This window comes from Bacillus sp. NPDC093026 (genome assembly GCF_044754665.1).
In the GTDB taxonomy this organism is placed as follows: Bacteria; Bacillota; Bacilli; order Bacillales; family Bacillaceae; genus Bacillus; species Bacillus maqinnsis.
Genome location: NZ_JBIVPN010000004.1, coordinates 1 through 57,053, shown reverse-complemented (window position 1 = coordinate 57,053; position 57,053 = coordinate 1). Strand labels below are relative to the sequence as shown.

Below are 57,053 nucleotides of genomic sequence, written 5' to 3'. Positions count from 1 at the left end.
TTCCAAGAATAGATCGGAGCTGATGAAATGAAATGTCCCACATGTCAGCACCTAGGTACAAGGGTGCTTGATTCAAGACCAGTAGATGAAGGGAAATCCATCCGTCGTAGAAGAGAATGCGAAAGCTGCCAATACCGCTTTACAACGTTTGAAAAATTAGAAGAATTGCCTCTGATTGTTGTGAAAAAAGAAGGCATTCGAGAAGAATTTAGCCGAGAAAAGATGCTGAGAGGACTTATCAAAGCCTGTGAAAAACGCCCTGTTGCCTTAAAGCAGCTAGAAGATGTCTGCTTTAACATCGAAAAAGAACTTCGTAATCAAGGGATATCAGAGGTGAAAAGTGAGCTTGTTGGTGAAATGGTGATGGACGAGCTGGCGAAAATTGATGAAGTGTCTTACGTCAGGTTTGCATCGGTGTATCGCCAATTTAAAGATATCAATGTATTTATTGATGAATTAAAAGATTTATTAAAGAAAGAACGCTGAAAAAGAGCTGAAGATTCTTCATGCTCTTTTTCCTGCGTAAAGCGTAAAATGTAAAAAAAGTGTACAATGAAAACAATCGCATAAGGGAGGATCAGCAATATGACAGAGCATTGGAAGGAAGTGCTAGCCTTCGATCCGTATGTCGTCAAAAGCGCTTCTTTGCTCGGTGACATCGATAGACAGCTAATCACTCTTTTATATCAGCCGCTTATTGGCATGTCCGCTTTTAGCTTATACATGACGTTATGGGGAGAACTAGAGCAGAACCGTATGTGGGGAAAACCTGCGCCTCATCGGCAGCTCATGGTGATGCTACAAACGAATTTAAATGATATTTTTGAAGAACGTTTGAAGCTTGAAGCGATTGGCCTGCTCCGCACATATGAACAAGAGACAGAAGATGGCAGACTGTTTACATATGAGCTCGTGCCGCCGCTAAGGCCTGATGAGTTTTTCCAAGACGGTATGCTGAATGTCCTTTTGTACCATCGTGTAGAAAAAGCGAAATATATGCAGCTTCGTGATTATTTTTCTTATCCAAGTGTGCCTGCAGAAGCAAAGAACATTTCACGGTCGTTTGAAGAAGTGTTTCACGTTTTGCAGCCAAGTGAACGTAAAATGACAGAAGAAATCAATCAGGCTTCATTGCTTGAAAATGGCTATGAATATGTGACAGTGGGGGATGCCCAGTCGGCACCGCTTTCAGATGATTCCTTTGATTTTGATCTTTTGTTAGCGGGCATGTCTGACATGATGATTCCAAGAAAAGCTTTGACGAAGCAAGTGAAAGAAACGATCAAGAAATTAGCCGTTGTATATGGCATCACACCATTACAAATGCAAAATATCGTAGCGGGTGCTTGTGGTCCCGATCAGATGATCTCCATAGAGGATTTAAGAAAAGCGGCGAGAGACTGGTATCAAATTGAATACAGCGGTGAACCGCCCAAACTCATTGATCAAAAGCAGCCAAGGCATTTACGTCATGATGCTTTGCAACAAACTGCAGCAGATTCGCCTGATGCAAAGCTGATCGAAAAGCTCAATCGCATTTCACCGAGAGAGCTTCTGAAGGATATCGCAGATGGCATTGAGCCGACCTATGCAGACTTAAGAATTGTAGAAGACATCATGCTGGAGCAAAAACTAGAGCCAGGTGTCATGAATGTTCTCATATACTATACACTGCTAAAAACAGATATGAAGCTGTCCAAAACGTATATGCAAAAAATTGCTTCGCACTGGGTCAGAAAAAAAATCAAAACGGTCGCTGCTGCCATGAAGATTGCCAAAGAAGAGAACAGACAAATGACAGAGTGGGCACAGCAGAAAAAGCAGAGAAGTTCATATGGTTCAGGAAAAGTCATCCGCGAGGAAAAATTGCCTGAATGGATGAAAGAAAATGAAACCAATGAGCAGAAAACAAAAAAACAAAACGATGATCTGTCAACAGAAGATCTCGAACGAGAGAAAGAAAAACTGTTAGATCAGTTTAAAAATATGAAAAAGTACAATGCACATTAATGTGAGGTGAGATGGAGATGAAACCGATCGGTCGTTCATTTGAACAGCTAAAAGGGCGTGTCGATTTTCGTGTGAGATACAATCAAATTAAAGAAAGTGTCTTATCTGATGAAGACGTGCAAGCCTTTTTAAAAGAGCATCAAGCAGAGATTCATGATGATATGATCAATCGTAGCTTGAATCGGCTCTTTGAATATGTTCAGCAATCGAAAGGCTGTTCTTACTGCTTAGATGGGGAGAACGCCAATACTCTTTTAGATGGGTATCACCCGAAGCTTGTAATTAAAGCTCAAAGCATTGATATTGAATATGCGCCCTGTCCTGTGAAGCTGCAATTGGACAGACAGAAAAAGCAGCAAGAGCTTATTAAAAGCATGTACATTCCACAAAATGTACTGCAAGCAACATTTGATGATTTGAACGTCGTCGGAAGACAAGAAGTTATTCAGAAAGTAGGTCAATTCCTTGAAAGCTATGATGAGACTGGCAAGGGAAAAGGCTTATATTTGCACGGTAAATTTGGGGTAGGGAAAACCTTTATTCTTGCAGCAATTGCTCAGCAGCTAGCCGTGAAAGAATACCCATCCCTTCTTGTATATGTGCCTGAATTTGTAAGGGAGTTAAAAAATTCTTTAGCAGATCATACGCTAGAAAAAAAGCTGAATATGGTCAAGTCGACTCCTATTTTAATGTTGGATGATATTGGGGCAGAGTCCATGACAAGCTGGGTGCGTGATGAATTGCTAGGAACCATCTTACAATATCGTATGGCTGAGCAACTACCGACCTTCTTCTCATCCAATTTTTCACCGAGTGAACTTAAGCATCATTTTACGTACTCACAGCGTGGAGAGAAAGAAGAGGTCAAAGCAGCACGTTTAATGGAGCGAATTATCTATTTGGCTGAGCCTGTATTGCTTGAAGGAGAGAATCGTCGTCATTTATAAAAGCGTGTGTCATCGGAAGGAGGAAAAGATCATATGAACAAAAGAAAATGGCTTTTCGTTCTAGTGATTGCCTGTCTGATTGCTGCGCTATGGTGGCTGAAAAAACAACATCTTCAGTTGTCACCGAAAGATATGAAGAATTGGGTGCTTCAATTTGGAATGCTAGCGCCCTTTGTTTTTCTCTTTTTATCACTCTTTCGTCCGTTTGTTCTTGTCCCTGTAACGGTCTTCTCACTAGCAGCAGGTCTGTCATTCGGCAGCTTACTCGGGACGATTTACGCCTTGGTCGGTGCAACAGCAGGAGCAACAGGGTCCTTTTGGCTTGCTTCTACCTTTCGTTCAAACAAGCGTGAATCGAACAACCGGCAGTTAAAAGCGGTCAGGTCCCGTATTCAGCAGCATGGTTTTATTTATATTTTATTCTTGCGAATTGCACCTATTCATTTTGATTTTGTCAGCTATGCGGCCGCAGCTTCTCGTGCAAAATACAGTGTTTTTGTGGCAGCGACCTTCTTGGGGTTGATTCCAGGTACGATCGCGTTGAATGTACTCGGTTCAAGCTTTGTCAGTGGCAACTATTTTGCCTTAGTGATTGTCTGTTTAATTTATCTCATTTTTATCTCTGTACCGCTTATTTTAAAAAGAAAGATGCCTGATTTATTTTAGGCGTCTATTTTTTATGATCTCCCCATATATATGTAACAGATGTCGTTAGGGGGGACAAACATGCTTGAAATAATCTTTGAAGATGAATATGATACCGCCGCTTTTTTACATCTTGCTGAACACTTGGACAGTCGGCATCACATTTCAATTCAACAAGGTAATGACCGGCTTTTCATTAAAGCCAAGGAATCAGAAGAAGCACTTGAGCACATCGTGCGGCCTTTACTGCTTCACTTTTTTTTGGAATGCAAAGAAAATGAACGTATGCGTAGCATCCTTGAAAAAACATATTTATTTAAAGATCCGGAAGAGCAGCACCAAATTCTTTCGATCGCCCATAGCATCATGAAAGGGGATATTGATGATATTCCTGGTATTCATCAAGACCCATCAAGAGAAGCTCTTTTAAAGAAGGAGCTAGAGACCATCTCTTTACAGCAGGGTGTTTTTTCAATTGGTTCATTTATGACATTTAGACTCTCGGAGTACGACCAGAAGTTAAAGAATTATGTAGAGGTCGCCATTGAAGAGTACAAAATGGAACAGGAATATCAAAACTTTATCCAATCGCTCCGTGATTATGTGATGGCTAAACAGCCCAAGCTGGACAAAGTGCATGTGGTGCATCAGGACCGCCTGATGATTTGGGAATTTCGCTACGCTTCAGAGCGTGATCAAAAACAATACATAGATAGACAGTTCGTAAGAGAGCATCCAATGTATATTGATTCGCAGCTTATTGCCCCACTTGTATCCATTGCTCCACAAAAAATTGCCCTTTTCACAAATGACACAGGGCATTCCATGGTGCAAACCATTCAAAATATTTTTCAAGAAAGGGTGGAGGTTTTTCCGCAACATGCTTTTAAGGAACAAAATGTTCGCTTCGTACATGACAAAAGGGAAAAGAAAAATGAAAAGCTTTCTTGATTTTCACAAAAAAACGTTTTATAATACGGTGTAACTTCATACTGTGACCGTATTGATAAGGACATGAACAAATGAACACCCGCTTTTAGAGAGGGAAGCCGCGGCTGAAAGCTTCCTAGTAGAGGATCATTTGCTTTACCACCTTTGAACATCAGCTGTGAACTTGTTTAGTAATGGCTGACGGGAATTCCCGTTATAGAACCGCAAGCCGTATTTGCTTATATCAAAGCAAGTTGCAAATACGGGAAAAAGGGTGGAACCACGATTCCGTTTATTCAACCTCGTCCCTTTCCAGGGGCGGGGTTTTTATATTGCCAAAAAAAGGAGTGACCAAAGATGTCAGAACAAATTCAACTTACATTTCCAGACGGAACAGTCAAGGAGTTTGACAAAACAGTGACAACGGAAGACATCGCGGCATCAATTAGCCCGGGCCTAAAGAAAAAAGCACTTGCCGGTAAATTGAACGGCAAAGAAATAGATTTACGTACGCCGCTATTAGAGAGTGGAACAATTGAGATCATCACGGATAAAAGTGAAGAAGCACTCGATATCATGCGCCACAGTACAGCGCATTTACTAGCGCAGGCAATTAAACGTATTTATGGAAAAGAACATCACGTACAATTAGGAGTAGGTCCTGTTATCGAAAATGGTTTTTACTATGATGTCGATCTAGATGTAGCCATCACACCTGAAGATTTACCAAAAATCGAAAAAGAAATGAAGAAAATCATCAACAGCAATCTGCCAATCGAGCGGATTGAAGTATCAAAAGAAGAAGCGAAAGCACGCTTTGAAGCAATTGGTGATGAATTGAAACTTGAGCTTTTAGAAGCGATTCCAGAAGGGGAAGTCGTGACAATCTATGAGCAAGGAGAGTTCTTTGATTTATGTCGTGGTATTCATGTGCCATCTACTGGGAAAATCAAAGAGTTCAAACTGCTAAGTCTTGCAGGTGCCTACTGGAGAGGTGACAGTAACAATCAAATGCTTCAGCGCATTTACGGTACAGCTTTCTTTAACAAAGAAGATTTAAATGACTATTTACGCTTGCTTGAAGAAGCAAAAGAACGAGACCACCGTAAACTTGGAAAAGAGCTGAAACTATTTGCCAATTCCCAAAAGGTAGGTCAAGGTCTTCCGCTTTGGCTACCAAAAGGGGCAACGATTCGCCGCGTGATTGAGCGTTACATTGTGGATAAAGAAGTACGTCTTGGATATGAGCATGTGTATACACCAGTCCTTGCGAGTGTTGAATTGTATAAAACATCTGGACACTGGGCGCATTATCAAGAAGATATGTTCCCAGTTATGGAAATGGACAATGAAGATCTCGTCCTTCGTCCAATGAACTGCCCGCACCATATGATGATTTACAAAAATGAACCGCATAGCTATCGTGAATTGCCAATTCGTATTGCAGAGCTTGGTACAATGCACCGTTATGAAATGTCAGGTGCACTATCTGGACTTCAGCGTGTTCGCGGTATGACATTAAACGATGCACATATCTTTGTCCGTCCAGATCAAATCAAAGACGAGTTCATCCGTACAGTTCGCTTAATTGAAGAAGTGTATCAAGATTTCGGCTTAAATGACTACACATTCCGCTTATCTTACCGTGATCCAGAAGATACTGAGAAGTATTTCGACGATGATGCAATGTGGAATAAAGCACAGTCTATGCTAAAGGATGCAATGGACGAGCTTGGTCATGACTACTATGAAGCAGAAGGCGAAGCGGCATTTTATGGACCGAAGCTAGATGTACAGGTCAAAACAGCACTTGGCAAAGAAGAGACGTTGTCCACTGTACAGCTTGATTTCTTACTTCCAGAGCGCTTCGATCTCACATATATCGGAGAAGATGGAAAGCACCATCGTCCAGTCGTTATTCATAGAGGGGTCGTCTCCACAATGGAGCGCTTCGTTGCCTTCTTAATTGAAGAATACAAAGGAGCCCTTCCAACATGGCTGGCACCTGTACAATTCCAAGTCATCCCCGTTTCACCATCTGTTCATCTAGACTATGCGAAAAAAGTGCAAGAACGCTTGCAGCTTGAAGGCTTACGTGTTGAGCTTGATAGTCGTGATGAAAAAATTGGTTATAAAATTAGAGAAGCGCAGATGCAAAAGATTCCGTACATGCTTGTGGTCGGTGATCAAGAAGCAGAAAGCGGCGCTGTCAACGTAAGAAAATATGGTGAGCAAGATTCAGAAACAATGGATCTTGAAGCTTTTGTGAAACATGCGGTAGCAGAAGCGAAAAAATAATGACTGTTGATCTAAAGCCGGCGATCTCTTTATGAGATCCTTGGCTTTTTTAATTGAGATCAACATTTTATGATGTGAACTAGATCATTGAATGATTCATTTAGATAGTAAAAGGGGGAATGAGAGCGATAAATCAAACATGGAGTAGCCATTCACACAAGTAATGGAGCAATCAGCCATTATTCGTGCATTGGAACATTCACACTTCTTTATAAATAAACCTCCAGATGATTTTTTCATAAGGGAGATGACATTTGGTTTTATAATCCTTAAATCTTTTAAAAGTCATTCACCAGTACAAAAAATAAAAAGACTATTATAGAAAAAATTAAATTTGACACCAACCAAAAATTTCTTTATGAGACCTCCTAGTCATTCTTATTGATTTCTAAATACAAGTAAAGATATTAAACTATGTAATTTTAATACCAAGATGCCAATAAGCTACAACTTCAAAAGCTTCATTGGAAATCTTATCATCATCTTTCCTATTTTGACCAAATCTCTGTTCAGCATTTATTTTCTTTTTAACCCGCTGTACATCCCCCGCATACTACAGATCTAAATAAAGGATGAGTTAGTTTGATGCAAAAAGCACCCTGTCTTTAAAAGAAGGGTGTTTTCAATATTGATCTACTTTAATATATCAAACAATTCGTGTAAGTTTTTGATTTCGTAATCAGGCGTGACATCTGTTTCATTTTTCTTGTTATGACGATTAATCCAAACGGTTTGAATACCTGCACGAGAGGCACCGAGAATATCTGTTTTCGGGTTATCTCCAACCATGATGACGTCGTCTTTTGTTAAGTTTAATAGCTGAAGGCAGTGCTCGAAGATGCCAGGATCAGGCTTACCTTTCCCATAATCTCCGGAGATCACAATTTCATTAAAATAAGGGGCAAGCTCCGGTACACCCGCAAGCTTTTCCTTTTGAAGACTAGGGTCTCCATTTGTTAAAAGGAGTAGTTCATAGCTTTCTTTTAGACGATCCAAAACAGGAAACGTTTCTTCATAGACATATGGGCGTTTTCTACGTTCTGCCGCAAAGAAGTCGGCCAAGTATTGCCCAAATGCTTCATCGTCAATTCCTGCTTTTTTTAAGCCGTTTGTCCAAGCATTTTTACGATACTCAGGTGCAAGGGCGTTCAGCTTTTGAAAGCCTTCGCTAATCGGTTCACTAAAGTTTGACCATAGCCCTTCGAAAGGGTTAATTCCGATCATGACAGTATAATCATATGTTTCATACGAAGAGTAAAGCTTCCTTGCTTCCTCACGTACGATATGTTCAAACATTTCTGGATCAAGTCCATATTTTTTCTCCGCCTCTCGGCATGTTTCCTGAAAAGTCGTGTGAATGCTTTTTTCATCCCAAAGCAAAGTATCATCTAAATCAAAAAATACGGCTTTCATGATCTTCTCCCTTGTTATGTATGTAGTTACCTTCATTTGCATGTGATAGGCTCATGTTCATTTTACAATAGAAGGTGGAGGCAATAAAGAAAAGATTTGCGTAATCTTTGATCATTGACAGAGCATGATAGGTCAGAAGGTAGTGAAATGACTGGACATTCATTGGGGTGTCCTATAACAGTTATCGTCTGACACATTCGGTTATCCTCTTGTGTATTATTTGGGAGAGAGATGGGAGAAGTTGAAGCGGCATAGTATCGCCGTCGTTGACATGGGAGTCGTCAAAGTGATTATTCAACCCAATTCTTTATATAAAATGATGGATTGAAAAGTTCTTGCCCTAATCGTCATATCATGCTAAAATGAAAAAGTTGTTTCAAGCGTTCGATTACTTGACGAACAAATGAAAATTGTGTAGAATAGGTAACGAATTGAATAGATATCACAAGCAGAAGCACCCGCTTCTCACCTGATTGACACATGTTTGTAGTTGGCAGGTTGACCGTACATTTACTTTTTCATGCAGATGTTCGAAGTGTGGGTGTTTTATATGCCCACACTTTTTGTTTGCCTGTAAAACATACAACGAAATGGTCAAAATGAATTGTGAACTCAATTCAAAATCTCATGGAGGTGGCTCACTATTAGCAAAGATCAATTAGTTAATGAAGGTATTCGTGCGCGTGAAGTTCGTTTGATCGGACAAAATGGCGATCAGCTTGGTATTAAATCTCGTCAGGAAGCTCTGGAGATTGCTGCGAAAGCAAATCTTGACCTTGTGTTAGTTGCTGCAAATGCAAAACCACCTGTTTGCCGAATTATGGACTATGGTAAGTTCCGATTCGAACAACAGAAGAAGGACAAAGAGGCACGTAAGAATCAGAAAATCATTAGCTTAAAAGAAGTTCGGTTGAGCCCGACAATTGATGAACATGATTTTAACACAAAGCTTCGTAGCGCAATCAAATTCCTTGAAAAGGGAGATAAAGTGAAAGCTTCTATCCGCTTTAAAGGGCGTGCGATTACGCATAAAGAAATCGGGCAGCGCGTGTTAGACCGTTTCTCTGAAGCTTGTGCTGAAGTAGCAACGGTAGAAACAAAGCCTAAGATGGACGGACGTAGCATGTTCCTTATGCTTGCACCAAAAGTCGAAAAGTAAAGTAACAGAGGGAGGAAACATCCAATGCCAAAAATGAAAACTCACCGCGGATCTGCTAAACGTTTCAAAAAAACAGGTTCCGGTAAACTTAAACGTTCTCATGCGTATACAAGTCACTTGTTCGCAAACAAATCAACTAAGCAAAAACGTAAATTGCGTAAGAGTGCCATCGTAAGTGCTGGAGATTTCAAACGCATCAAACAACAACTTGCAAACATTAAGTAATTTGGAATTGGAATTATAGGAGGGAAATACAATGCCAAGAGTAAAAGGCGGAACTGTGTCGCGTCAGCGTCGTAAAAAGGTTCTTAAATTAGCAAAAGGTTATTTCGGTTCAAAACATAGATTATACAAAGTAGCAAACCAGCAGGTCATGAAATCTGGAAACTACGCTTTCCGTGACCGTCGTCAGAAAAAACGTGACTTCCGTAAACTGTGGATTACTCGTATTAATGCTGCAGCTCGTATGAACGGTCTTTCTTACAGCCGTTTAATGCATGGCTTAAAGCTTTCTGGTATCGAAGTCAACCGCAAAATGCTCGCTGACCTTGCTGTGAATGACCTAAACGCATTCAATCAGCTTGCTGATACTGCAAAGGCACAATTAGACAAGTGAGCCGCATCAAAAGATCATTCCTTCGAGGGGTGATCTTTTTTTCTCATCATGTGAGGTGAAATGAATGAACATAGGAATGATACTGCTTCTTATGATCGTCAACGGCTATTCGTTTTTTCTCATGGGAGAGGATAAACGCCGAGCAAAAGCGCATAAATGGCGTATTTCAGAGGCTCACTTATGGTGTGCTGCTCTGCTTTTTGGGGCTGCCGGATCGTTTCTTGGTATGCAGTATTTTCGTCATAAAACAAAGCATGCTGCCTTTCAAATAGGTATTCCTGCTTTAATTGTCCTTCAGTCTATTCTATTAGGGTATCTGTATATAAGCTGAAAAAAAGAGCAGACGCCGTTATTATGGCGTGTCTGCTCCTTTTTTTTGTTTAATTTTTTTGATGGGCTGATCCCAGTCAATTTTTGTTTGAGGATATCGTTCAACAATGTTCTTCTCAATTTTTTCAAAGTCTTCTAATGTAAATTCACTTAGCTTCTCAGGCGACTCCGTCCAAACGTAAATGGAGTGGACAAAAAGAGGATGATCTTTAGAAGGAACATGTTTCTCCCCTTCAAACAAGACACCTTTATAGACGAAATTAAAATTTTTGCGTGCATTGTGTTGTTCGTCCATAAAATAAAAACCTTCTTTTAATTGTGCTTGTTTCAGTTTTCTTCTCGGATTTGAAAAGAATTTTACCGCCATGTAGAAAATATAGACAAGCAGTGCAACAAGAGCAAGTCTAATGAGGATCACAAACATGACAGGATGCACCTCCAATACCGTTATCTGATGTAATACGAATGAAGAGAACAAAAGGTTTCAACTTTTTTTGAATAATATTTCGTTAAACGAAAAAATATTCGTAAAAAGATCGTATTGAACGAAAGAGGTTCTGTATAATAAGAATGCACCACGAAGATTAAGGAGGATGAATGGAATGACAAAGCTAGATCAAACGTTAACTATGCTCAAAGCCCTAACGGACGCAAAAGGTATTCCGGGAAATGAACGTGATGTCAAAAAAGTCATGCAGACATACATAGAATCATACGCAGATGAAGTCTCTTCAGACCGCCTTGGCAGCCTCATTGCTAAAAAGGAAGGAAATGCAAACGGTCCTAAAATCATGCTGGCCGGTCACTTAGATGAAGTTGGATTCATGGTGACAAAAATCGATGATAAGGGCTTTATTCGCTTTCAAACGGTCGGCGGCTGGTGGTCACAGGTGATGCTGGCACAGCGTGTGACCATTGTGACAAAAAAAGGGGATATCACAGGCGTTATTGGTTCTAAACCACCACATGTTCTGTCACGAGAAGCACGTAAAAAACCAATAGAAGTCAAGGATATGTTTATTGATATTGGTGCTTCAAGCAAAGAGCAGGCCATGGAGTGGGGTGTACTGCCTGGAGATCAAATTGTGCCTTACTTTGAGTTTACCGTGATGAATGATGAAAAGTTGCTGCTTGCCAAAGCATGGGATAACCGTATAGGCTGTGCTGTTGCCATTGAAGTCATGAAGAATTTGCATGAGTCTCAGCATGAGAATATTGCTTACAGTGTTGCAACAGTTCAAGAAGAAGTGGGAATACGTGGAGCAAAAACAGCAGCTTCAACCATCCAGCCTGATATTGGATTTGCCATTGATGTCGGTGTAGCAGGAGATACGCCGGGTATCACAGAAAAAGAAGCGACAAGCAAGCTTGGCAAAGGACCAACAATCGTTGTGTTTGATGCTTCTATGATTTCTCATAAAGGGCTGCGTGAATTTGTTGTCCAGACAGCAGATGAATTGAGCATACCTTACCAATATGATTCAGTGCCTGGCGGAGGAACTGATGCTGGCGGTATCCATTTAACAGGTCATGGTGTACCATCTCTTTCAATCGGTATTCCAAGCAGATATATTCATACTCATGCAGCAATGATTCACCGTGATGATTATGAAAACGCAGTGAAGCTTTTAACAGAAGTGATTAAAAGACTTGACAAAAAAACAGTCGAGCATATTACTTACGGCTCTTAATGTTTACAACTTTCCTCATAATGGGGAAAGGTTTTTGTTTAGGAGTTCATTTCCCAGGAAATGAACTCATTCTATATAATCTTTTTTATATTGATTCATAAGACCTATTTTTTTAAAATGAAAGAGAGGATATTGATCTAATGACCCATTTTCTGAGAGAGGATTTTGGGAACATCTAGTTACTAAATGCAGATGTGATCATTCCTTTATTTTTGTAAGATATCAATAAAAAGGACAGAGCTTAAAGACGGCTCTGCCAAAAGAGATTTTATGGAAGTAGGTGAAGCTAAATCTAGATTAAAACAACTATTCCTATTTGTCAACTATGTTTTAAAACAAAAGAAAAATCAATTAATTCATGTTATATTTGTTACAAATGGTTTTCATAAAGGGGATGGTTAAATGAATGCGGTTACAATTGTAATAGGATCTATGTGTATTTTAGCAATTGCTTATCGGCTATATGGCACATTTATGATGGTCAAAGTATTAAAGGTGACAGACGATCATCCTACACCCGCTCATACACTTGAGGATGGAAAAGATTATGTTCCAACAAATAAATGGGTCGCTTTTGGTCATCACTTTGCTGCTATTGCAGCTGCTGGTCCGCTTGTTGGACCAATTTTAGCGGCGCAATTTGGATATTTACCAGGGCTTCTTTGGCTTTTAATAGGAGCTGTTATTGGAGGAGCTGTGCATGATCTTGTCGTTTTATTTGCTTCCATGCGAAAAAAGGGAAAATCACTTTCAGAGGTAGCAAAAGAAGAACTAGGGCCTGTTGCGGGGTTTTGTACAGGGCTCGCTATGCTATTTATTATCACGATTACAATGGCAGGGCTGTCAATGGTCGTGCTTCATGCGCTAGAACGAAATCCTTGGGGGACATTTGCAGTAGGGATCACCATTCCGATTGCAATGGGGGTAGGTCTTTATTACAAAAAAACCGGCAATTTAAAGCTTGCAACATCCGCTGGATTTATGTTGTTGATGCTGGGTGTTTTCCTTGGACCGAATATTCAAGGGACGGTACTTGGTGATGTGTTAACACTTGATACAAAAACGCTTGCATTGGCACTACCGATTTATGCTTTCTTTGCTGCGGCACTTCCGGTTTGGCTGCTATTGGCGCCAAGGGACTATTTAAGTAGTTTCATGAAAATCGGTGTGTTTATTGCACTCATTGTAGGAATCTTTGTGGTCAATCCGTCGATTCAATTTCCGGCATTTACAGAGTTTGTAAATGGCGGGGGGCCTGTCTTAGTAGGTCCAGTGTGGCCTTTTATTTCAATTACGATTGCTTGTGGAGCCATTTCCGGTTTTCATGCATTCGTTGGATCAGGGACAACGCCGAAGATGCTAGACCGCTGGAGTGATATGAAACCTGTAGCGTTTGGAGCGATGCTCGTTGAATGTTTGGTAGGAATCATGGCGTTAATTGCAGCCACTGCCCTTCATCCAGGGGATTATTTTGCGATTAATAGTACACCAGAGGTTTTCCGAACGCTCGGTATGAGTGTCGAAAACCTTCCGCAGCTCAGTAAGGAAATTGGGCTAGATTTAGAAGGGAGAACTGGGGGAGCTGTTACATTAGCTGTAGGTATGGCATACATCTTTACTGGGATTCCATTCTTTAGCCACTTGGCGTCTTATTTCTTCCAATTTGTCATTATGTTTGAAGCTGTCTTTATTTTAACAGCCATTGATGCAGGAACTCGTGTTGCACGATATTTAATTCAAGATTTCTTCGGAGAGGCGTATAAACCGCTCAAACGCAATGACTGGGTACCTGGATCAGTGTTTGCAAGTGCGCTTGCCTGCTTCATGTGGGGATACTTGCTTTACTCAGGGGACATTGGGTCAATTTGGGCGCTGTTTGGTGTATCAAATCAGCTAATGGCCTCGATTGGTTTAATTATTGGCGCAACTGTTGTATTGAAAATTGCTGATAAAAGACGGTATATGCTGACTTGTTTAATCCCGCTCGCGTACTTATACGTGACGGTCAATTATGCAGGATACTGGATGGTGGCGAATGTGTATTTAAATCCGAAAGCTTCCGGTTACAGTGTGTTGAATGCGGTCTTGTCGATGATTATGCTTATTTTAGGATTGGTCATTATCGTGTTTGCCATTAAAAAATGGTTCGACATTTGGCGTGATCCGGCAATGCGAATGGAGGTACCGATATCTAGTTAAGCCAAAAAATGCGGCCTGCTCATTGTAGAGCAAGCCGCATTTTTTTAATGCTGAGGTTTTAAGCCTTGTTCTAATGTTTCAAGGATATCATTTTTTTCGTTATCTGACGCCTCTTTCCATAGCACCTCGAACAAAACGCCAAGGCCCGGTAGCATTTTTTCCTCTCCACTTTGAATGGCATCTAAGATTGTTTGTTCAAGCTGCTCTTGGTTATGCCCAGTGATGTTTTGAATGACTGCACCTCTTAAGTTAAAATCCATTGACCCACACTCCTTTTTTAATAGTAATAGCCCTATTCTGTCTCAATGACAGGTTTATTATGTAGTGTGCATGAGATATAATAAATTCAAGATGCTTAAAGGAGTTAAAATCTTTTGAAATATATCGAATCAGCAAAAAACACAAACATTAAACAATGGAAAAAGTTGCACACAAAAAAAGAACGAACAAAAACAGGACAATTCCTAGTTGAGGGGAAGCATTTAGTAGAGGAAGCATTAAAAAGCGGGGTTGTGAAGGAATTAATGGTGACGACCCCTGACATGCTGCCAGCAGACATTCAACCCGACATTACACTGTATGAGCTGAGTGAAGAGGCTTTCTCTGCAATGACAGAGACAGAAACGCCACAGCACATTGCAGCAGTTTGTACAGTTCCTGTATTTGAGGAAAAGACGTATGAGAGAATTCTACTTTTAGATGCAGTTCAGGACCCAGGAAATGTAGGCACATTGATTCGTACAGCGGACGCTGCCGGTCTAGATGCGGTTATTTTAGGAGATGGAACCGTAGATGCCTTTAACGGGAAAACGCTGCGCTCAGCACAAGGATCTCATTTTCATCTTCCTATTTTGAAACAAACACTTCAAAAGGCGATTCCAGCGTTAAAGGAGCAGAGGATACCGGTATACGGAAGTGCCTTGAGTGATGCGAAAGAATATAAAAACGTGACGGGAAAAGGTCCGTTTGCGCTGATTGTTGGCAATGAAGGTGCTGGCATCAATCCAGAGATACTACAAATGACGGATCAAAATCTATATGTTCCTATGTATGGGAAAGCAGAATCATTAAATGTCGCCATCGCTGCTGCGGTTCTTGTCTATCATTTACGTGGATAGTATTGCATCATCTACTGAATTTCACTATAATAAAACTAATATTTTAAAAACCATGATAGAGGAAGATTGTTTCAATAAGCTGCCTTCTAGGGAGAATGCATCGTAGACTGAAAGTGCATTTAAGGAATGCTGAAGCAGGAATTCACCTCTGGAGTTGTCACCGGGACCGTCATTTTTGCGTAAAGGTGAACCGGATTCGTTCGATTCCGTTATGTCAATGAAGCTTATCGGCACATTTGTGCCTAAAAAGGGTGGTACCGCGACCACAACTCGTCCCTTCTATCATTAGGGGCGGGTTTTTTTATTGTCTTCGGAATAAAACGGTCGTTTATCCAGACGGCTTCGTATATCAAAAGGAGGATGACATTTATGCAAGAAACGTTAAAACAGCTAGAACAAGAGGCGGTAGCGAAGGTAGAAGCAGCCGGCTCACTCAAAGAGGTAAATGATATTCGTGTTCAATATTTAGGGAAAAAAGGACCCATCACAGAAGTACTTCGTGGAATGGGAAAGCTCTCCGCTGATGAAAGACCGAAAATGGGCGCACTCGCAAACGAAGTAAGAGAGCGTATTGCAAATGCAATTGCTGAAAAAAACGAACAACTGGAAGCTGAAGAAGTAAAAAAACAGCTAGCTTCCCAAACGATTGATGTCACATTGCCGGCAAGTCCAATTAAAATGGGGGCAAGACATCCACTAACGATTGTTGTAGAGGATATTGAAGATTTATTGATCGGGATGGGCTATACCGTAGAGGAAGGTCCTGAGGTTGAAACGGATTATTATAACTTTGAGGCATTGAACCTTCCAAAGGAACACCCTGCGCGTGATATGCAGGATAGTTTCTACATTACTGAAGATACGCTGATGAGAACACAAACCTCTCCAGTCCAAGCACGTACACTTGAGAAATATAAAGGCCAAGGTCCTGTGAAGATGATCTGCCCTGGTAAGGTATATAGAAGAGACAGTGATGATGCAACCCATTCACATCAATTCATGCAAATCGAAGGGCTTGTTGTTGATCACAATATTAGCATGAGTGACTTAAAAGGAACGTTAGAGACAGTTGCCAAAAAGATGTTTGGTGAAGATCGTGAAATTAGATTGCGCCCAAGCTTTTTCCCATTTACAGAACCATCTGTTGAAGTTGACGTTTCATGCTTTAAATGTGGAAGTAAAGGCTGTTCAGTATGTAAAGGGACAGGCTGGATTGAAATTTTAGGTGCTGGTATGGTTCACCCGAATGTACTTAAAATGAGCGGATTTGATCCAAATATTTATCAAGGTTTTGCTTTTGGAATGGGCGTTGAACGTATTGCGATGCTGAAATACGGTATCGATGATATTCGCCATTTCTACACAAATGATATTAGATTCATAAAGCAATTTAAGCAGGACTAAGGGGAGGAAATCATCATGTTTGTTTCATATAAATGGTTAGAAGACTATGTAGATTTAGAAGGCATTCAGCCGGCTGAATTAGCAGAAAAAATCACAAGAAGCGGAATTGAAGTAGAGGCGGTTGAGTATAAAGGTGAAGGCATGAAAGGTGTGGTTGTCGGTCACGTGATCGAGTGTGAACAGCACCCTAATGCTGATAAATTAAATAAATGTCTTGTCGATATCGGTGAAGAAGCACCTGTACAAATTATATGCGGGGCTCCTAATGTCGATAAAGGACAGTATGTGGCGGTAGCTACTGTTGGCGCTGTCCTTCCTGGCAATTTTAAAATAAAAAAAGCAAAACTGCGCGGTGAAGAGTCTCATGGGATGATTTGTTCACTGCAAGAATTAGGAGTGGAAAGTAAACTCGTACCAAAGGAATATGCAGACGGCATTTTTGTGTTCCCAAATGATGTTCAGCCAGGAGCTGATGCACTTCAGGCACTTCAATTAGATGATGCTGTGCTGGAGCTTGGTTTAACACCGAACCGTGCTGATGCACTGAATATGCTTGGTGTTGCCTATGAAGTTGCGGCCATTCTAGGTCGTGATGTCAAACTGCCTGACACGATATATCAATCTTCAACAGAAAAAGCAGCAGACTACATTTCTGTGCAAATTGATGATCAAGAGGCGAATCCTCTTTATGCAGCAAAAATCATTAAAAATGTGAAGATTGGACCTGCACCATTATGGATACAAACAAGACTCATGAATGCAGGTATTCGTCCTATTAACAACGTAGTGGATATTACGAATTTTGTCTTGCTTGAATATGGTCAGCCACTTCATGCATTTGATTATGACCGGTTTGATTCTAAGAAGGTAGTTGTGCGCAAGGCCGCTGAAGGCGAAGTCATTCAAACATTAGATACCCAAGAACGTACATTGTCATCTGAGCACCTTGTTATTACAAACGGCTCAAAGGCTCACGCTGTAGCAGGTGTGATGGGAGGTTTTGAATCGGAGGTGCATGATGAGACGACAACGATTTTATTAGAAGCTGCTTACTTTAACGGTCAAACGGTTCGTCAAGCATCTAGAGACTTAGGACTTCGCAGTGAATCAAGTACACGTTTTGAAAAAGGGTTAGATCCGCAACGTGTGAAACCGGCAGCAGAGAGAGCGGCGCAATTGATCAGTGTCTATGCAGGCGGTGAAGTGCTTAGTGGAACTGTGGAGGAAAATCACATAGAAGCGAAAATGAATGTCATTCATGTATCCACTGAACGTGTGAACAAAGTGCTTGGAATGAACATTTCAAAAGAAGAGATGATTCATATTTTCAACAAACTTGGCTTTGCAGTTGGAGAATCAAACGATGTTCTTGTCGTTACGGTCCCTTCTCGCAGAATGGATATTACCATTGAAGAAGACTTAATTGAGGAAGTGGCTCGTTTATATGGTTACGATAATATTCCCTCTACACTTCCTGCTACAGGTGGAACCGTTGGCGGTCTTACACGATACCAAGTGAAACGCAGAAAGGTCAGACGTTTCTTAGAGGGTGCAGGGCTCTCGCAAGCGATTACGTATTCATTAACGAATCAGCACAAGTCAACAGCTTTTGCTCTGCACCCAGCTTATCAAACGAAACTATCTCTTCCAATGAGTGAAGAGCGAAGTGTATTAAGACAGAGTCTTCTTCCGAACTTACTCGATTCTGTCGCTTATAACTTGGCAAGACAGGCTGATTCATTCGGACTTTATGAGACAGGTTCTGTTTTCCTAGCAGAAGACGAAGGCGCAAAGCCAATAGAGAAAGAGCATGTTGCTGGTGCTATTACAGGCTTATGGCATAAAAATCTTTGGCAGGGGGAGAAGAAAGCTGTTGATTTTTATGTAGCAAAGGGGATTACTGAAGGGCTGTTTGAAAAGCTTGGTGTATCAGATCAAATCACATATGTTCAAGCAGAGCGTGAAGGTCTTCATCCAGGACGTACAGCAGATGTTCACTTAAATGGAAAGGTCATCGGTTTTGTTGCTGAGCTTCATCCGGTGGTTGAAAAGGAATTAGACTTAAAAGAAACATATGTCTTTGAATTGGATTTAACGGATGTTATAACGGCTGAAACAGAGAGTATGAAATATAAAGCCATTCCGAGATTCCCAGCTGTAACAAGAGATATTGCCCTTGTCGTAGATCAGCATATTTCAAGCGGACAGTTGGAACGGGTTATTTATGAAGCGGGTGGCAGTTTGCTTACCGATCTTTCAGTCTTTGATGTGTATGAAGGTGAGCATATGGAAGAAGGAAAGAAATCCGTTGCTTTTTCTCTGCAATATTTAAACCCAGACCAAACATTAACAGAAGAAGAAGTGACAGCCGTTCATACAAAGGTATTAAAAGCACTAGAAGATACGTATCAAGCCGTCTTACGTGGATAATGAAAAAGGAGCTGTAGCCTCATGTGCCGCAGCCCCTTTTTTTAATGCAATAATTTTTTTGCTTTTTGTGTGTTAGCAAAATGCAGTTTTGTAAATTGTCGTAAAGCGTCTTCGCCATGGAGTTTGATCAGTTTTGCAGCCGCCTTGTCTACATGAGGACCTGCTCCTTTTGGGATGTCAAAGCCGGCTGCTTTTGATAATTTATCCATCTCTATTAAAAAGGCATACCTTGCGATAATTGAAGCAGCAGCAACAGATAAATGAATCCCTTCCGCTTTTGTGCTGAAGTATGTGCGGTCTTTAATAATCTTTCTCCCTGTAAGATGCTTGAAATAAATGCTGGGTTCCGCAAATTGATCAATTAAAATGGCTTCTGGTTTTCTGCCATCCAGCTTGTCAAGAACAGAGGTGATGACTTGGTTATGAAGCAGGGCCTTCATTTTTCCTTGGCTCATGCCCTTTTCCTGCATTGTATTGTACTTTTCATTGTGAAGGACAAGCAGGCTGAACGGGATGGTTTTTATGAGATCTTTGGCGATATTGATAATGTGCGAATCTTTTAGACCTTTAGAGTCTTTGACGCCAAGCTCTTTCATAAGCGCAAGCTGACTTGAATCAACATATGCTGCACAGACAGTAATTGGTCCAAAATAATCACCAGTGCCTACCTCGTCTGAGCCGATAACCGACATTGAAGCGATGTTGGCAGGAGGTGTATATTTGGTCACGACAGGTGTTTTTTTACTTTTTCCATCAGCTTTCTTTAAGTGGCTGAAGTGACCTGCTTCAGCTTCTGCTTTTTGTCCTTGAAACAGGACTTTTCCTGATTGATAGGCTGTAATCGTACAGCCTGGAACCTTTGCTTGAAATAGTGCGCCTCTTGGCAAGTTGTCAGTCAAATGGTGAGCATACACGCTCTTTATCTTCTTCATGTCTTCTGAAGTTGCTTTTAAGACGGATTGGGGCACAGTGGATAACTCCTTTTTCCTTGATATTATTGATTTCTAAAGTGTACCATAACAGGGAAGGGCTCGTCTTTCCATTCAATGTCTAAACATGTTATGATAGAGACTAGGATTCTCGTGGAATGGAGGAGAAACGTTGTCTGACGGCGGTAAAACGAAAACAACAGTTGAGATTTACGGACAGTCCTATACAATCATCGGTCAAGAGACGAAGATGCATATGCGACATGTTGCTTCAATTGTTGATGATAAAATGAGAGAAATAAATGAAAAAAACCCATATCTTGATATAAACAAATTAGCTGTACTGACAGCAGTCAATGTCGTCCACGACTATTTGAAATTAAAAGAGCAATACGAAAAACTCGAGCTTCAGCTTAAAGAAAAGGAATGAAATCACCGTGATCGATATCATCATTTTGTTTTTGCTTCTTATGGGAACGCTTGTCGGTCTAAAACGCGGGTTTATTCTTCAATTTATTAAATTGATTAGCTTTGTTGTTTCTATTTTAGTGGCTTCTATGCTTTATCAGTCACTTGCGCCACAGCTTACGTGGATTCCATCACCTCATTTTAGCGGAGGTCAAGCGCAGCTTGCTTTCATTAGTGGGAATTTAGAAACAGCTTATTATAATACTATTGCGTTTATCATTCTGTTTATCTTGACAAAAATCCTGCTCGCCATCATTGGCGGACTGCTCACAACCATTGCAAGTATACCTGTGATTAAACAGGTAAACAAACTGCTTGGCGCTGTTTTAGGATTTCTTGAAACGTATTTATTTGTGTTTATTCTATTGTTTGTCACTGCATTACTTCCAGTCGATGCGCTGCAAACGATGATAAGCAAATCAGTATTAGCAGATGTGATCGTAGGCAACACCCCTTATCTGTCCAGTCTTGTGAAAGACTTATGGACGACGTATGGAGCTTAAAAACTTCTCCTTTCTTGGAGAAGTTTTTTCTCATTCCATGACTTGAAGTTGTCGGATGAAGGAAAAGTTTATATATTTATAAAGGAAGATGCCAAAGTGGCTGGAGGATGAGATGATGAATAAAAAAGATATTATCAAACTTCTTGAAACAATTGCAGTTTATATGGAATTAAAAGGAGATAACCCTTTCAAAGTATCGGCCTTTCGCAAAGCAGCAGCGGCGCTTGAACAAGATGACCGTAGCCTTTCTCAAATAGATAATCTATTAACATTACCTGGAATCGGCAAAGGAACTTATGCCGTGATCACTGAGTATATTGAAAAAGGACGATCAGAGACACTTGAACAATTAAAAAAGGAAGTGCCTGAAGGACTGATTCCATTATTAAAACTGCCAGGATTGGGCGGGAAAAAGATCGCAAAGCTTTACCAAGAACTTGGTGTACATGATGCTCAATCTTTAAAAGAAGCGTGTGAAACGGAGAAAGTCCAATCATTAGCTGGCTTTGGTAAAAAAACAGAGGAAAAAATCCTCACAGCGCTCGAGGAAGCAGGTAAGCAACCAGAACGTTTGCCGATCGGTTTTGCTTTAGATGTAGCAGAGCGTATTGATCATGCGCTTGAACACATGAAAGGAATTATCCGCTTTTCTAGAGCAGGCAGTTTAAGACGTGCGTGCGAAACAGTGAAGGACTTAGATTACATCATTGCAACGGAACACCCTGAACAGGTAAGAGAGCAACTCGTTGCACTAAATGATGTGAAAGACATCATTGCAAGCGGAGATACGAAAGTATCCGTTATTCTTGCACTAGATTTTGAGATTAGTGTGGATTTCCGTCTTGTGACATCAGAGCAATTTGCCACAACGTTACATCATTTCACTGGATCGAAGGATCATAACATCAGAATGAGGCAAATTGCAAAAGAACGCGGTGAGCGCATTAGCGAATACGGTGTAGAAACAATTGAAACTGGAGAAATAAAAACATTTAAAGACGAAACTGCTTTTTATGCACATTTTCAACTTCCGCTGATTCCGCCAGAAATTCGTGAAACCGGAGCGGAGATTGATTCGTATAAAGAAAGTATGCAATTTATTGAACTACAAGATATAAAAGGTGACCTTCATATGCACTCAACTTGGAGTGACGGGGCGTTCTCTATTCGTGAAATGGCAGAAGCATGTATCGCTAGAGGCTACGAATACATGGCAATTACAGATCACTCGCAATATTTAAAAGTAGCAAACGGATTAACTAAAGAACGACTGCGGCTTCAAGCAAAAGAAATTGACAAGCTCAATCAGGAATTTGAGCATTTTCACATTTTCAAAGGGGTCGAAATGGATATTCTGCCGGATGGATCATTAGATTATGATGATGAATTTTTAGCTGAAATGGATTTTGTCATTGCTTCCATTCATTCTAGCTTTTCACAGCCGGAGGAAGTGATAATGAAACGTCTTGAGACTGCGCTTCAAAATCAGCATGTGGATGTAATTGCGCATCCAACTGGGCGTTTGATTGGAAGGCGAGATGGCTATGCCTTGAATATTGATCAGCTTATTGAACTTGCCAAGCAAACGGGAACAGCATTAGAGCTAAACAGTCATCCGTCAAGACTTGATTTGAAAACAGAGCATTTAATGAAAGCGAATGAAGCAGGTGTGAACATTATGATCAATACAGATGCACACAACATCGCCATGCTAGATCATATGGAAATCGGTGTCACAGCTGCGAGAAAAGGTTGGACACCAAAAGCAAATGTCGTGAACACATTTTCACTCAAAGAGATGAAAAAGTTTTTAACGCGTGACAGGTAGTCGTTAGGAGGCTGTACAATGCTGCAACAAAAAGTGTTAGCATCATTAGAATTTCATAAAGTAAAAGAAAAAGTGATGTCATATGCTGCATCCACCCTAGGGAAAGAGCGGGTACAGGACTTAACCCCGCTCACAGATATTGAAACCATAAAGCATCTGCTGGAAGAGGTGGCAGAAGCACAAGACGTGATTCGTTTAAAAGGGTCTGCGCCTTTTGGCGGTTTAACAGATATTAGACGAGGAGTCAAACGGGCAGAAATTGGCAGTACATTAAGTCCCTCTGAGCTAATGGAGATCGCAGGACTATTATATGCTGTGAAAAACATGAAGCACTTTCTCTTATCCATGTATGAAGATGGTGTCGATATACCACGCCTTCATACATATGCAGAGACATTAATTTTACTGCCTGAATTAAGAAAAGAAATCGAGAGTTCTATTGGTGATAATGGGGAAGTGCTTGATCATGCGACCCCAGCGTTACGCGCGCTACGCACACAATTACGCTCTTTAGAATCAAAGGTGCGTGATCAATTAGAATCTATGATTCGTTCACAATCTGCTTCAAAAATGTTGTCAGATACAATTGTGACGATTCGAAATGATCGCTTTGTTATCCCTGTCAAGCAAGAGTATCGCTCGAATTATGGTGGGATTGTTCATGACCAATCCTCTTCTGGGGCGACACTTTTTATTGAGCCTCAGGTCGTGGTGGATTTGAACAATACATTGCAGCAAACCCGCCTAAAAGAAAAGCAAGAAATCGAAAGAATACTGCAAATGCTGACAGAGAGCGTTTCCGAGCATATTGATGAACTACTTCATAATGTAAAGGAACTTCAGACATTAGACTTTATCTTTGCAAAAGCAAAGTATGCAAAGGCGGAAAAAGCAACGAAGCCTTCTGTGAACGATCAAGGGGAGATTTATTTAAAACGGGCGAGACATCCCCTTTTACCCCGAGATCAAGTGGTGGCAAATGACATTGAGCTTGGGAAGGATTTCTCGACCATCGTGATCACAGGACCAAATACAGGTGGGAAAACGGTCACGTTAAAAACACTGGGACTTCTCACACTCATGACGCAGGCGGGTCTTCATATTCCGGTTGAAGAAGGATCGGAAGTGGCTGTTTTTGACCAAGTATTCGCCGATATTGGAGACGAGCAATCCATTGAACAAAGCTTGAGTACTTTCTCTTCTCATATGGTCAATATTGTGGACATTTTAAAGAATATGACCTCGAATTCACTTGTTTTATTTGACGAACTAGGCGCAGGGACAGATCCTGCTGAAGGTGCTGCACTTGCAATGAGTATATTAGATGAAGTTCATCAAACAAATGCTCGCGTGATTGCGACCACTCACTACCCTGAGCTGAAAGCATACGGATATAACCGAGAAGGTGTGACAAATGCGAGTGTAGAGTTTGATATCGAAACGTTATCACCAACGTACCGTTTGCTCATTGGTGTCCCAGGGCGGAGTAACGCTTTTGAAATTTCCAAACGACTCGGTTTGCCTGCTCACCTTATTGACAGAGCAAAAGCGGATATACATGCAGAGCATAACGAAGTGGATCAAATGATTGCCTCATTAGAAGATAGCAAAAAGCAAGCTGAAGAAGAGTTGAAAGAGACAGAATCCTATAGAAAAGAAGCGGAAAAACTGCACAAGGAGCTGCAAAAGCAAATCCTTGAATGGAATGAGAAAAAGGACAAGCTGCTAGAAGAAGCGGAACAGACAGCAAAGGAAAAAATTGAACAAGCGGTGAAAGAAGCAGAAGATATCATTCATGAGCTACGGTCTATTCAAAGTGAGCACCGCTCGTTCAAAGAACATGAACTCATCGATGCGAGAAAGCGTCTAGAAGAAGCTGTTCCTGAATTTGATCGGAAGAAAAAAGCAGAAACAGTAAAGAAAAACGCGAGACAATTAAAACCCGGTGATGAAGTGAAAGTGCTCACGTTTGGACAAAAAGGAACCTTGCTTGAAAAAACGGGTGACAAAGAGTGGAGTGTCCAAATGGGCATTCTGAAAATGAAAGTAAAAGAAAATGACTTGGAGTTTATCAAATCGGCTCCAGAATTTAAACAAGAGAAAGCCATTACGGCTGTCAAAGGGAAAGATTATCATGTATCGCTTGAACTTGATTTAAGAGGAGAGCGTTATGAAAATGCGTTAAGCAGAGTAGAGAAATATTTAGATGATGCTGTATTAGCAGGTTATCCGCGCGTGTCCATTATTCATGGTAAAGGAACTGGAGCCCTGCGAAAAGGTGTTCAAGAATTATTGAAACAGCACCGAAGTGTGAAAAATGCTCGTTTTGGAGAACAAGGCGAGGGAGGATTAGGCGTTACCATCGTCGAATTAAAGTAAAAAGGAGATAACGCATGAAGGCCTTTTGGGAAAATGAACTTGTGGAAATTGCCGCTTATTATAGTGTGGCAGTCCTATGTATTGTCTTATTTCTAACCGTTTTTGAACTCGTCACCTCCTATAAAAACTGGGAAGAAATTCAGCGAGGGAACTTAGCTGTTGCCATGGCGACAGGCGGGAAAATTTTTGGAATTGCGAATGTGTTTCAGCATTCCATCGCACAGCATAACTCTCTTCTTCAAATGGTTGGATGGGGCGTTTACGGCTTTATTATGTTGCTAGTCAGCTACTTCATTTTTGAATTTTTAACACCAAGATTTAAAGTAGACAAAGAGATTGAGAATGATAATAGAGCGGTTGGGTTTATTTCACTCATTATTTCAGTCGGGCTGTCCTATGTTGTAGCAGCCGGCATTTAAGGAGACGACATGGAAAAACTAGCAAAAGTATTAATCGTAGTTGCCTGCACTTTTGCGGTGATTGGTGCCATTTATATGTTCCTGTAAAAATGATGAATGCGTTTTAGAAAGCTGTCAGGGTTAATCTGGCAGCTTTTATCTCATCTGCCGAGAGGATATGCATGAATCTTATATAGAGATGTCTTTTCGGTTTTGAACTGTGAAGAAATGACGGCGTGAGAATGGACCAGGCTCAATATGAAAAAAGCAAACTGCCTCATTGAAAAGTTTGCTATAATAAGATAGTACGAAAGTTCAGGAAGGAGGGTTTTCATGCAGTCAGATAAACGATGGCTTCTGCATTACCCGAATCAAATTCCCCACGAACTCACAATCCCAAATGCAACGTTACAATCTTACTTATTCCACTCTGCAGAGGTGGCGCCTGATCATACGGCCATTCATTTCTTAGGAAAAAACATCACCTATGGGCAGTTACAGGAGGAATCTTTAAAACTGGCCAATCATTTAATTCGAATTGGTGTGAAGAAAAGCGACCGAGTCGCTATTATGCTTCCAAATTGCCCTCAATCTGTTATTTCTTATTACGCTGTTTTGATGGCAGGCGGCATTGTCGTTCAAACAAACCCGCTTTACACCGAAAAAGAACTGGAGTATCAAATGCAAGACAGTGGCTCAAAGGTACTGATTACGCTAGATTTTTTATATCCAAAGGCCTATAAAATGAAAGCGCTGACAAGTGTTGAACATCTGATCATCACAAAACTACAAGATTACTTGCCATTTCCGAAAAATGTCCTTTTCCCAATTGTTCAAAAAAGAAAAAACAAAATGGTCATCCAAGTAGAGAGAAATGAAACCACTCACCATTTTTCTGAGGTGTTGAAAGATTCGTTAGGAGACTCGATTCCGCAGATGTCCTTTAACCCGAAAGAGGATGTTGCTGTTTTGCAATATACAGGTGGAACAACCGGATTACCTAAAGGTGTCATGCTTACACACGAGAACATTTTAGCCAATACAGAAATGTGTGCAGCATGGATGTATAAAACAAGCAGAGGAAAAGAGCGAATTCTTGGAATCATTCCGTTTTTTCATGTGTACGGGATGACAACCGTATTGAACCTTGCTGTCAAAGAAGGGCATCAAATGATACTTCTTCCACGCTTTGATGTTTCTGACACACTCAAAATAATTGAAAGGAAAAAACCGACCTTGTTTCCAGGAGCACCAACCATGTATATCGCTCTTCTCAATCATCCAAGTATTGAAAAATATGATTTGTCGTCGATCACTGCCTGTTTAAGCGGCTCGGCAGCTCTTCCTGTAGAAGTCAAACAAAGCTTTGAACAATTGACAGGAGGGCGTTTAGTAGAGGGATATGGTCTTTCAGAAACCTCGCCAGTAACACATGCTAACTTCTTATGGGGAACAAACAAAACAGGAAGCATTGGCTGTCCTTGGCCAAATACAGATGCAGGTATTTACTGTGAAGAAACCGGAGGACTCAAAAACCCATATGAACATGGAGAAATCATTGTTAAAGGTCCACAGGTGATGAAGGGGTATTGGAATCAGCCAGAGGAGACAGCTACTGTTTTAAGGGACGGATGGTTTTTCACTGGAGATATTGGTTATATGGATGAAGATGGTTTTTTCTATATAGTAGACCGAAAAAAAGATGTCATCATAGCTAGCGGCTATAATATCTATCCAAGAGAGGTCGAAGAAGCACTTTATGAACATGAGCTTGTTCAGGAAGTCGTGGTTGCAGGTATTCCAGATCCATATCGAGGAGAAACGGTGAAAGCATTTGTTGTCCCGAAAAAGGATGCGTATTTAACAGAAGATGAGCTTGATCGATTTGTTCGCACAAGAATTGCATCATTTAAAGTGCCGCGTGTATACGAATTCAAGGAATCACTGCCTAAAACGGCAGTAGGGAAAATATTGCGCAGAGTATTAATTGAAGAAGAAAAAAGAAAATGGTCGTCTTCTTCTGAAGTACCTGTCGATCAACCTGAAACATAACTTACATCATCCGGTCAATCGACCGGATGAATTGAATTGTATCCGTCTTCTCTGGTATGATGAAGATTCAAAAGAAAGAAGAACATGACTTGACAAATCACTCGTTTCTTTTTAACATAAAGTTATGAATGAATACTCATTCAATTTAGAAAGGAACGAAGCACATTGAAGCAGAAAAGACCGAAGTACATGCAAATTATTGATGCAGCAGTCGTTGTGATTGCAGAGAACGGCTATCATCAGTCACAAGTTTCAAAGATTGCCAAACAAGCAGGGGTAGCAGACGGAACGATTTATCTCTATTTCAAAAATAAAGAGGATATTCTCATTTCATTATTTAAAGAAAAAATGGGACAATTCATCGAGCGGATGGAAACGGATATTCAACAAAAATCATCTGCTAAAGAAAAGCTTCTTCTGCTCATTCAGGAGCATTTTCGCCTGCTGGCACAGGATCATCATTTAGCACTTGTGACACAGCTTGAACTCAGGCAATCAAACCTTGAGCTGCGACAAAAAATCAATGAAGTGCTGAAAGGGTATTTAAATATGCTCGATGCGATTTTAACAGAGGGGAAGAAAACAGGGGAATTCAAGCAAGAGCTTGATGTCCGCCTAGCCAGACAAATGGTTTTTGGTACGATTGATGAAACCGCTACAACATGGGTGATGAACGACCAGAAATATGATCTGACTGCACTTGCAGAAAACGTACATGATCTACTTTTAAACGGAATACATCAACCTTAAAGACAAGTTGAAAAAGGATGGTTTACATGGAAAAGTTACTCACACTTCAACATGAAGGACAGATAGCGTTGCTGACGATTCAACATCCACCCGCAAATGCATTATCCTCTCAATTACTTACTGAGCTCAATGACATGTTTGACCAACTCGAACAAAATACTGAAGTAAGAGCCATTGTGATACACGGAGAGGGCAGGTTCTTCTCAGCGGGTGCTGATATTAAGGAATTTACAACATTACAAGAAGAGTCTGATTATGCAAGTCTTGCAGACCGGGGACAGCAAGTGTTTGAACGAATTGAACAATGTCCAAAGCCTGTGATTGCATCCATTCACGGAGCAGCATTAGGCGGCGGACTAGAGCTTGCGATGTCTTGTGATATCCGTATCGCAACGAAAGATGCAAAGCTCGGGCTGCCTGAACTAAACTTAGGCATCATTCCAGGATTCGGCGGAACGCAGCGGCTACCTCGTTATGTGGGGCCTGCTAAAGCACTTGAAATGATGGGGACATCTGAACCTATTACCGGGGAAGAAGCACTCGCATGCGGGCTTGTTTCAAAACTTGCAGAAACAGAGGAAGACGCCCTTCAAAAAGCCAAAACATTAGCAGCTAAATTTGCAGCTAAAAGCCCAAAATCACTCGAGTATGTTCTCGAATTATTGAATGCAGCTAAAGTGTATTCATATGATGGCGGCATGAAGCTGGAAGCCAAAAAGTTTGGTGAGGTCTTCCAATCCAATGACGCCAAGGAAGGCATCCAAGCCTTTATTGAAAAGCGTAAACCAAATTTTAAAGGGGAATAACTGATAAGCACGACACAAGGGGGAGAAATGAATGAATATTTTTGTATTGATGAAGCGTACGTTTGACACGGAAGAGAAGATTTCCATTCAGTCTGGTGCTATTCAAGAAGACGGGGCGGAGTTCATTATTAATCCTTATGATGAGTATGCGATAGAAGAAGCGATTCAGCTTCGAGATGAGCATGGAGGAGAAGTAACGGTTGTCACAGTCGGTGATGAGGATAGCGAGAAACAGCTAAGAACGGCACTGGCTATGGGTTGCGATCAAGCCGTTTTGTTAAATGTTGAGGACGACCTAGAAGAGTGGGATCAATTTTCAACCTCAACCATTCTCTATCATTATTTAAAGGACAAAGATGCTTCACTGATATTGGCAGGGAATGTCGCCATTGATGGTGGCTCTGGACAGGTCGCCCCTCGTCTTGCTGAATTACTAGGGTTTCCATATGTCACAGCCACTACAAGTATTCAAATTGAAGGTGATTCCGCTTCGATTGAACGAGATGCAGAGGGAGACGTTGAAGTGATTTCTACACAATTACCGCTTGTTGTGACAGCACAGCAAGGTCTCAATGAACCTCGCTATCCATCTTTACCAGGGATTATGAAGGCAAAGAAAAAACCTCTAGAGGAATTGGAATTAGATGATTTAGATCTCGATGAGGATGATGTACCATATAAAATCAAAACAATTGAACGTTTCTTACCGGAGAAAAAAGAGGGAGGCAAGGTGCTGAGCGGTGAGCTTCATGATCAAGTCAAGGAGCTGACTGATCTATTGAGAAATGAAGCAAAGGTCATCTAAACATCCACTTTACGATATCACGAGAACAAGGGGGAGCTTGAGAAGATGAGTAAAAAAGTGATAGTACTTGGAGAAAGTCGTGACGGTAAAATAAGAAATGTGACATTTGAAGCGATTGCTGCGGCTCATAAAGTGGCAGATGGTGGTGAGGTGATTGGTGTTTTGATAGGAGATGACGTCAAAGACCAAGCCAAAGAGCTGTTTTACTACGGAGCAGATCATGTCATGATCGTTGAACACCCGCATCTCTCATATTATACGTCAGATGGTTACGCTCAGGCGCTTCAAGCCATTTTAGATCAAGTCAATCCAGATGCAGTGCTTTTTGGTCATACGTCTATTGGAAAAGACTTATCACCGAAAGTGGCTGCACGTCTGCAAACGGGCTTGATTTCAGATGCAATAGATGTAAGCGTTACCGGAGAGCATCTTGTATTCACAAGACCGATTTATTCAGGAAAAGCTTTTGAAAAAGTCATTTCGACAGATCGTCTGCTCATGGCAACAATCCGTCCAAACAATATCCCACCGTTTGAGCGAGATGCGTCAAGGAGCGGAGAAGTCACAGCAGTATCTGCTGATATCCAAAACCTGCGAACGATCGTCAAAGACGTGATCAAAAAAACGTCAGAAGGTGTGGATTTATCTGAAGCAAAGATTATTGTCGCTGGAGGGCGCGGTGTCAAGAGCAAGGAAGGTTTTGAACCACTGAAAGAGCTTGCTCAAACTTTAGGTGCAGCAGTCGGTGCCTCGCGCGGCGCTTGTGATGCAGACTACTGTGATTATGCGCTGCAAATTGGTCAAACAGGCAAGGTTGTAACGCCTGATCTCTATATTGCTTGCGGGATTTCTGGAGCAATCCAGCATTTAGCCGGAATGTCTAATAGTAAAGTCATTGTCGCCATCAACAAAGACCCAGAAGCTGAAATTTTCAAAATTGCAGATTACGGAATTGTTGGTGATCTGTTTGAAGTGGTTCCGCTTTTGAATGAAGAGTTAAAAAAGATGAATATCCACTCATAACTCTCATAAAATCAGAATGCCCATGCATTCTGATTTTTTTGTATGTCATCAAATGAAAAAGGAGAGGTTGAAAGATGAAAGGGTCTGTGAAAATCAACGAAGTGATCGGACGAATTTCTAAATATATTTATGGACACTTTCAAGAGCATTTGGGAAGAGGAATTTATGATGGTATTTGGGTAGGAGAAGACTCATCTATTTCAAATATAGATGGAATTCGAACAGATGTGCTAAGGGCACTTAAAAAATTACATATCCCAGTGCTTAGGTGGCCGGGCGGCTGTTTTGCTGATGAGTATCACTGGGCAAATGGAGTAGGTGATCTAAGTGAACGAAAGCCAATGGTGAATACTCATTGGGGAGGTACAGTTGAATCGAACGAGTTTGGTACGCATGAATTTATGAGATTGTGCGAGCTGCTTGAATGTGAGCCTTATATTTGCGGGAATGTTGGCAGCGGGTCTGTTCAAGAATTAGCTGAATGGGTGGAATACATCACATTTCCTAAAGGAACTCCGATGGCCGATTGGCGTATTCAAAATGGAAAACGAGAACCATGGAAACTGACATACTTTGGGGTCGGCAATGAAAGCTGGGGCTGCGGCGGGAATATGACGCCTGAATACTATGCAGACATATATAAGCGCTATCAAACATATGTCAGACATTTCGCTGGGAATCGTATTTACAAAATAGCTTGTGGGGCAAACTCAAATGACGTGAACTGGACAAAAGTTTTAATGGAGCGGGCTGCATCATTTATGGATGGACTCAGTTTACATTATTATACCGTGCCAGGTACATGGGAGAAGAAAGGGTCTGCAACTGAGTTTAATGAGGATGAGTGGTTCACAACGCTGAAAAAAGCCTATGGGATGGAAGAGATGATCATTGCGCATGGGAAAATCATGGATCAGTATGATCCTCAAAAACGAATTGGGATGATCATTGATGAATGGGGGACATGGTATGACCCAGAGCCAGGGACAAATCCAGGATTTTTGTATCAACAAAACACAATGAGAGACGCCCTTGTCTGTGCGCTGCATTTCCATATATTTCACCGCCATTGTCAACGAATTCATATGGCAAACATTGCACAGACGATTAATGTCCTTCAAGCAATGGTGCTAACGAAGGATGAACAGATGGTTCTTACACCTACTTATCATGTATTTGACATGTTTCAAGTACATCAAGAAGGAGAAGCGCTTGAAGTGGATTTTGTTTCAACACCCTACGAACGTCATGGCGAAAACATTCCACAGGTCAGCGTTTCTGCCTCACGTTCGTCTCATGAACTGAACATTAGTTTTTGTCATCTCAACCCTCATGAGAGAGCAACACTTTCGCTTGATATAGATGGGATCAATTCGGAGACAAAAGCATTCGGAAAAATTCTGACAGCAGATCGGATGAATGCGCACAACACATTTCATGCCCCTCATACAGTTGAACCGGCAGAATTCCAGCAATTCTCTGTTACGTCTGGGGAAATGACAATTGATCTCCCCCCAATGTCAGTTGTGATGTTGACACTCCACATGACCCCATGACATATTCACATGTTTGATGGAAAGAATGTTGGGGCATGATAATCTATAAATGAAGCTGAAAGGGAGTTAATTCATATGCTTAGAACGATTCTCATCATTATCGGTGCAATTGTTGTCATCGGTGCGATTATTCGATTTGTTTTTTAATCCTATTTGATGATAAACGAGGCGTAAGCATTTCATTCGCAAGTCACATTGGTAGATGCTATACTAAAAAGCATAATTTACATTGGAGGAATGAATAATGGCAATCGTAAAAGCTACTGACGCAACATTTTCACAAGAAACTGCAGAAGGTGTCGTTCTTGCAGACTTTTGGGCTCCATGGTGCGGACCTTGTAAAATGATTGCTCCAGTTCTTGAAGAGCTTGATCAAGAAATGGGCGATAAAATGAAAATTGTCAAAATTGATGTAGACGAAAACCAAGAAACAGCTGGTAAATATGGCGTCATGAGCATCCCGACACTTCTTGTATTAAAAGACGGAGAAGTTGTGGAAACTTCTGTTGGTTTTAAACCGAAAGAAGCGCTTGCTGAGCTTGTCAACAAACATCTTTAAACAGACCAATGCCGATAAAATCAATGTTGATTTTATCGGCATTTTTTACATCAGGATGATTAAAAGCGGTTCTCGATAGACGAGGAGCCGCTTTTCTTTCAATATGGTATAAAACAAACGTTCGTGATACACTAGAAGGAGTGAAAGAGGAAAACAAGGACGGATGAAAATATGAATAAACTGATCAAAGAAAAGCTGTCAGTTTTGCCTGATCAACCGGGCTGTTACTTAATGAAAGATAGACAAAATACAGTCATTTATGTTGGGAAAGCAAAAGTATTAAAAAATCGGGTGCGCTCTTATTTTACTGGGTCACATGATGCCAAAACGCAACGGCTCGTTAGTGAAATCGAAGACTTCGAATATATTGTGACTTCTTCTAATATTGAGGCACTTATATTAGAGCTGAATTTAATTAAGAAGTACGATCCGAAATATAATGTGATGCTAAAGGATGATAAGACGTATCCTTTTATCAAAATTACAAATGAACGCCATCCTAAGCTGATCGTTACCCGCAATGTAAAAAAGGATAAGGGTCGCTATTATGGTCCCTATCCAAATGTTCAGGCAGCAAGGGAAACAAAAAAGTTGCTAGATCGCTTGTATCCGTTGAGAAAATGTGCGACATTACCCGACCGTGTGTGCCTTTATTATCATCTTGGTCAATGTCTCGCACCTTGTGTGTATGACATTTCTGAAGAAACCAATAAGCAGCTAGTTGATGAAATCTCAAGATTTCTAAACGGAGGCCATCAGCAAATAAAAAAAGAATTAACTGAAAAGATGCAAGAAGCTGCTGAAAATTTAGAGTTTGAGCGTGCAAAAGAATTGAGAGATCAAATCGCTCATATCGACTCAACGATGGAAAAGCAGAAAATGACGATGAGTGACCTATCAGATCGAGATGTATTTGCCTATGCCTATGATAAGGGATGGATGTGCGTTCAAGTTTTCTTTATCAGACAGGGGAAATTGATTGAACGTGATGTTAGTCTGTTCCCAATGTATCAAGATCCAGAGGAAGAATTTTTAACATTTATGGGACAGTTTTATGCAAAGAATAATCATTTTCTACCGAAGGAAATTTTGGTGCCAGACAGCGTGGACCAAGTGATGATCGAACAATTGCTTGAGACATCTGTTCATCAGCCGAAAAAGGGAAAGAAAAAGGATTTGCTTTTGCTTGCACACAAAAATGCAAAAATCGCCCTCAAGGAAAAATTCTCACTCATTGAGCGTGATGAAGAACGGACGATTGGTGCTGTCAAGCAGCTTGGAGATGCCCTGAATATTTACATGCCATATCGGATTGAGGCATTCGATAACTCAAATATTCAAGGGGCAGACCCTGTTTCAGCCATGGTTGTCTTTCAGGATGGGAAGCCATATAAGAAGGAATATCGCAAATACAAAATAAAAACAGTTGCTGGACCGGATGATTATGCTTCCATGCGTGAAGTGATCAGAAGACGTTACTCACGTGTGTTAAAGGATCAATTGCCGCTGCCAGATTTGATTTTAATAGACGGCGGAAAAGGGCAGATCAACGCTGCCATAGACGTGCTGGAAAATGAGCTGAATCTGTCCATTCCGGTTGCAGGGCTTGTGAAAGATGAGAAACATCGTACGTCAAATCTCATGATGGGAGATACACTTGAAATTGTTGCACTAGAACGAAACAGTCAGGCCTTCTATTTATTGCAGCGTATCCAAGATGAAGTACACCGATTTGCCATTAGCTTTCACCGGCAATTGCGAGGAAAAAATGCATTTCAATCCATTTTAGATGATATACCGGGTATCGGAGAAAAACGTAAAAAACAGTTACTCAAGCATTTCGGCTCTGTGAAAAAGATGAAAGAAGCTTCTGTTCAAGAGTTTCAAGAGATTGGTATTCCGAAACAAACAGCGGAACTTTTAGCAGAGGCATTAAAAAAATAGATTGTACTTTTTCCAAAAGTCTGTTAAGATGTGACTAATTGAATAAATGTACGTGTTGTTTGGTGAAGATAGAGGTGCGAACTTCAAGAGTAAGCCTTCAGAGGTCGATGGGATCTAGGAAGAGGGCTGAAAGGGGAGCGTCGCCGAAGTGAATAAAATCCACTCATTTTATTTGCTGGCTTTACATTGAAGAAATGTAGAGCTGTCAAGAATCTTTTTCTTGGAGAGCTATCTCATTGTTTTTACGCATCTTTTGATGATTATTTAAAGCAATGGGAGATTTGTACTCTCATTGCTTTTTTGTATGCAGTGAGAAAGCAGTCTCAAGTCGTTTCTTGTCTCTTCTCTCGCACGTGATCTTTTGAAAAAGGGTGATATACATGGGATTAATTGTACAAAAATTTGGCGGTACATCCGTTGGCACGATCGAAAAAATACGCAGAGCCGCTGATAGAGTAATTGCTGAACGCAAGGCTGGACATGATGTGGTCGTTGTGGTCTCCGCAATGGGGAAATCAACCGATGTACTTGTAGACCTTGCCAAAGAACTAACAGATGCCCCGAGCAAAAGAGAAATGGATATGCTTTTGACGACTGGGGAGCAAGTGACGATCTCCTTACTAGCGATGGCGCTACAGGCAAAAGGCTATGATGCGATCTCCTTTACGGGCTGGCAGGCAGGAATGAAAACCGAGAAGGTGCATGGAAATGCAAGAATCGTGGAGATTGATGAAACAAGAGTAAAAAAGGAGCTAAGTGCGGGAAAAGTAGTCGTCGTTGCAGGATTTCAAGGGATTGCAGACGATGTACATATTACAACACTTGGTCGAGGCGGATCGGATACGACGGCTGTGGCACTTGCTGCCGCATTAAAAGCGGATAAATGTGATATTTACACAGACGTACCAGGCGTTTTTACGACAGATCCGCGTTATGTACCGTCAGCACGTAAGCTTGCAGGAATTTCATATGATGAAATGCTCGAACTTGCCAATTTAGGAGCAGGTGTATTGCATCCGAGAGCGGTTGAATTTGCGAAAAATTATCAAGTCCCATTAGAGGTCCGTTCTAGTATCGAAAATGAAGCGGGTACATTCATTGAGGAGGAATCATCCATGGAACAAAATTTAGTCGTAAGAGGAATTGCATTTGAAGATCAGATTACACGTGTCACTGTGTGCGGGCTTTCAAGCGGTTTGACGACACTGTCTACAATTTTTACTACACTCGCTAAGCAAAATATCAATGTCGATATCATCATTCAATCTGTCACAAGCACAAATCAAACGTCAATCTCTTTCTCTGTGAAAACGGATGATCTTTCTAAAACAGTTGAAGTATTAGAAGAATACAAAGGTGCATTAGGTTATGAACAGATTGAGACAGAAAGCAAATTAGCCAAGGTCTCCATTGTTGGTTCTGGCATGGTCTCAAATCCAGGGGTGGCTGCCGAAATGTTTGCTGTCTTAGCTGAAAAAGATATTCAAGTGAAAATGGTCAGTACGTCAGAGATCAAAGTATCAACTGTTGTCAGCCGTGATGATATGGTCAAAGCAGTTGAAGCACTGCATGATGCGTTTGAATTGTCAAAAGTGAGTGTAGCCGCTCATTCATAAAACAGAAAAAGAGATGGATCTCATGTATTGGGGTAGGCCTCATTTTGACGGTGCATTTGAGACCGTTACCCAGTGAATACGAAGCAACATACCAAGAAAGTAAAAATGAACAAGAAGCATCTACTCCAGCGTAGCGGGGTAGATGTTTTTTCTGCGGATAACCGTTTTTGCATGTATGCTATGATAGATGAAGAAACATAAAAAAGGCGTGACTCGCTTTAAGTCTTCGCCTTTCATCAACATGTTAGCAAGGGTCTTTTAAATCCCATTTAACGGTTAAAATGACTTTTTCAGCACGTTTTTTGACTTGTTCATAAGATTCAGCAATGTGCTCATTCAGTAGCTGAATTTGTTCAGCGATGAAACCAGCCTCCATTTGAAAGCAAGGCTCTTTTTGATAGGTGAGTCGATTTGATACAAGTGGACCTTCGAGCTCAAACTCAATTTCCTGTTTTTTAGAATGGATGATGGTGAGTGTACCCCATCCAGCATCATGGAAAAATTCGGGGATTTTCTCCCATGATTCTTGAGGGAATTTACGAGCAAGCATCTTACCCGCAAAATACATCATAGATGGATGATCCTGACCAAGAATGTCAGGCAGCAGAACTTCGCGTATCAGCTCGTAGGCAAACCCATTGACTTCAATTTCTTTTAGTTGTTCTAAGTTAGATTCGTATTTATTCATTGTACGGCTCCCCTCTTTCAACAATTTATTATAACTTATGTGGGCAGATGATGACAGAATTTTTCCTAGAAGTCTCATAAATTCTTATTGTAGAAAAACGAATTTTGATTTAAATCTTTTAAATTTCGGAAAATTTTAATTTGTGTACGCGGTTTCTTGACGCTTTTTTGACATAGGAGTAAAATGAAATTGTCAATAAATTTGAATAAAGTGCTTACATTTGAAAGAAGCGGGGGTAAGGCGATTTTCAAGCAACTGCACTTTTTTTACTAGGGGGTAAAGTAATGTCGGGGAACAAAGAATTTTTTTATCGGAGATTGCATTCTTTGCTTGGCGTCATTCCAGTTGGTCTATTTTTAGTACAGCACTTGGTCATCAACCACTTTGCGACAAGAGGACCAGAGGCGTTTAACAAAGCTGCACATTTTATGGAACAACTTCCATTTAGATATGCACTTGAGCTGTTTGTTATTTTCTTGCCGCTCATCTATCATGCTGTTTATGGCGTGTACATAGCCTTTACGGCAAAATACAACACGTCTCGCTTCAGTTACTTAAGAAACTGGTTGTTTACGCTTCAAAGGATTACTGGTATCATCACATTAATTTTTGTCTCTTGGCATGTATGGGAAACAAGAATTCAAGCTCAGCTTGGAGCAGAAGTAAACTATGATATGATGGCGAATATTTTAAGCTCTCCATTTATGCTTGGTTTCTATATTGTTGGCGTTTTGTCTACTATTTTCCATTTTGCGAATGGTTTGTGGTCATTTGCTGTTAGCTGGGGAATTACTGTGTCACCACGCTCACAAAGAATTTCCACATATGTGACATTAGGTATATTTATAGCGCTTTCATATGTAGGACTAAGAGCAATTTTCGCTTTTGTTTAAGAGAAAATAGATTAGTAGAAGAGGGAGAGGGGCTACAATGAGTAATTCTAGCATCATCGTTGTCGGAGGCGGCTTGGCTGGTCTCATGGCAACCATTAAAGCAGCAGAAGCGGGAACGGCTGTTAAACTATTTTCAATCGTACCTGTAAAACGTTCACATTCTGTTTGTGCACAGGGCGGAATTAATGGAGCGGTAAATACAAAAGGTGAAGGAGATTCACCTTATGAGCATTTTGATGACACGGTATATGGCGGAGACTTCTTAGCGAACCAGCCGCCAGTCAAGGCAATGTGTGAAGCAGCGCCGTCCATTATCCACTTACTTGATCGTATGGGAGTTATGTTTAATAGAACATCAGAAGGATTATTGGACTTCCGCCGCTTTGGTGGAACGCAACACCATAGAACCGCCTATGCCGGTGCAACGACTGGACAACAGCTACTTTACGCACTTGATGAACAAGTGCGCCGCTATGAAGTAGCAGGGCTTGTGACGAAATACGAAGGCTGGGAATTCCTTGGCGTTGTCCTAGATGACGAACAAGTTTGTCGTGGAATTGTTGCACAAAACCTGACAACGATGGAGATTGAATCTTTCCGTTCAGATGCTGTCATCATGGCAACAGGTGGACCTGGTATCATTTTTGGAAAATCAACGAACTCTATGATTAATACAGGTTCAGCAGCTTCTATCGTGTATCAGCAAGGTGCTTACTATGCAAATGGAGAATTTATTCAAATTCACCCAACGGCGATTCCTGGGGATGATAAGCTTCGTCTCATGAGTGAATCGGCTCGTGGTGAAGGTGGACGCGTGTGGACATATAAAGACGGGAAGCCATGGTACTTCCTTGAAGAAAAATATCCAGCATACGGAAACCTTGTTCCGCGTGACATCGCAACACGTGAAATTTTTGACGTATGCGTGGAGCAAAAGCTTGGCATCAATGGAGAAAATATGGTGTATCTTGACCTTTCTCACAAAGATCCAAAAGAGCTTGATATTAAGCTTGGCGGTATCATTGAAATTTATGAAAAATTCATGGGTGATGATCCGCGTAAGCTTCCGATGAAAATTTTCCCTGCTGTTCATTATTCAATGGGCGGATTATGGGTTGATTATGATCAAATGACAAATATCAAAGGGTTGTTCGCTGCAGGAGAATGCGATTACTCCATGCATGGCGGAAACAGACTTGGTGCTAACTCATTACTTTCAGCAATTTACGGCGGAATGGTCGCAGGTCCGAATGCGGTGAAATACATTAGCGGCCTTGAAAAGTCTGCTGAAGACTTATCTTCTGCCATGTATGACAGTGCCGTGAAGAAAGAGCAAGAGAAATGGGATAATATCCTAAGTATGGATGGAACAGAAAACGCATACGTGATTCATAAAGAGCTTGGAGAGTGGATGACAGACAACGTCACAGTAGTTCGTTACAATGATAAGTTGCTGAAAACAGATCAGAAGATTGAAGAGCTGATGGAGCGCTATAAGCACATCAATATAAACGATACAGCATCATGGAGCAACCAAGGAGCTGCCTTTACCCGTCAGCTTGACAATATGCTTCAGTTGGCAAGAGTGATTACGATTGGGGCATACAATCGTAATGAGAGCCGAGGCGCACATTATAAACCGGAATTCCCTGAGAGAAATGATCAAGAATTCCTAAAAACAACGATGGCAACGTTCAAAGGTAAAAATGAGAAGCCTGCATTCCACTATGAGGACGTCGATGTATCGTTAATTGCACCTCGTAAACGAGATTACTCGAAGAAAAAGGTGGAGAAGTAAGATGAGTGAAAAAAACACGATCCAATTCATTATCACACGTCAAGATACAGCAGACGGCCAGCCTTATGAAGAGGAGTTCGAAATCCCTTACCGCCCAAATATGAACGTCATTTCCGCACTCATGGAAATTAGACGTAACCCAGTGAATAAAAAAGGGGAAAAAACAACGGCAATCAATTGGGATATGAACTGTCTTGAAGAGGTTTGTGGTGCTTGTTCGATGGTGATTAACGGAAAACCGCGGCAATCATGTACAGCACTGATTGATAAGTTAGAGCAACCAATCCGTCTTGAGCCAATGAAGACGTTCCCAGTTGTCAGAGACTTGCAGGTAGATAGAAGCCGCATGTTTAATTCATTGAAAAAAGTGAAAGCATGGGTGCCGATTGATGGCACATACGATCTTGGACCAGGACCAAGAATGCCCGAGAAAAAACGTCAATGGGCGTATGAGTTATCTAAGTGTATGACATGTGGTGTCTGCCTAGAAGCTTGTCCGAACGTGAATGATAAGTCTTCCTTTATGGGTCCTGCACCGCTTTCACAAGTTCGTCTATTTAACGCACATCCAACAGGTGCGATGAATAAGTCAGACCGTCTTGAAGAGATTATGGGTGATGGGGGTCTTGCAAACTGTGGTAACTCTCAAAACTGTGTAAAGGCTTGTCCGAAAGGAATTCCGCTGACAACATCAATTGCAGCACTTAATCGAGATACAACATTCCAAGCTTTCCGTAATTTCTTCGGAAGCGATCACGCAGAATAACATCACATTCAGTCCTCTTTGCGAATTATGATGAGAGTTTACAAGAGGCTGAATTCAAACGCAACGAATGCCTCTTCCATACGGGAGAGGTGTTTTAGTGTGTAGACAAACCCCGCATTCGTTGTCAGGTCCATGTGCTGGTGCTTATAAATGGCATATTCGCTCCAGTACTCGGGTTTTCCTAGACTTCAAGGGTTTTCAATTCACGCTGAAAAGAAAACAAAGGAGCTGATCAAATGAGAGTGCCATCATATATTCAAGAACCGTTTGAAGACTGGAGAGCATCATTTCGCTTTTATATAGAAGCCACTGTCCGTTTTTCAGAAACAGATATGTTTGGTCATATGAACAATGTTACGCCTTTTGTTTATTTTGAAGAAGCACGTATTGCTTTTTTTCAAAAAACAGGTCTTGTCGATAAGCGAATGAAACGAGCGAAAGAGACGATCACAGTCGTTGCGAACTTGCAGTGTGATTACATCAAGCAGGTGGAGATTGGCGAAAGGCTTCGTGTCTACGTGAAGCCGGAAAAAGTAGGCTCAAGCTCAATAATCCTTCACTATCTAGGAGAAAATGAGCAGCAGGAGCCATGTTTTACAGGCTGTGTCACAATGGTACAAATCAGTAAAGAAACGAGTGCACCAGTCCCTTTTACAGAAAAAGAGAAAGAGGCGTTTCAAGCTCAGCGAAATTAACGGGTAACACTTGATCATAAGGGCATGTCAAACCAACATGATTACGGCAAGATTTCTTCGTTTTGTTATAATGAAAAGCAATACTAAGAAAGAAACAAAAGGAGAACCCTATGGAAATTTTTCAATATGACATCATTGATAGTACAAATAATGAAGCGAAAAGGCTCATTCAAAAAGGGCATGTACCTCTATTTGCCGTATATGCAAAAAAGCAGACAGATGGAAGGGGCAGGCTTGGAAGACCGTGGGAGACGCCCTCTGGTAACGTTGCATTGACAATGACGGTGAAACTTCCAAATGATCTTTCGACACAGGCAACAATTGCGCCGCTGACGGCACTTGCCCTCTATGATGTACTTAAACCAGTGATGAGAGATGAGAATCAACTGGCGATCAAATGGCCAAATGATATACTTATCAATGAGGCGAAGGTATCCGGTACATTGATTGAAGCAGACCGCAATGCCATCTATATAGGTGTTGGCATCAATGTGCGAACGAAGCCAGAGCATGTTCCGTACAAAACCATCTGTTTATTGGAGATTACAGATGTTAACCCAGATCACCTAGTGAGAGAACTAACGACGGTTTTTGAAAAATACTATGTGCGCTGGCAAAACGAAGGGTTTGAAGTCCTTACTTCGTTATACAATAAACGATTATTTCGTATCAATAAACCGCTTCGTATCTCATTAGACCGTGATAAACAAAATGGGGTAGAAGGCATTTGCTACGGGATCAATCGCTTTGGTCATTTGCTATTAAAAGATGATCTAGGAAACGTGAAAGCCCATTCTGCAGGGGATATTGATGCACCTATCCAAAAGTAAAAAAGCAAACGATACTCTCGTCTGCTTTAGGTTTCACTTTTAATATGAGACTGAACCATATAGTCTTGTTTCGTAAAGACAACCCCGTCAAGAATTTCTCTTGCGGTTCGGATGACCTTGACTCTGTTTTGGGATATATCAATTTCAGTCTGCATAATACCAGCAGGGTGTCCAATACGAAGCGTATCATGTTGACCATGATAAAGCTGTGCAGGAAGTGTATCTTCCATAAAGCAGCTGGCTGACACGCAGACAGAGCCGGTAATGGCAAGTGATTGATGGGGTCTTTGCATTGATAACATGCGCACCATTATATCCATATCTGCTGCTCGCCTCATGATCCCATTTGTATCGACATAATTAGCTGGCGCACTAATCATCGCAAGCTTCGGAACAGCTGGAGACTGTAGTGTAGCCATTTCTTTTGGAGCGAACTGACACATTTCAGCAGCTATGGAACGTATCTCTTCCATATCATTGAGTAATTGCTCTGTAAACTCCTCAGGCAATTCCGTTCCTTTTAAGTGGATATCATTTGCACGGATAAAGGCAATTGGATTCGCTATGTCAACAATAGAGATTGGAACTTCTCCGAACTTAGTCTGAATGATATCAATGCTGTTCCCCGTCGGAAAGATTTTACCTGTGACAGCTCCTTCAGGCTTTTCAAAGGATAAATAAATGGGAGAACCTGTCCCTTTTACTCCTGGTATTTCTGCATTCCCTTCAAATTTAACTTCACCATTTTCAACTTCTACCTCTGCCACAATGATTTTATTTGTATTGGTATTGAGGATACGTACAGTCGTGATGGGCTCAACTGCTTGAACAAACCCTTTAATAATGGCATATGGTCCAACGGCTGATGAGATATTCCCACAGTTCCCTTTAAAGTCGACATATCTCTCATGAATGCTGACTTGCGCGAACGTATAATTCACATCAACATCTCGACGAGTGGCTTTATCGATAATCGCCACCTTGCTTGTTAAAGAATTACCGCCGCCGATTCCATCAACCTGCAGCCGGTCAGGACTGCCCATAATGTCTAAAAGAAATGCCTCGAGCTCTTTGTGTTCATAGGGTGCATCTTTTGCTTGAATGAATACCCCTTTGCTTGTACCGCCTCGCATGATTGTGATTGGAACTTTTCTCATTGCTCTCACCCTCAATTTTTTAATTAACTGTTTATTAACCAAAATGGTAAAGTATAATAAGAAATAAGTTAAATACATTATTTTGAGAGAAATCGATAAATTTTTTTTATAATAAAAATGGAGGTTACACAATGGATGAGAAAGACTGGCGATTTCTAAAGGTACTTTATGAAGAAAAGAACATCACAAAGGCCGCAGAAAAATTATTTGTATCGCAGCCTGCCTTAAGCTATCGATTGAAGCAGCTTGAAGAGGAGTTTGATATGAAGCTTTTCTTCAAAAGAAAACGAGGGATTGAATTTACGTCAGAGGGCGAGTATTTGGCTGACTATGCAAATGACATGCTCAAACAGCTCCAGCAAACGAAAGATGGCATGCTCAATATGCAAAAAAAGGTCAAAGGAACGATCCGTTTAGGGGTCTCAAGTAATTTTGCCCAGTATAAACTGCCAGAAATTTTAAAGAAATTTTCCAAAGAGTATCCACATGTTCAATTTATGGTGAACACAGGCTGGAGCACAAAAGTAATGGATTTGTTAGGAACATCAAGTGTGCACTTAGGGATTTTAAGAGGAGATTACGACTGGAATGGTGAAAGGTTTTTGCTCGATAAAGAGCGGCTTTGTATCATTTCAAAATCTGAAATACAGCTAAAGGACCTCCCGAAGCTGCCGCTGATTGATTATCATACGGACAGTTCATTAAAACGATTGATTAACAGATGGTGGCAGGAAACGTTCACAATGCCTCCGCTTGTGACGATGGAGACAGATCGGCAAGATACGTCAAAAGAAATGGTGAAGCATGGCTTAGGCTATGCCATTGTCCCAGAAATTTGCCTAAGATCAAGTGACGAGCTATTTGTGAAAGGTCTTTCGTATAAAGATGGACAGCCTGTTCTCAGAGATACATGGCTCATGTATCAGCCAGACTCACTTCATTTGTCAGTTGTCAAAGCATTTATTGAGTTTTTAAGAAGTCAGCAAAATTAGTTATAAAAATATTTTATTGAATATTGAAAAAATCAATATTTTCATTATAAAAAAAGCTATTATATCCTTGAAATAGAAAGCGCTAACATTTTGATCAAAAGTGCGAAGGGTCGCTGATGATCGTGCAAAGAAGATGGAGGGATATAAAGTGCTAGCTATTTTAGGGATCTTGATGGTCTTGACATTTACATTTCTCATTATGAGAAAACGAATGCATCCGGTGGTGGCTTTAACCGTTGTACCTATCATATTTGCATTGATCGGCGGATTTAACAGCGGATTAGGGGACATGATGCTTGATGGACTCAAAACGGTTGCACCATCTGCTGCTTTATTGTTATTTGCCATTTTGTTCTTCGGTGTGATGATGGATGCTGGTTTATTTGATCCGCTGATTAAACTCATTCTACGTATTGTGAAAGGTGATCCTGTCAAAATTGCGTTTGGGGTAGCGATTTTGTCTATGCTTGTTGCATTAGATGGTGATGGGACCACAACGTACATGATTACAGTATCAGCTATGTTGCCACTTTTCTTAAGAATTGGGATGAACCCGCTGATTTTAGGAACTATTTCATTATTATCATTAGGGGTGATGAGCGGCATGACGCCTTGGGGCGGTCCAGCTACTCGTGCAATCGCTGCGCTTAGATTAGATGCCGCTGAATTTTTCATTCCATTACTCCCAACGATGTTAGGGGGCGCTCTTTTTATACTTTTTACTGCTTATGTACTTGGGAAAAAAGAACGGAAGCGAATTGGTATTGCTGAGATTCAGCAAAAAGAAGAGCTATCCATCTCACCTGAATTAGCTGCGTCGATTGAGGATGGTGTAGAGGATATGAAAAGACCAAATCTGATTTGGATCAACTTCTTCCTGACCGTTGCTGTCATGACCACGCTTGTCTTAGACATCGTACCGATTCCTGTTCTCTTTTTAATTGGATTCGTCATCGCTCTAATGATCAATTATCCAAAGGTTGAGGATCAACGTGAGCGTATTTTATCGCATGCAGGAAATGCATTAACAGTTATCACACTGGTGTTTTCAGCAGGTATTTTCACAGGGATTTTTTCAGGAACAAAAATGGTTGAGTCCATTGCACATTTGGTGATTTACTTCATACCGGATTCTTACAGCTCGTTTTTTCCGCTGATTGTCGCTTTGACGAGCATGCCATTTACATTTGTCCTTTCGAATGATGCTTATTATTTCGGGGTTTTGCCTATTTTAGCCGAAGCCGGTTCAGCTAATGGCATTGATCCTGTCGAAATTGCGCGCGCCTCTATCATAGGGCAGCCTGTTCATTTACTTAGTCCTCTTGTGGCTTCAACATTACTTCTTATCAGTATGCTGAACAAAGATATTGGTGATTTGCAAAAGTACGCGCTATTATGGACAGTTTTAACAGCCCTTTTTACAACGCTCATCGCTCTTCTAACAGGAGCTATTTCCATATGTTAAATGCCCTTTTGAAAAGGACGGTGTTTCTACATGAGACTCGTCCTTTTTTCAGTTGCTCAAAGCATAAGAAATTGGACGCTGATATGCGGAATTTCTCGATTTTAACGTCACCGTCCTCATGCACACGGCATATGATATCTTGACTATACAGAATCCCATTCTATAGAGACTAGAGCTCTCACCTTAGCAAGGAGGGTTACAATACTTGAAAGAGAAAGAGTTTCAATCCAAGCCGCTATTAACCAAAAGAGAAAGAGAAGTATTTGAATTGCTCGTCCAAGATAAAACAACAAAAGAAATTGCAAGCGAGCTTTTTATTAGTGAAAAGACTGTTCGAAATCATATTTCGAATGCTAAGCATATCTTTTGCAAATTAAAAATCTTCCCCAATAAAAATAATGTCAAAAGACATATGTAAACATGTTCCATAAAAGGATTATAATTGATTTTGATGAGATGTTTATTTAAATTATTAGAGTAAAAATTCATACTTCTGCGACAATTTCCGACAACATTTTTTTGTACTTCATGATAAATTTAACAATGGTAAGGTGATCATATATGACAAGTACAATTGCGAAAGACTTACGAACTTATATAAAAAACTCAATCGAAATGTCTAAAGAAAGTCAGAAACAGGTTGCAGCTAAGCTGGGTGTAAGTAGTAGTTATTTAAGCAAATTTTTAAATGGTAAGGATGTTTCTTTTTGGATTGTTCATAAGATAATTAACTACATTGATAAAGACAAAGAATTCGAACTTATTTTAAATTACTTAAAAGAAGGCATTAGTTCTAAAAATATTCCTGCTGTACTGGAATACTGCTATTTGAAACAATTGTACTTCTACACAGGCAAACTCGCTCATGAATATCAAGGTAAAAGAAATCCAAAAACCCAGGAATTATGTGCCTTATATTCATTAATGTTAGAGTCTAGATTCACATTTGAACAAACGAGTTTTTTAGATAGCTTAAACAATTTTAAAACAACATTTTTAGAATCAGAAATTATCGCTAAGGTTTTGCAAGTATATTATTACTATTTGAACGGTCTTTATGACTTAACAATTTATACAATTGATCAAATAAGTAACTTGTTAATCCAAATCAATGATCCATTTTTAAAAATGGCATATAGTGCGAGATTAGATGAAATTCAGGTCAATATTTACTTGAAACAAAAAGCAGAATTATTTCAAGCACGGAAAATTGCAAATCGGATTTTGGATAGGAATTTCAGCACAGCTCACAACATTACTGCTTATCATATTTTAGGTCTTTCTTATTTTCCAGAATCCTATGAACAGTCAATTTCTTATTATCTTAAATGTGTTGAACTTTATTCAAAATTTCCCGATAGACAGGCCGAAATGATTGAAAATAAAGAAGAAATAGCTTTTCTTCAAAAGTACTGGAATAAAAGAATTCATGATGAATTCGCAGTGAGTGAATTCACTATGTTATTAAAACATGATGGAGATTTAAGTAAATATTATAAAGATAAGAGATATAATAAATATGCGCTGTTTTTTGATGGAATAAAAGAATCGTCATCAGAAAAATTGCTATTATCACATCATTATTTTTCAAAATGCAAAGATTATTTTAGGGCAAGTTTCCCAAAAAATGAATTGAATAGAATTGGATTTAGGTATACACTCTAAGGGTTAGGGGGTGCTATACATGACTAAACGTTTCAATGTAATTGTTTTAACACTTACACTAGGAGCAACAATAGTTGTTTCGGAAATTCACTCACTTATCACTAACCAAGATACAGTATATGAAACAAAAGATGTAAGACCGGGAATGTAAATTTAAGATATGAAAAAGACGCTACCTATAAACAGGTATCGTCTTTCGTGTTTTCTGGGGAAGTTTCCTGTTTTCAAAAAAAAACGAAATCAGGAAATTCCTTTGAAAATTTCTAATAGGTTTAAAATATAAACAAAACAAACGTTCTTTAGGAGGAAGAAGAATGGCTATAAAATATGAAGAATTAATGGAAATCATAGAAGCAACAAAAAAAGAAGATCAAAATCAATCCTCTTCAGGTGAATCGTCTTTTAAAAATTTAGCCTTAGAAGCTCTGTAATTTTTAAGAGCATCTAGCATGAAATTACGCTCATCATCTGTTATTTGTTTGCCATCTGCATCTATAATGTTTGCTTTTTTGATATTCTCAAGAGTTAGTTCTTTCGCAAAAACTACTTTCTCAGCTTCTTTACCCATTTTTTCAAGGTCCCTCGGATCAGTCACAAAGTAAGTAGGATCAACATTGAAAAAATCTGCGAGTTTTGTCAAAGCTTCCAAAGAAGGACTTTTAATTTTGCCCGTTTCAAGTTTTGATAAATAGCCGTTACTTAAACCAACTTCTTGAGCAAGCTTTCTGATAGACAGTTTGGGTTTTTGCTCTTCTCTTAGTCTTTTTAAGTTTATTCCAATTAACTCGTTTTTTTTGATATCCATAAAATAAAGTCACCTCGATTTAACGCCACTGATTAGTAACAACATTTTTAATTATACCATGTTTAAGATTCCTATAAGAAACATTTATGAAATTTATGGTTGCACTAAAAGAGGAAGGATGGTATATTTTACTTGTGCTTCCTAAAGGAAGCGTTTGGAGGTGAAAACAATGAACCATAAATCTTCTACTTTTGCGGAAAAGATTAAACAGATTAGGCTTGACAGAAATGAAACTCAGCGTCAATTTGGCTTGGTTACAGGGTTTTCTAGCTCTTATATTTGTAAACTAGAAAAAGGGAAGGCTAACCCGTCTCACTCTTCTTTAGTTCAACTAAGTGAAAAATTAAAATTGCCCCCAGCATATTTTTTTTAAAGTGAGTGCTTCCTATAGTGATCATAATTGAGAGGGCAGTCCTACTGTCCACATTGCATATTATGTTTCGAGGTGGTCTTTATGGCTAAGAATAAGAAAAAAAGAAAAAGCAATCTGTTTGTCGGAGAAGTTTTCTTTGGAACAGAAGACAGAGAGAAACTTTTTATCGAGGCTGTAGCGCCTTACTACACGCCAGTAAAAAAAGAAAAGAACAAAAAAATTAAAGAGGCTTGAAACTTTTGCTTCACCTTTTTTTAAAGGACAAGCTTTAATAAGAAAAACTATTCATGAAAAATATTAGGAGGCTATTAAAGATGGGGGAAGTCAAATGGGTGAAACTAAGCACCCAGATGTTCGATGATGAAAAAATTAAACTCATTGAACAAATGCCTGAATCTGACACTCTGTTGATTATATGGGTTAAATTACTTGCTCAAGCAGGAAAAACTAACGCATCTGGTTTTATTTATCTAAGTGAAAACGTGCCTTACACAGACGAAATGTTAGCGCATATCTTTGGAAGACCATTAGGAATTGTTCGTATGGCTTTAGACACATTCAGAAAATTCGGCATGATAGAAATCAATGAACAAAATTATATCAGTATATGTAATTGGGAGAAGCATCAGAATTTAGATGCCCTCGAAAAGATCAGGGAGCAGAACCGGTTGAGAAAGCAAAAACAACGCAAAAAACAGCGCCTTCCACAGCCTAAAAATGACATGTCACGTGACGTCACGATCAACGTCACACCAAGTCACGCAACAGATATAGATAAAGAATTAGATAAAGATAAAGAACTAAAAGATATATTGTCGAGAAACTCGACTGCGGATGGTCCTGAATCAGATATTCCATTCAAACTGATTGTTGATCTTTTGAACAAAGTAACAGGAAAGTCATTTAGACATTCATCTGCTGCGACACAAAGATTAATTAAAGCACGCTGGAATGACGGATTCAGATTTGAAGACTTTAAAACAGTGATCCTTACAAAAACTCACCAGTGGCTTAATGACGACAAAATGAATAGATACCTGCAGCCAACGACATTGTTTGGTACTAAGTTTGAAGGATACCTGAATGAAGGTGTGGGGGTGATAAAAAATGCAGAGCATCAAATCAGTGGCGGCGGAAGCCTTAAACGAAAGAATGACATTCCATTCTGATTACTGCAAAAAACACACGTTCACTCGTGGAAATGAAGATATCGTAAAGCCTGTTCGTATGATGATCCTCAACGGCAAAGTGGTTTGTCCACGATGCGAACTGGACAAACATGAAAAGAAGTTCCAAAAAGATTTAGAGAGTCAGATTGATTTTAGACAGCGCACCAAAAAATTTAACACGCTCGAAAAACACAGTATGTTCAGAGATCGAACCGTCTCGCAAGCAACTTTTGATAATTACAACGTTGTTGAGCCGGAAGAGACCAAGAACAAACAACGCATGCTGGAATTGGTTGGATACTTACAACAAGGTGAAGTGTTCAATATCTTTTTGCAGGGTCATCCAGGAGTAGGGAAGAGTCATTTAGGTTACGCAGCACTTAAAGTACTCAATGTGCCGCCTAATCCCAACAACCCTAAGGACATGGGCAAATCATGCTTGTTTGTCAACATGGAAGAAGCTGCTACGGCTATTAAAGACTCATTCAACAACAAAGAGAGTAAATACACGGAATCATATGTAACGCACCTCATGGGTGATGCTGATTACCTTGTGATCGATGATCTCGGTGCAGAAACAGGATCAGAACATTCGGATAGTAGAGCCAGCGATTTTATACATCGTCTGATCTACAAAGTGACATCCGCACGACAGGACAAGGCTACGATCTATACAACGAATCTCACTAGCAAAAAGTTATATCAAATGTATGATAGCAAGCTAGTGTCTCGGATCATGCAAAAACAGCAATACATTGTTTTCAAAGAGACATCAGACAAACGTGAGATGAAATTACCGTTCTAGAGAGTGAGAATCGTGAAATTGATCACTGCACTATTCACAATCTGTCAGCAGTAACGCAAGAAAGGAATTTTCTGCAATGGACGCAAGATGACGGGAGCTAGCCCATTGACTATTCACAGCAAGCCAACAACATCCGAACTTGCTAGTTTAATAGCCCAATTGGATGCAAATTTTAGACTATGAAAAACACAAGGAGGAACGATCATGAAAAAAGGCGGTAGAAAGCCCACGAGAGCTGAAAGGAAGATTTTATTAGTAAATGGGTTAAACCCACTTTATTGGCTCGTAGAAAAGAATCTGGTAGCATCCATGCACATTGTGCATAAAGAGGTTGGTCGCAGAAAGGAAATAGCAAAGTGAGTGTTACTAGAATCATATTAGAAGATTTCAATTTTGAATGGACGATTGTAGCCCTTAAACGATTTTTGGATTACTGGTATGAAGGCAGATCAGTTGATGAAATGGCGGAATTATTTAACCGACCATCAGAAGAAGTGTTGCTGTTGATGATTGATTTTTCAAAAAGAGGAAAGATCAAGGAGCGACCGAACGGTGTCGGGGCAAACGATCCTATGTATATCAAAAAGAGTGTCATGAGTTCAAAAAAGAGAGAATTGCGAAAACTCTTCGAAGATCAACCAGTTTACTACGCTTGCCCAAACAGCGATTTTATATGGGATGAAAAAGACATCATTTTATTTAGACAAATGTGGCAGGATCATGAGCCGATCAGACACATTGCCAATCGTTTGGCCCGCAAAATCGATGACATCCTGTTGCTGATAATAGACCAAGCAGAGTTAGGCAAGATCGAACCACGTAAAGGTGGTGCCCTTGGAAAGGAGTACAAGCAACATGAAAAGAAAAAGCATCTTGTTGCCATTTGAAAAAGCGACAGCGCGGCAGCTGGAAGTGATTGCGAGATATGAAGATTGTCCTAAACGGCTTAAGACAGTGGCTGTCTGTCACCTAAAAAAGAGGGGAGGTATCAAGTGATGACAGTTGCAGAGAGAGAATTTTTGATCGAGTGGCTGAGTCTTACAAATGGGGCTTATGGGCGGGAGTATTGCGAGAAACTGACTGACGATGAGCTAGAAAGAATCTATAATCTCAACGTTCCGCAGCGTGACGATTAAAAGGAGGTGAGTACATTGGAAACAGTAGAGAACCCATACAAAGCGGGTCCAGTGAAAGCGTGGGTTATGTCAGAGGATGAACTAGCAGCATATAGGAAGCAACATCCACCCAAACCATATAAAAAGAGACTCAAACGTAAAGACTGGCGTTGGAAGCGCACAGATCAATCCGTCGAGTCTCAGTGATCACCATGATTTCCATGTGATTAATAAAACCTACAGAACTTTATTATATCACATGGAGTGATCAAAGTGAATGAACCACAAAGAATCACATTAGGAAAAAAAGAGCTTTTCACAGCTGATGTTGAACCGGGGAAAATTCAAGTGATTGTCCTAGACGGGATTCATAACACGGCTCATATCACAGAAGCACCAGAGCATGGGCACACGATTGTCGAAACAATTAAAGGCAAATTAGATCGAATACGTTTTGACTACGGATTTAAATTCAATAAATAAGCAGGGGTTTATCCCCTGATTGAACTTGTTAGTAATACGTACAGGTTCAATATGACTTGGAGGAATTGCGATGTTATCAAAAGATCAAAACGTTGACGACCTTTTGGATGAGGTGAAACGTTTAAAAAAAGAATGTGAGCAAGCAGAAAATTGGATACGAAAGAAAAGAAAGATAGTGAAAAACGCAAAAAAAGAACTAGAAATGGTTGAAAAACAGATAGATGAGGCATTTAAACGGATTAACGCAGCACATAAAAGTGATGAGGAGGGTGATGACCTATGAGTCTACCAAAACATGTTGAACTGTCGCAGGCTGTCAAAGCCTGCAAACATCAAGCAATGACAATCGAGGATGCGGCTACATATCTCCGAGTGCCGGATTACGTGGTGCCGATGCTGGTACGCAAAAATGATGATCTCGTGATCGAGGGGAACGTGGTCTTAGCAAAACGTGAGTCAAACGCACTTGTATTGATTCCGACACTTGTATTCGTCGGCATCATCTTGATTGCTGGATTTTTCGGAAATTAAACAGCCTAGCGGCTTAGGAGGAAACGGAATGAACAATCCGGTTATCTTCTCTAATCACTGTGCTTTTTGCAAAAAGAGGGAAGCAGAAAGGCTGTGTGATTATATCACCGATTATCACAGAACTCCTATTTTCTTTCGGGATTATAAGATGTTCAAAGAAAGTAATGAATCAGGGCATGATTCAAGTTGTGACCTTCCTCTCTGTAAAATGTGTAGCAATCATATAAATGGTGCTGATCTATGCCCTTATCATTACGATTTATATAAACAAGCAAAAGAAATTCCTCAACATCTGAAAAAATATCAGCATAGGGAGCGTAAAAGATTAATAGAAGGAGCCAACTGAAATGAACCTACAAAAAATGTTTGAAATGCAGGCGGAGTTAGATAACCGCATCATTAAAGAAAAAGGGCTGGAAGGTGAAGACCTTCTGCCTAACACATATGTTGCTCTAATTACTGAACTAGGCGAATTTGCGAATGAAGGACGCTGGTTCAAGCATTGGAGTAATAAGAAAGAACCCAAAAGAAAAGTATTCACCACTGCAGGCGCAACACCAGAAAATGCTACTCACTTTAGATGCGAAAGTGATGATTGCGGTGAATTTCCGACAAGAGAAGACTTTGAAAATTTGTTTGAACCTGATTATGACGAGTGTCCTATTTGCAAAGCTGGAAGCGTGACTGCATACCGTGAAGCTGATCCGCTGCTTGAAGAATATGCGGACTGCATTCACTTCTTCTTATCAATTGCGATTAAAAAGGACTGGCAAGAAGATATGAACATACCAGAAGAAGCGATTGAGGAGTTCAAAGAAGAAGGGTTTGACGGTGGTCTTTCAGGAGCTTTCTTGCAAATGCAATGGAGCTTATTGAACTCTCGAATGTTCAAGGATGAAGAAAAGAAAAAAGAACACTTCCGTGTAGCTTGGGGGCTGTTCTTGGCAATTGGAATCGTTGGCTTCGGCTTCACACCTGAACAAATCGAAGCCGCATACATGGACAAGAACGCCATAAATCACGGGCGACAGCAGGACGGATACTGATGAATATTGTCATCAGGTATGTCTTTAAACACCGAGCAACCGGAAACATTGAAATCAAAAGATATTCGATCAGCCAACTAGAAGAGCGCCCAGCGAAGAGGCTTACACCCTGCTTTGATGAAACAGAATATGAATTGAGAGCACGGAACTTGTTTACTGGATTGAAAGATTCAGAAGGAAATGAAATTTATGAGGGGGATATCATCTTAATCACTTATGACGAAGCCTTTTCAGAACACCCTTATTATATTGGAGAAGTTAAATTTAGAGCCGATGACAATTATCCTGCATTTGATTTTTTACCGTGGATTGATTGCGAAATGAACGCATTAAGCTGGCTGAAAAGCGAAAGCGATCCTTCTGTGAAAAGCTATGAAGTCATTGGAAACATCTATCAAAATCCTGATCTATATCTATTGAATGAAGCACGATGAACGAAAACAACCCGATTATCTCAACTTTTATTGAAAAACTAAACAGCCGGTATGCAAAGGAACAGGCTTTTCAAGCACGTTATGACCACCATATCTCAAAAAAATATGAAGCGATGGCGGGTTTTTATGATGGCTGGAGCAGTAGTACAGATGCTAGAAATCATCACGCATTGAGTGCAAGACTTGTTTAACAAGACGCTTTGACAGCAGGCATTAAATTGAAAACGAAGGGTGAATGAAGATGAAAACTAAAAAAATTAAACTTGAAATTGAGGAAACACTAAAATACCACCGTAGCATGCTTATTGAAGTTCCAGAAGATTTTCCGAAAAATGTCTTAGATGATGTTCTTGATGAGGTTGAAAAGACAGCATCGAGTGGACTAGATGTGTCATATGCTCTTGAAAAGCAGAAAGGGTTAAAAGTGTTGGAGCATGCAGATGATGACTTAAGAAGTCCGCACAGTGCAGAAATAGAGATATATGATATGAGCGAAATGAGGGATGGTAAATGAAAAAACTACTAATCACACTAACTATTATTATTGCAGCGGTGCTTTATGCGCCGTCAGCTCAAGCAGTTTGGTCAAACTGGCAAACCGAGGGATACGGTCATCAAGCACGTATATACACTGACGACACCAATTACTATGCAGGAGCAAAAACAGTTGATTGGAGAGCAGAAAAGAAAGGTACTGGAACACTCTACTACACTGCTGGCGTTTATAAAAAACGGAGCGGTGGCGGTTTAACAGATACTAATCTAGTGCAAAGGGGCAGTTTTAAAGCGGTCACACCTTTGAAATCCTTTAGTGTAAGTGAGATCCGCAAACGTACAGGTAAAGGAATATATGTGATTCAGCTCGATTGCTACACCGATTCAGCAAAAACGAAGTATATCGGGACTTTCGAGTCCGTTAAATTCAATATTCGATAGGCGGTAGCGGAATGGATGACGAAAAAACAGTGCCACTGACGATTGAGCACGCAGAAATTGCGATTAAAACATACGAATAGGAGATGGGGCGTAATGACGAAATATAAGACGGAGAAACGCAGGGCACGTGTAGGCGAACGTATTTTGATTACGAACGCTATTTTAGATGACGATTTATATCATGATGGCGAAGTTTACGATGTAAAAAGCATCGTTCCTGAGGGTGTGTTTACGTACAATAATACACTCATTCATGACGAAGAATACGAAGTCATCGTTGGACAGCATCCGCAGCTACCGAACCTATGCGAAATGAGCTATGACGAATTAATTGCGTTGGGTGAAGACGTAATAAAGGCGATTAGGTTGCGATCATATAAGAATGGATACGATCAAGGACGTTTTGATGCCGAAATTGAGGCGGCGCATGGTACGTATGAGAAGTCCGATCAGCAGAAACGGGATGAGATCATAGTGAAAGCGAAGGAAGACATAGAAGATTTGGTCAGAAGACACTTCGTATCTAAGCCTGATTTTATCGTAAATGCCGCAAAAAGAACCGTGGTAGCTTTAGGAAGGTCGTGTATAGACGGAAGCATTCTTCGTAGAGGAATCGCCAAGTGCGCCCCTGACGACTGTTTCAACGCACACATCGGCAAGGCTATTGCGCTAAGACGTGCGTTAGGTCTAGAAGTACCAGCGGAGTATCTAAACGTGCCACAGCCGACAGAAGTGCGTGTGGGTGACGTTGTTGAAGCTACGAGTAGCGGTGGTTTAACATTTAGTTTTACAGTAGAACGTATTGAGAACGGTAGAGCGTACTGGGGTAGAGGGGATTACATCTACTTAGACGCAAGTGACAGATATGGCGGTCTCGCTACGAATCCGAAAACAATTGACGATTCGAGAGCGGGTGAGGTTGGGTAATGAATCAATATAGAGTATATGACAAAAGAACAGATGAAACCTTGTTTGAGTCTTCTAAAGAGGATTGTCTCTTTTTCATCAAATGGAATTATGAAGATGATGACGATGATTGGGAACATATTTTCATAGATACAATTTAATAAGTAAATCGGAGGGAACGGAATGACCATCAGAACATGGCACGACTTAATAAGAAAGTACTTCCCGAATACTGATGATGAGAGATGTGAATTTATCTTGTGGGAGAAGACTGCTTTTCCTCTTGTACCTGTGGAAACTATTGAAAGGCAGTTGCAAGAATATGCCGAGGAGGAAATGAAGTGAAGAGAAATCTAGTTTTATATGAGTATAAGTGTGTAGACTGCGAAGAGTTGATTCTTTTGGAGCATGAAAAGTCACCAATGTATTGCCCCTACTGTGGAGATGCAGATTTAGAATTTACTCCAGGAAGAATCGAACCCGCATTGATATATAAGCCTAAGGAGAATGCAGTATGAATCCAAGACAAGCATTTAGAACATTTATCAAATATCAATTAGAAAACGGTGAGGGGCTATCACAATTAAAGATGTCCAGTGAAGATGATTAAGTAATTAGAGAGAGTGGTATACAATGACAATATCTTTCAATGGAGATAGATTGAAGGAAGCGCGTCGTTTTAGGCAAATGTCTAT

66 protein-coding genes, 1 riboswitch and 2 other annotated features (1 of these 69 running past the window's edge) are annotated in these 57,053 nt (G+C 40.4%); of the genes, 59 read left to right on the top strand and 7 right to left on the bottom strand.

Annotated features, from left to right (window positions below; genetic code table 11):
• The 7 genes from ACIQCE_RS11095 to thrS form a co-directional block, all read left to right on the top strand.
• On the top strand, positions 1-23 hold the 3' portion of the coding sequence (locus tag ACIQCE_RS11095; protein ID WP_353854982.1) for a cytosolic protein. It extends 364 nt beyond the left edge of the window; the window shows 23 of its 387 coding nt (coding positions 365-387); the start codon falls outside the window, past its left edge; it ends in the stop codon at positions 21-23.
• 4 nt (positions 24-27) lie between these two features.
• Entirely contained in the window at positions 28-486 is a 459-nt protein-coding gene (nrdR, locus tag ACIQCE_RS11090; protein ID WP_191097313.1) for a transcriptional regulator NrdR, read from the top strand.
• Positions 487-585: 99 nt separating this feature from the next.
• Positions 586-2,010: a replicative helicase loading/DNA remodeling protein DnaB gene (dnaB, locus tag ACIQCE_RS11085; protein ID WP_400495055.1), complete on the top strand. Its 1,425-nt coding sequence runs from the start codon at positions 586-588 to the stop codon at positions 2,008-2,010.
• Positions 2,011-2,027: 17 nt separating this feature from the next.
• Positions 2,028-2,957 carry a primosomal protein DnaI gene (gene dnaI, locus ACIQCE_RS11080; protein WP_353854984.1) on the top strand — a complete coding sequence of 310 codons (930 nt, stop codon included), beginning with the start codon at positions 2,028-2,030 and terminating at the stop codon, positions 2,955-2,957.
• Positions 2,958-2,990: 33 nt separating this feature from the next.
• The gene (locus ACIQCE_RS11075; RefSeq protein ID WP_400495054.1) at positions 2,991-3,623 is read left to right on the top strand and encodes a TVP38/TMEM64 family protein; all 633 of its coding nucleotides are present in this window, start codon (positions 2,991-2,993) and stop codon (positions 3,621-3,623) included.
• A gap of 60 nt (positions 3,624-3,683) precedes the next feature.
• On the top strand, positions 3,684-4,553 hold the full coding sequence (gene ytxC, locus ACIQCE_RS11070; RefSeq protein WP_400495053.1) for a putative sporulation protein YtxC: 870 nt from the start codon (positions 3,684-3,686) through the stop codon (positions 4,551-4,553).
• A gap of 43 nt (positions 4,554-4,596) precedes the next feature.
• Positions 4,597-4,845 (top strand) — a binding site (T-box leader).
• A gap of 44 nt (positions 4,846-4,889) precedes the next feature.
• Entirely contained in the window at positions 4,890-6,830 is a 1,941-nt protein-coding gene (thrS, locus tag ACIQCE_RS11065) for a threonine--tRNA ligase (RefSeq protein WP_400495052.1), read from the top strand.
• A gap of 633 nt (positions 6,831-7,463) precedes the next feature.
• On the opposite strand, the gene ACIQCE_RS11060 is transcribed toward thrS, so the two are convergent.
• Positions 7,464-8,243, bottom strand: coding sequence for an HAD family hydrolase (locus tag ACIQCE_RS11060; protein ID WP_400495051.1), 780 nt, complete (start codon positions 8,241-8,243; stop codon positions 7,464-7,466).
• Positions 8,244-8,683: 440 nt separating this feature from the next.
• Positions 8,684-8,815 (top strand) — a sequence feature (ribosomal protein L20 leader region).
• Positions 8,816-8,886: 71 nt separating this feature from the next.
• Here ACIQCE_RS11060 and infC point away from each other — a divergent pair.
• The 4 genes from infC to ACIQCE_RS11040 all read left to right on the top strand — a co-directional run bounded on the left by infC (position 8,887) and on the right by ACIQCE_RS11040 (position 10,349).
• Positions 8,887-9,402 carry a translation initiation factor IF-3 gene (infC, locus tag ACIQCE_RS11055; RefSeq protein ID WP_353856724.1) on the top strand — a complete coding sequence of 172 codons (516 nt, stop codon included), beginning with the start codon at positions 8,887-8,889 and terminating at the stop codon, positions 9,400-9,402.
• 24 nt (positions 9,403-9,426) lie between these two features.
• Positions 9,427-9,627, top strand: a complete 201-nt coding sequence (gene rpmI, locus ACIQCE_RS11050) for a 50S ribosomal protein L35 (RefSeq protein ID WP_003216324.1) — start codon at positions 9,427-9,429, stop codon at positions 9,625-9,627.
• 31 nt (positions 9,628-9,658) lie between these two features.
• A complete protein-coding gene (gene rplT / locus ACIQCE_RS11045; protein ID WP_353854990.1) occupies positions 9,659-10,018 on the top strand; it encodes a 50S ribosomal protein L20 in 360 nt (119 codons plus the stop codon).
• 64 nt (positions 10,019-10,082) lie between these two features.
• On the top strand, positions 10,083-10,349 hold the full coding sequence (locus ACIQCE_RS11040) for a DUF1294 domain-containing protein (RefSeq protein WP_400495050.1): 267 nt from the start codon (positions 10,083-10,085) through the stop codon (positions 10,347-10,349).
• Positions 10,350-10,370: 21 nt separating this feature from the next.
• Here the strand turns inward: ACIQCE_RS11040 and ACIQCE_RS11035 are convergent, their stop codons facing one another.
• Positions 10,371-10,772, bottom strand: a complete 402-nt coding sequence (locus tag ACIQCE_RS11035; protein WP_400495049.1) for a sigma-w pathway protein ysdB — start codon at positions 10,770-10,772, stop codon at positions 10,371-10,373.
• Positions 10,773-10,950: 178 nt separating this feature from the next.
• Between ACIQCE_RS11035 and ACIQCE_RS11030 the strand changes: the two genes are divergently transcribed.
• Together ACIQCE_RS11030 and cstA are read left to right on the top strand one after the other, a co-directional pair.
• Positions 10,951-12,039, top strand: coding sequence for a M42 family metallopeptidase (locus ACIQCE_RS11030; protein ID WP_400495048.1), 1,089 nt, complete (start codon positions 10,951-10,953; stop codon positions 12,037-12,039).
• Positions 12,040-12,441: 402 nt separating this feature from the next.
• The gene (gene cstA, locus ACIQCE_RS11025) at positions 12,442-14,238 is read left to right on the top strand and encodes a carbon starvation protein CstA (protein WP_400495047.1); all 1,797 of its coding nucleotides are present in this window, start codon (positions 12,442-12,444) and stop codon (positions 14,236-14,238) included.
• 44 nt (positions 14,239-14,282) lie between these two features.
• On the opposite strand, the gene sspI is transcribed toward cstA, so the two are convergent.
• A complete protein-coding gene (gene sspI, locus ACIQCE_RS11020; RefSeq protein ID WP_353854994.1) occupies positions 14,283-14,498 on the bottom strand; it encodes a small acid-soluble spore protein SspI in 216 nt (71 codons plus the stop codon).
• A 114-nt stretch (positions 14,499-14,612) separates the two neighbouring features.
• On the opposite strand from sspI, the gene ACIQCE_RS11015 reads away from it, so the two are divergent.
• The 3 genes from ACIQCE_RS11015 (at position 14,613) to pheT (ending at position 19,190) form a co-directional block, all read left to right on the top strand.
• Positions 14,613-15,356, top strand: coding sequence for a TrmH family RNA methyltransferase (locus tag ACIQCE_RS11015; protein ID WP_400495046.1), 744 nt, complete (start codon positions 14,613-14,615; stop codon positions 15,354-15,356).
• A 369-nt stretch (positions 15,357-15,725) separates the two neighbouring features.
• A complete protein-coding gene (gene pheS, locus ACIQCE_RS11010; protein ID WP_400495045.1) occupies positions 15,726-16,760 on the top strand; it encodes a phenylalanine--tRNA ligase subunit alpha in 1,035 nt (344 codons plus the stop codon).
• Positions 16,761-16,775: 15 nt separating this feature from the next.
• Entirely contained in the window at positions 16,776-19,190 is a 2,415-nt protein-coding gene (gene pheT / locus ACIQCE_RS11005) for a phenylalanine--tRNA ligase subunit beta (RefSeq protein ID WP_400495044.1), read from the top strand.
• Between the two features lie 41 nt (positions 19,191-19,231).
• Here pheT and rnhC read toward each other — a convergent pair whose 3' ends face one another.
• Complete coding sequence (gene rnhC, locus ACIQCE_RS11000) at positions 19,232-20,158, bottom strand: ribonuclease HIII (RefSeq protein WP_400495043.1); 927 nt, start codon at positions 20,156-20,158, stop codon at positions 19,232-19,234.
• A gap of 133 nt (positions 20,159-20,291) precedes the next feature.
• On the opposite strand from rnhC, the gene zapA reads away from it, so the two are divergent.
• From zapA to ACIQCE_RS10930, 14 genes are all read left to right on the top strand, one after another.
• On the top strand, positions 20,292-20,549 hold the full coding sequence (gene zapA / locus ACIQCE_RS10995) for a cell division protein ZapA (RefSeq protein ID WP_353854999.1): 258 nt from the start codon (positions 20,292-20,294) through the stop codon (positions 20,547-20,549).
• A gap of 7 nt (positions 20,550-20,556) precedes the next feature.
• Entirely contained in the window at positions 20,557-21,090 is a 534-nt protein-coding gene (locus ACIQCE_RS10990) for a CvpA family protein (protein WP_400495042.1), read from the top strand.
• Between the two features lie 115 nt (positions 21,091-21,205).
• Complete coding sequence (gene polX / locus ACIQCE_RS10985; RefSeq protein WP_400495041.1) at positions 21,206-22,918, top strand: DNA polymerase/3'-5' exonuclease PolX; 1,713 nt, start codon at positions 21,206-21,208, stop codon at positions 22,916-22,918.
• Between the two features lie 21 nt (positions 22,919-22,939).
• Positions 22,940-25,297, top strand: coding sequence for an endonuclease MutS2 (locus ACIQCE_RS10980; protein WP_400495181.1), 2,358 nt, complete (start codon positions 22,940-22,942; stop codon positions 25,295-25,297).
• Between the two features lie 14 nt (positions 25,298-25,311).
• Positions 25,312-25,716 (top strand): DUF350 domain-containing protein, encoded by a 405-nt coding sequence (locus ACIQCE_RS10975; RefSeq protein ID WP_353855001.1) that lies wholly within the window; start codon positions 25,312-25,314, stop codon positions 25,714-25,716.
• A 312-nt stretch (positions 25,717-26,028) separates the two neighbouring features.
• Positions 26,029-27,747, top strand: a complete 1,719-nt coding sequence (locus ACIQCE_RS10970) for an AMP-binding protein (RefSeq protein WP_400495040.1) — start codon at positions 26,029-26,031, stop codon at positions 27,745-27,747.
• 165 nt (positions 27,748-27,912) lie between these two features.
• Positions 27,913-28,497: a fatty acid metabolism transcriptional regulator FadR gene (locus ACIQCE_RS10965; RefSeq protein WP_400495039.1), complete on the top strand. Its 585-nt coding sequence runs from the start codon at positions 27,913-27,915 to the stop codon at positions 28,495-28,497.
• Positions 28,498-28,523: 26 nt separating this feature from the next.
• Entirely contained in the window at positions 28,524-29,303 is a 780-nt protein-coding gene (locus ACIQCE_RS10960) for an enoyl-CoA hydratase (RefSeq protein WP_400495038.1), read from the top strand.
• Between the two features lie 31 nt (positions 29,304-29,334).
• Positions 29,335-30,108, top strand: coding sequence for an electron transfer flavoprotein subunit beta/FixA family protein (locus tag ACIQCE_RS10955; protein ID WP_400495037.1), 774 nt, complete (start codon positions 29,335-29,337; stop codon positions 30,106-30,108).
• Positions 30,109-30,153: 45 nt separating this feature from the next.
• Positions 30,154-31,131, top strand: coding sequence for an electron transfer flavoprotein subunit alpha/FixB family protein (locus ACIQCE_RS10950; RefSeq protein ID WP_400495036.1), 978 nt, complete (start codon positions 30,154-30,156; stop codon positions 31,129-31,131).
• Positions 31,132-31,205: 74 nt separating this feature from the next.
• The gene (locus ACIQCE_RS10945; protein WP_400495035.1) at positions 31,206-32,687 is read left to right on the top strand and encodes an alpha-N-arabinofuranosidase; all 1,482 of its coding nucleotides are present in this window, start codon (positions 31,206-31,208) and stop codon (positions 32,685-32,687) included.
• A 244-nt stretch (positions 32,688-32,931) separates the two neighbouring features.
• Positions 32,932-33,246 carry a thioredoxin gene (gene trxA, locus ACIQCE_RS10940; RefSeq protein WP_353855007.1) on the top strand — a complete coding sequence of 105 codons (315 nt, stop codon included), beginning with the start codon at positions 32,932-32,934 and terminating at the stop codon, positions 33,244-33,246.
• A gap of 171 nt (positions 33,247-33,417) precedes the next feature.
• Positions 33,418-35,190: an excinuclease ABC subunit UvrC gene (gene uvrC / locus ACIQCE_RS10935; RefSeq protein ID WP_400495034.1), complete on the top strand. Its 1,773-nt coding sequence runs from the start codon at positions 33,418-33,420 to the stop codon at positions 35,188-35,190.
• A gap of 61 nt (positions 35,191-35,251) precedes the next feature.
• A riboswitch (Lysine riboswitch) is annotated at positions 35,252-35,429 on the top strand.
• A 141-nt stretch (positions 35,430-35,570) separates the two neighbouring features.
• The gene (locus tag ACIQCE_RS10930) at positions 35,571-36,806 is read left to right on the top strand and encodes an aspartate kinase (RefSeq protein WP_353855009.1); all 1,236 of its coding nucleotides are present in this window, start codon (positions 35,571-35,573) and stop codon (positions 36,804-36,806) included.
• A 244-nt stretch (positions 36,807-37,050) separates the two neighbouring features.
• Here the strand turns inward: ACIQCE_RS10930 and ACIQCE_RS10925 are convergent, their stop codons facing one another.
• The gene (locus ACIQCE_RS10925) at positions 37,051-37,494 is read right to left on the bottom strand and encodes a YslB family protein (protein WP_353855010.1); all 444 of its coding nucleotides are present in this window, start codon (positions 37,492-37,494) and stop codon (positions 37,051-37,053) included.
• A 284-nt stretch (positions 37,495-37,778) separates the two neighbouring features.
• On the opposite strand from ACIQCE_RS10925, the gene ACIQCE_RS10920 reads away from it, so the two are divergent.
• The 5 genes from ACIQCE_RS10920 to ACIQCE_RS10900 all read left to right on the top strand — a co-directional run bounded on the left by ACIQCE_RS10920 (position 37,779) and on the right by ACIQCE_RS10900 (position 42,476).
• Positions 37,779-38,387, top strand: coding sequence for a succinate dehydrogenase cytochrome b558 subunit (locus ACIQCE_RS10920; protein ID WP_400495033.1), 609 nt, complete (start codon positions 37,779-37,781; stop codon positions 38,385-38,387).
• 37 nt (positions 38,388-38,424) lie between these two features.
• A complete protein-coding gene (sdhA, locus tag ACIQCE_RS10915; protein ID WP_400495032.1) occupies positions 38,425-40,185 on the top strand; it encodes a succinate dehydrogenase flavoprotein subunit in 1,761 nt (586 codons plus the stop codon).
• Position 40,186: 1 nt separating this feature from the next.
• Positions 40,187-40,951 carry a succinate dehydrogenase iron-sulfur subunit gene (gene sdhB / locus ACIQCE_RS10910; protein WP_400495031.1) on the top strand — a complete coding sequence of 255 codons (765 nt, stop codon included), beginning with the start codon at positions 40,187-40,189 and terminating at the stop codon, positions 40,949-40,951.
• A gap of 236 nt (positions 40,952-41,187) precedes the next feature.
• Positions 41,188-41,646: an acyl-CoA thioesterase gene (locus ACIQCE_RS10905; RefSeq protein ID WP_353855014.1), complete on the top strand. Its 459-nt coding sequence runs from the start codon at positions 41,188-41,190 to the stop codon at positions 41,644-41,646.
• A 110-nt stretch (positions 41,647-41,756) separates the two neighbouring features.
• A complete protein-coding gene (locus ACIQCE_RS10900; RefSeq protein WP_400495030.1) occupies positions 41,757-42,476 on the top strand; it encodes a biotin--[acetyl-CoA-carboxylase] ligase in 720 nt (239 codons plus the stop codon).
• Between the two features lie 26 nt (positions 42,477-42,502).
• Here ACIQCE_RS10900 and ACIQCE_RS10895 read toward each other — a convergent pair whose 3' ends face one another.
• Positions 42,503-43,633 (bottom strand): 2-methylaconitate cis-trans isomerase PrpF family protein, encoded by a 1,131-nt coding sequence (locus ACIQCE_RS10895; protein WP_400495029.1) that lies wholly within the window; start codon positions 43,631-43,633, stop codon positions 42,503-42,505.
• A 131-nt stretch (positions 43,634-43,764) separates the two neighbouring features.
• Between ACIQCE_RS10895 and ACIQCE_RS10890 the strand changes: the two genes are divergently transcribed.
• The 5 genes from ACIQCE_RS10890 (at position 43,765) to ACIQCE_RS10870 (ending at position 47,906) form a co-directional block, all read left to right on the top strand.
• Positions 43,765-44,625 carry a LysR family transcriptional regulator gene (locus ACIQCE_RS10890; protein ID WP_400495028.1) on the top strand — a complete coding sequence of 287 codons (861 nt, stop codon included), beginning with the start codon at positions 43,765-43,767 and terminating at the stop codon, positions 44,623-44,625.
• 148 nt (positions 44,626-44,773) lie between these two features.
• Complete coding sequence (locus ACIQCE_RS10885; protein ID WP_400495027.1) at positions 44,774-46,090, top strand: CitMHS family transporter; 1,317 nt, start codon at positions 44,774-44,776, stop codon at positions 46,088-46,090.
• Between the two features lie 205 nt (positions 46,091-46,295).
• A complete protein-coding gene (locus ACIQCE_RS10880) occupies positions 46,296-46,508 on the top strand; it encodes a helix-turn-helix domain-containing protein (RefSeq protein WP_400495026.1) in 213 nt (70 codons plus the stop codon).
• Between the two features lie 143 nt (positions 46,509-46,651).
• The gene (locus ACIQCE_RS10875) at positions 46,652-47,755 is read left to right on the top strand and encodes an AimR family lysis-lysogeny pheromone receptor (protein ID WP_400495025.1); all 1,104 of its coding nucleotides are present in this window, start codon (positions 46,652-46,654) and stop codon (positions 47,753-47,755) included.
• Positions 47,756-47,774: 19 nt separating this feature from the next.
• Positions 47,775-47,906: a hypothetical protein gene (locus ACIQCE_RS10870; protein ID WP_400495023.1), complete on the top strand. Its 132-nt coding sequence runs from the start codon at positions 47,775-47,777 to the stop codon at positions 47,904-47,906.
• 225 nt (positions 47,907-48,131) lie between these two features.
• Here ACIQCE_RS10870 and ACIQCE_RS10865 read toward each other — a convergent pair whose 3' ends face one another.
• Entirely contained in the window at positions 48,132-48,560 is a 429-nt protein-coding gene (locus tag ACIQCE_RS10865; protein WP_400495022.1) for a helix-turn-helix domain-containing protein, read from the bottom strand.
• Between the two features lie 169 nt (positions 48,561-48,729).
• On the opposite strand from ACIQCE_RS10865, the gene ACIQCE_RS10860 reads away from it, so the two are divergent.
• The 19 genes from ACIQCE_RS10860 (at position 48,730) to ACIQCE_RS10770 (ending at position 56,519) form a co-directional block, all read left to right on the top strand.
• Positions 48,730-48,933, top strand: coding sequence for a helix-turn-helix domain-containing protein (locus ACIQCE_RS10860; RefSeq protein WP_400495021.1), 204 nt, complete (start codon positions 48,730-48,732; stop codon positions 48,931-48,933).
• Between the two features lie 81 nt (positions 48,934-49,014).
• Positions 49,015-49,167, top strand: a complete 153-nt coding sequence (locus ACIQCE_RS10855; protein ID WP_400495020.1) for a hypothetical protein — start codon at positions 49,015-49,017, stop codon at positions 49,165-49,167.
• 80 nt (positions 49,168-49,247) lie between these two features.
• Positions 49,248-50,102, top strand: a complete 855-nt coding sequence (locus tag ACIQCE_RS10850; RefSeq protein WP_400495019.1) for a phage replisome organizer N-terminal domain-containing protein — start codon at positions 49,248-49,250, stop codon at positions 50,100-50,102.
• Positions 50,041-50,907, top strand: coding sequence for an ATP-binding protein (locus tag ACIQCE_RS10845; protein WP_400495018.1), 867 nt, complete (start codon positions 50,041-50,043; stop codon positions 50,905-50,907). Before ACIQCE_RS10850 ends, ACIQCE_RS10845 begins: the two co-directional genes overlap by 62 nt.
• A gap of 204 nt (positions 50,908-51,111) precedes the next feature.
• Positions 51,112-51,267: a DUF6906 family protein gene (locus ACIQCE_RS10840; RefSeq protein ID WP_400495017.1), complete on the top strand. Its 156-nt coding sequence runs from the start codon at positions 51,112-51,114 to the stop codon at positions 51,265-51,267.
• Positions 51,264-51,794: a hypothetical protein gene (locus tag ACIQCE_RS10835; protein ID WP_400495016.1), complete on the top strand. Its 531-nt coding sequence runs from the start codon at positions 51,264-51,266 to the stop codon at positions 51,792-51,794. Before ACIQCE_RS10840 ends, ACIQCE_RS10835 begins: the two co-directional genes overlap by 4 nt.
• 108 nt (positions 51,795-51,902) lie before the next feature.
• Positions 51,903-52,043, top strand: a complete 141-nt coding sequence (locus tag ACIQCE_RS10830) for a BH0509 family protein (protein WP_400495015.1) — start codon at positions 51,903-51,905, stop codon at positions 52,041-52,043.
• A gap of 6 nt (positions 52,044-52,049) precedes the next feature.
• Positions 52,050-52,229 (top strand): hypothetical protein, encoded by a 180-nt coding sequence (locus tag ACIQCE_RS10825; protein ID WP_400495014.1) that lies wholly within the window; start codon positions 52,050-52,052, stop codon positions 52,227-52,229.
• Between the two features lie 66 nt (positions 52,230-52,295).
• Positions 52,296-52,505: an XtrA/YqaO family protein gene (locus tag ACIQCE_RS10820; protein ID WP_400495013.1), complete on the top strand. Its 210-nt coding sequence runs from the start codon at positions 52,296-52,298 to the stop codon at positions 52,503-52,505.
• A 70-nt stretch (positions 52,506-52,575) separates the two neighbouring features.
• Positions 52,576-52,788 carry a hypothetical protein gene (locus tag ACIQCE_RS10815; protein ID WP_400495012.1) on the top strand — a complete coding sequence of 71 codons (213 nt, stop codon included), beginning with the start codon at positions 52,576-52,578 and terminating at the stop codon, positions 52,786-52,788.
• Positions 52,785-53,036, top strand: coding sequence for a hypothetical protein (locus tag ACIQCE_RS10810; protein ID WP_400495011.1), 252 nt, complete (start codon positions 52,785-52,787; stop codon positions 53,034-53,036). The genes ACIQCE_RS10815 and ACIQCE_RS10810 overlap by 4 nt, the downstream gene beginning before the upstream one ends.
• A gap of 28 nt (positions 53,037-53,064) precedes the next feature.
• Positions 53,065-53,382, top strand: coding sequence for a hypothetical protein (locus ACIQCE_RS10805; protein WP_400495009.1), 318 nt, complete (start codon positions 53,065-53,067; stop codon positions 53,380-53,382).
• Position 53,383: 1 nt separating this feature from the next.
• Positions 53,384-54,082 carry a dUTP diphosphatase gene (locus ACIQCE_RS10800; RefSeq protein WP_400495008.1) on the top strand — a complete coding sequence of 233 codons (699 nt, stop codon included), beginning with the start codon at positions 53,384-53,386 and terminating at the stop codon, positions 54,080-54,082.
• Positions 54,082-54,516, top strand: a complete 435-nt coding sequence (locus ACIQCE_RS10795) for a YopX family protein (protein WP_400495007.1) — start codon at positions 54,082-54,084, stop codon at positions 54,514-54,516. Before ACIQCE_RS10800 ends, ACIQCE_RS10795 begins: the two co-directional genes overlap by 1 nt.
• Positions 54,513-54,707, top strand: coding sequence for a hypothetical protein (locus ACIQCE_RS10790; RefSeq protein WP_400495006.1), 195 nt, complete (start codon positions 54,513-54,515; stop codon positions 54,705-54,707). The genes ACIQCE_RS10795 and ACIQCE_RS10790 overlap by 4 nt, the downstream gene beginning before the upstream one ends.
• Positions 54,708-54,757: 50 nt before the next feature.
• Entirely contained in the window at positions 54,758-55,030 is a 273-nt protein-coding gene (locus tag ACIQCE_RS10785) for a hypothetical protein (protein WP_400495005.1), read from the top strand.
• On the top strand, positions 55,027-55,452 hold the full coding sequence (locus tag ACIQCE_RS10780; protein WP_400495004.1) for a hypothetical protein: 426 nt from the start codon (positions 55,027-55,029) through the stop codon (positions 55,450-55,452). The genes ACIQCE_RS10785 and ACIQCE_RS10780 overlap by 4 nt, the downstream gene beginning before the upstream one ends.
• Before the next feature lie 93 nt (positions 55,453-55,545).
• Complete coding sequence (locus ACIQCE_RS10775; RefSeq protein ID WP_400495002.1) at positions 55,546-56,379, top strand: hypothetical protein; 834 nt, start codon at positions 55,546-55,548, stop codon at positions 56,377-56,379.
• Complete coding sequence (locus ACIQCE_RS10770; RefSeq protein WP_400495001.1) at positions 56,379-56,519, top strand: hypothetical protein; 141 nt, start codon at positions 56,379-56,381, stop codon at positions 56,517-56,519. The genes ACIQCE_RS10775 and ACIQCE_RS10770 overlap by 1 nt, the downstream gene beginning before the upstream one ends.
• The last annotated feature ends 534 nt before the right edge of the window (positions 56,520-57,053 follow it).

Coding starts and splice junctions, on each gene's coding strand:
- thrS (WP_400495052.1), top strand. CDS start 4,890: ATGTCAGAACAAATTCAACTTACATTTCCAGACGGAACAGTCAAGGAG.
- ACIQCE_RS10870 (WP_400495023.1), top strand. CDS start 47,775: ATGACTAAACGTTTCAATGTAATTGTTTTAACACTTACACTAGGAGCA.
- ACIQCE_RS10845 (WP_400495018.1), top strand. CDS start 50,041: ATGCAGAGCATCAAATCAGTGGCGGCGGAAGCCTTAAACGAAAGAATG.
- rplT (WP_353854990.1), top strand. CDS start 9,659: ATGCCAAGAGTAAAAGGCGGAACTGTGTCGCGTCAGCGTCGTAAAAAG.
- ACIQCE_RS10850 (WP_400495019.1), top strand. CDS start 49,248: ATGGGGGAAGTCAAATGGGTGAAACTAAGCACCCAGATGTTCGATGAT.
- ACIQCE_RS10950 (WP_400495036.1), top strand. CDS start 30,154: ATGAGTAAAAAAGTGATAGTACTTGGAGAAAGTCGTGACGGTAAAATA.
- dnaI (WP_353854984.1), top strand. CDS start 2,028: ATGAAACCGATCGGTCGTTCATTTGAACAGCTAAAAGGGCGTGTCGAT.
- ACIQCE_RS10925 (WP_353855010.1), bottom strand. CDS start 37,494: ATGAATAAATACGAATCTAACTTAGAACAACTAAAAGAAATTGAAGTC.
- ACIQCE_RS11030 (WP_400495048.1), top strand. CDS start 10,951: ATGACAAAGCTAGATCAAACGTTAACTATGCTCAAAGCCCTAACGGAC.
- ACIQCE_RS11035 (WP_400495049.1), bottom strand. CDS start 10,772: ATGTTTGTGATCCTCATTAGACTTGCTCTTGTTGCACTGCTTGTCTAT.
- ACIQCE_RS10805 (WP_400495009.1), top strand. CDS start 53,065: ATGAACAATCCGGTTATCTTCTCTAATCACTGTGCTTTTTGCAAAAAG.
- ACIQCE_RS11075 (WP_400495054.1), top strand. CDS start 2,991: ATGAACAAAAGAAAATGGCTTTTCGTTCTAGTGATTGCCTGTCTGATT.
- ACIQCE_RS10955 (WP_400495037.1), top strand. CDS start 29,335: ATGAATATTTTTGTATTGATGAAGCGTACGTTTGACACGGAAGAGAAG.
- ACIQCE_RS10840 (WP_400495017.1), top strand. CDS start 51,112: ATGAAAAAAGGCGGTAGAAAGCCCACGAGAGCTGAAAGGAAGATTTTA.
- ACIQCE_RS10975 (WP_353855001.1), top strand. CDS start 25,312: ATGAAGGCCTTTTGGGAAAATGAACTTGTGGAAATTGCCGCTTATTAT.
- pheS (WP_400495045.1), top strand. CDS start 15,726: ATGCAAGAAACGTTAAAACAGCTAGAACAAGAGGCGGTAGCGAAGGTA.
- ACIQCE_RS10790 (WP_400495006.1), top strand. CDS start 54,513: ATGAACGAAAACAACCCGATTATCTCAACTTTTATTGAAAAACTAAAC.
- sdhB (WP_400495031.1), top strand. CDS start 40,187: ATGAGTGAAAAAAACACGATCCAATTCATTATCACACGTCAAGATACA.
- ACIQCE_RS10865 (WP_400495022.1), bottom strand. CDS start 48,560: ATGGATATCAAAAAAAACGAGTTAATTGGAATAAACTTAAAAAGACTA.
- ACIQCE_RS10860 (WP_400495021.1), top strand. CDS start 48,730: ATGAACCATAAATCTTCTACTTTTGCGGAAAAGATTAAACAGATTAGG.
- sspI (WP_353854994.1), bottom strand. CDS start 14,498: ATGGATTTTAACTTAAGAGGTGCAGTCATTCAAAACATCACTGGGCAT.
- polX (WP_400495041.1), top strand. CDS start 21,206: ATGAATAAAAAAGATATTATCAAACTTCTTGAAACAATTGCAGTTTAT.
- ACIQCE_RS10890 (WP_400495028.1), top strand. CDS start 43,765: ATGGATGAGAAAGACTGGCGATTTCTAAAGGTACTTTATGAAGAAAAG.
- ACIQCE_RS10800 (WP_400495008.1), top strand. CDS start 53,384: ATGAACCTACAAAAAATGTTTGAAATGCAGGCGGAGTTAGATAACCGC.
- trxA (WP_353855007.1), top strand. CDS start 32,932: ATGGCAATCGTAAAAGCTACTGACGCAACATTTTCACAAGAAACTGCA.
- ACIQCE_RS10960 (WP_400495038.1), top strand. CDS start 28,524: ATGGAAAAGTTACTCACACTTCAACATGAAGGACAGATAGCGTTGCTG.
- ACIQCE_RS10930 (WP_353855009.1), top strand. CDS start 35,571: ATGGGATTAATTGTACAAAAATTTGGCGGTACATCCGTTGGCACGATC.
- ACIQCE_RS11040 (WP_400495050.1), top strand. CDS start 10,083: ATGAACATAGGAATGATACTGCTTCTTATGATCGTCAACGGCTATTCG.
- rpmI (WP_003216324.1), top strand. CDS start 9,427: ATGCCAAAAATGAAAACTCACCGCGGATCTGCTAAACGTTTCAAAAAA.
- ACIQCE_RS10785 (WP_400495005.1), top strand. CDS start 54,758: ATGAAAACTAAAAAAATTAAACTTGAAATTGAGGAAACACTAAAATAC.
- ACIQCE_RS10815 (WP_400495012.1), top strand. CDS start 52,576: ATGTTATCAAAAGATCAAAACGTTGACGACCTTTTGGATGAGGTGAAA.
- ACIQCE_RS10905 (WP_353855014.1), top strand. CDS start 41,188: ATGAGAGTGCCATCATATATTCAAGAACCGTTTGAAGACTGGAGAGCA.
- ACIQCE_RS10795 (WP_400495007.1), top strand. CDS start 54,082: ATGAATATTGTCATCAGGTATGTCTTTAAACACCGAGCAACCGGAAAC.
- ACIQCE_RS10830 (WP_400495015.1), top strand. CDS start 51,903: ATGACAGTTGCAGAGAGAGAATTTTTGATCGAGTGGCTGAGTCTTACA.
- nrdR (WP_191097313.1), top strand. CDS start 28: ATGAAATGTCCCACATGTCAGCACCTAGGTACAAGGGTGCTTGATTCA.
- ACIQCE_RS10945 (WP_400495035.1), top strand. CDS start 31,206: ATGAAAGGGTCTGTGAAAATCAACGAAGTGATCGGACGAATTTCTAAA.
- pheT (WP_400495044.1), top strand. CDS start 16,776: ATGTTTGTTTCATATAAATGGTTAGAAGACTATGTAGATTTAGAAGGC.
- ACIQCE_RS10780 (WP_400495004.1), top strand. CDS start 55,027: ATGAAAAAACTACTAATCACACTAACTATTATTATTGCAGCGGTGCTT.
- cstA (WP_400495047.1), top strand. CDS start 12,442: ATGAATGCGGTTACAATTGTAATAGGATCTATGTGTATTTTAGCAATT.
- uvrC (WP_400495034.1), top strand. CDS start 33,418: ATGAATAAACTGATCAAAGAAAAGCTGTCAGTTTTGCCTGATCAACCG.
- ACIQCE_RS10970 (WP_400495040.1), top strand. CDS start 26,029: ATGCAGTCAGATAAACGATGGCTTCTGCATTACCCGAATCAAATTCCC.
- ACIQCE_RS10775 (WP_400495002.1), top strand. CDS start 55,546: ATGACGAAATATAAGACGGAGAAACGCAGGGCACGTGTAGGCGAACGT.
- ACIQCE_RS10920 (WP_400495033.1), top strand. CDS start 37,779: ATGTCGGGGAACAAAGAATTTTTTTATCGGAGATTGCATTCTTTGCTT.
- ACIQCE_RS10895 (WP_400495029.1), bottom strand. CDS start 43,633: ATGAGAAAAGTTCCAATCACAATCATGCGAGGCGGTACAAGCAAAGGG.
- ACIQCE_RS10900 (WP_400495030.1), top strand. CDS start 41,757: ATGGAAATTTTTCAATATGACATCATTGATAGTACAAATAATGAAGCG.
- ACIQCE_RS10770 (WP_400495001.1), top strand. CDS start 56,379: ATGAATCAATATAGAGTATATGACAAAAGAACAGATGAAACCTTGTTT.
- ACIQCE_RS11060 (WP_400495051.1), bottom strand. CDS start 8,243: ATGAAAGCCGTATTTTTTGATTTAGATGATACTTTGCTTTGGGATGAA.
- dnaB (WP_400495055.1), top strand. CDS start 586: ATGACAGAGCATTGGAAGGAAGTGCTAGCCTTCGATCCGTATGTCGTC.
- ACIQCE_RS10810 (WP_400495011.1), top strand. CDS start 52,785: ATGAGTCTACCAAAACATGTTGAACTGTCGCAGGCTGTCAAAGCCTGC.
- sdhA (WP_400495032.1), top strand. CDS start 38,425: ATGAGTAATTCTAGCATCATCGTTGTCGGAGGCGGCTTGGCTGGTCTC.
- ytxC (WP_400495053.1), top strand. CDS start 3,684: ATGCTTGAAATAATCTTTGAAGATGAATATGATACCGCCGCTTTTTTA.
- ACIQCE_RS10855 (WP_400495020.1), top strand. CDS start 49,015: ATGGCTAAGAATAAGAAAAAAAGAAAAAGCAATCTGTTTGTCGGAGAA.
- ACIQCE_RS10875 (WP_400495025.1), top strand. CDS start 46,652: ATGACAAGTACAATTGCGAAAGACTTACGAACTTATATAAAAAACTCA.